At 53.6% G+C, this 52,739-nt stretch carries 56 protein-coding genes; 20 read left to right on the top strand and 36 right to left on the bottom strand.

Annotated elements, in window-relative coordinates:
• Positions 1-256 precede the first annotated feature (256 nt).
• Positions 257-1,189, bottom strand: coding sequence for a LysR family transcriptional regulator (locus OES20_13295; GenBank protein ID MDH3635668.1), 933 nt, complete (start codon positions 1,187-1,189; stop codon positions 257-259).
• 86 nt (positions 1,190-1,275) lie between these two features.
• Here OES20_13295 and OES20_13290 point away from each other — a divergent pair, with 86 nt between their 5' ends.
• From OES20_13290 to soxB, 10 genes are all read left to right on the top strand, one after another.
• Positions 1,276-2,307 carry a class 1 fructose-bisphosphatase gene (locus OES20_13290; GenBank protein ID MDH3635667.1) on the top strand — a complete coding sequence of 344 codons (1,032 nt, stop codon included), beginning with the start codon at positions 1,276-1,278 and terminating at the stop codon, positions 2,305-2,307.
• Positions 2,308-2,316: 9 nt separating this feature from the next.
• The gene (locus OES20_13285) at positions 2,317-3,192 is read left to right on the top strand and encodes a phosphoribulokinase (protein MDH3635666.1); all 876 of its coding nucleotides are present in this window, start codon (positions 2,317-2,319) and stop codon (positions 3,190-3,192) included.
• 12 nt (positions 3,193-3,204) lie between these two features.
• A complete protein-coding gene (gene tkt / locus OES20_13280) occupies positions 3,205-5,214 on the top strand; it encodes a transketolase (GenBank protein MDH3635665.1) in 2,010 nt (669 codons plus the stop codon).
• A gap of 30 nt (positions 5,215-5,244) precedes the next feature.
• Entirely contained in the window at positions 5,245-6,324 is a 1,080-nt protein-coding gene (gene fba, locus OES20_13275) for a fructose-bisphosphate aldolase class II (protein MDH3635664.1), read from the top strand.
• A gap of 22 nt (positions 6,325-6,346) precedes the next feature.
• A complete protein-coding gene (locus OES20_13270; GenBank protein ID MDH3635663.1) occupies positions 6,347-7,771 on the top strand; it encodes a form I ribulose bisphosphate carboxylase large subunit in 1,425 nt (474 codons plus the stop codon).
• Between the two features lie 12 nt (positions 7,772-7,783).
• Positions 7,784-8,140 (top strand): ribulose bisphosphate carboxylase small subunit, encoded by a 357-nt coding sequence (locus tag OES20_13265; GenBank protein MDH3635662.1) that lies wholly within the window; start codon positions 7,784-7,786, stop codon positions 8,138-8,140.
• 30 nt (positions 8,141-8,170) lie between these two features.
• Positions 8,171-8,983, top strand: coding sequence for a CbbQ/NirQ/NorQ/GpvN family protein (locus tag OES20_13260; GenBank protein ID MDH3635661.1), 813 nt, complete (start codon positions 8,171-8,173; stop codon positions 8,981-8,983).
• A gap of 145 nt (positions 8,984-9,128) precedes the next feature.
• Positions 9,129-11,504 (top strand): VWA domain-containing protein, encoded by a 2,376-nt coding sequence (locus OES20_13255; GenBank protein MDH3635660.1) that lies wholly within the window; start codon positions 9,129-9,131, stop codon positions 11,502-11,504.
• Positions 11,505-11,613: 109 nt separating this feature from the next.
• Positions 11,614-12,339, top strand: a complete 726-nt coding sequence (locus OES20_13250) for a phosphoglycolate phosphatase (GenBank protein ID MDH3635659.1) — start codon at positions 11,614-11,616, stop codon at positions 12,337-12,339.
• A gap of 9 nt (positions 12,340-12,348) precedes the next feature.
• Entirely contained in the window at positions 12,349-14,112 is a 1,764-nt protein-coding gene (soxB, locus tag OES20_13245; GenBank protein ID MDH3635658.1) for a thiosulfohydrolase SoxB, read from the top strand.
• Between the two features lie 50 nt (positions 14,113-14,162).
• Here soxB and OES20_13240 read toward each other — a convergent pair whose 3' ends face one another.
• The 3 genes from OES20_13240 to OES20_13230 all read right to left on the bottom strand — a co-directional run bounded on the left by OES20_13240 (position 14,163) and on the right by OES20_13230 (position 18,241).
• A complete protein-coding gene (locus OES20_13240) occupies positions 14,163-16,688 on the bottom strand; it encodes a cation:proton antiporter (protein ID MDH3635657.1) in 2,526 nt (841 codons plus the stop codon).
• 294 nt (positions 16,689-16,982) lie between these two features.
• Positions 16,983-17,402 carry a hypothetical protein gene (locus OES20_13235; protein ID MDH3635656.1) on the bottom strand — a complete coding sequence of 140 codons (420 nt, stop codon included), beginning with the start codon at positions 17,400-17,402 and terminating at the stop codon, positions 16,983-16,985.
• A 263-nt stretch (positions 17,403-17,665) separates the two neighbouring features.
• Complete coding sequence (locus tag OES20_13230; protein ID MDH3635655.1) at positions 17,666-18,241, bottom strand: sel1 repeat family protein; 576 nt, start codon at positions 18,239-18,241, stop codon at positions 17,666-17,668.
• 257 nt (positions 18,242-18,498) lie between these two features.
• Between OES20_13230 and OES20_13225 the strand changes: the two genes are divergently transcribed.
• Positions 18,499-18,822, top strand: coding sequence for a PA2779 family protein (locus OES20_13225; GenBank protein MDH3635654.1), 324 nt, complete (start codon positions 18,499-18,501; stop codon positions 18,820-18,822).
• Between the two features lie 42 nt (positions 18,823-18,864).
• On the opposite strand, the gene OES20_13220 is transcribed toward OES20_13225, so the two are convergent.
• From OES20_13220 to dsrA, 19 genes are all read right to left on the bottom strand, one after another.
• Positions 18,865-20,565 (bottom strand): hypothetical protein, encoded by a 1,701-nt coding sequence (locus tag OES20_13220; protein MDH3635653.1) that lies wholly within the window; start codon positions 20,563-20,565, stop codon positions 18,865-18,867.
• Between the two features lie 159 nt (positions 20,566-20,724).
• Complete coding sequence (locus OES20_13215; GenBank protein ID MDH3635652.1) at positions 20,725-21,072, bottom strand: hypothetical protein; 348 nt, start codon at positions 21,070-21,072, stop codon at positions 20,725-20,727.
• A gap of 116 nt (positions 21,073-21,188) precedes the next feature.
• Positions 21,189-21,851: a response regulator gene (locus tag OES20_13210; protein ID MDH3635651.1), complete on the bottom strand. Its 663-nt coding sequence runs from the start codon at positions 21,849-21,851 to the stop codon at positions 21,189-21,191.
• A gap of 17 nt (positions 21,852-21,868) precedes the next feature.
• The gene (locus OES20_13205) at positions 21,869-23,323 is read right to left on the bottom strand and encodes a 2Fe-2S iron-sulfur cluster-binding protein (protein MDH3635650.1); all 1,455 of its coding nucleotides are present in this window, start codon (positions 23,321-23,323) and stop codon (positions 21,869-21,871) included.
• Positions 23,324-23,327: 4 nt separating this feature from the next.
• Positions 23,328-24,953: a histidine kinase gene (locus OES20_13200; GenBank protein MDH3635649.1), complete on the bottom strand. Its 1,626-nt coding sequence runs from the start codon at positions 24,951-24,953 to the stop codon at positions 23,328-23,330.
• A 96-nt stretch (positions 24,954-25,049) separates the two neighbouring features.
• Positions 25,050-25,364, bottom strand: a complete 315-nt coding sequence (locus tag OES20_13195; protein ID MDH3635648.1) for a Fe-S cluster assembly protein HesB — start codon at positions 25,362-25,364, stop codon at positions 25,050-25,052.
• An 8-nt stretch (positions 25,365-25,372) separates the two neighbouring features.
• The gene (gene cobB / locus OES20_13190; GenBank protein ID MDH3635647.1) at positions 25,373-26,779 is read right to left on the bottom strand and encodes a hydrogenobyrinic acid a,c-diamide synthase (glutamine-hydrolyzing); all 1,407 of its coding nucleotides are present in this window, start codon (positions 26,777-26,779) and stop codon (positions 25,373-25,375) included.
• Positions 26,780-26,782: 3 nt separating this feature from the next.
• Positions 26,783-27,976 (bottom strand): polysulfide reductase NrfD, encoded by a 1,194-nt coding sequence (gene nrfD / locus OES20_13185; protein MDH3635646.1) that lies wholly within the window; start codon positions 27,974-27,976, stop codon positions 26,783-26,785.
• 2 nt (positions 27,977-27,978) lie between these two features.
• On the bottom strand, positions 27,979-28,650 hold the full coding sequence (locus OES20_13180; GenBank protein ID MDH3635645.1) for a 4Fe-4S dicluster domain-containing protein: 672 nt from the start codon (positions 28,648-28,650) through the stop codon (positions 27,979-27,981).
• 70 nt (positions 28,651-28,720) lie between these two features.
• Positions 28,721-29,221 (bottom strand): hypothetical protein, encoded by a 501-nt coding sequence (locus OES20_13175; protein ID MDH3635644.1) that lies wholly within the window; start codon positions 29,219-29,221, stop codon positions 28,721-28,723.
• Between the two features lie 10 nt (positions 29,222-29,231).
• Entirely contained in the window at positions 29,232-31,184 is a 1,953-nt protein-coding gene (locus tag OES20_13170; GenBank protein ID MDH3635643.1) for an NAD(P)-binding protein, read from the bottom strand.
• A gap of 27 nt (positions 31,185-31,211) precedes the next feature.
• Positions 31,212-32,702, bottom strand: a complete 1,491-nt coding sequence (locus OES20_13165) for a (Fe-S)-binding protein (protein MDH3635642.1) — start codon at positions 32,700-32,702, stop codon at positions 31,212-31,214.
• Positions 32,703-32,707: 5 nt separating this feature from the next.
• Complete coding sequence (locus OES20_13160) at positions 32,708-33,454, bottom strand: respiratory nitrate reductase subunit gamma (GenBank protein MDH3635641.1); 747 nt, start codon at positions 33,452-33,454, stop codon at positions 32,708-32,710.
• Between the two features lie 77 nt (positions 33,455-33,531).
• The gene (locus OES20_13155) at positions 33,532-33,864 is read right to left on the bottom strand and encodes a TusE/DsrC/DsvC family sulfur relay protein (GenBank protein ID MDH3635640.1); all 333 of its coding nucleotides are present in this window, start codon (positions 33,862-33,864) and stop codon (positions 33,532-33,534) included.
• A gap of 35 nt (positions 33,865-33,899) precedes the next feature.
• On the bottom strand, positions 33,900-34,208 hold the full coding sequence (gene tusB, locus OES20_13150) for a sulfurtransferase complex subunit TusB (protein MDH3635639.1): 309 nt from the start codon (positions 34,206-34,208) through the stop codon (positions 33,900-33,902).
• 10 nt (positions 34,209-34,218) lie between these two features.
• A complete protein-coding gene (gene tusC / locus OES20_13145; GenBank protein ID MDH3635638.1) occupies positions 34,219-34,623 on the bottom strand; it encodes a sulfurtransferase complex subunit TusC in 405 nt (134 codons plus the stop codon).
• Between the two features lie 2 nt (positions 34,624-34,625).
• Positions 34,626-35,018 (bottom strand): sulfurtransferase complex subunit TusD, encoded by a 393-nt coding sequence (gene tusD, locus OES20_13140; protein MDH3635637.1) that lies wholly within the window; start codon positions 35,016-35,018, stop codon positions 34,626-34,628.
• A 12-nt stretch (positions 35,019-35,030) separates the two neighbouring features.
• Positions 35,031-36,101: a dissimilatory-type sulfite reductase subunit beta gene (gene dsrB / locus OES20_13135; protein ID MDH3635636.1), complete on the bottom strand. Its 1,071-nt coding sequence runs from the start codon at positions 36,099-36,101 to the stop codon at positions 35,031-35,033.
• A 57-nt stretch (positions 36,102-36,158) separates the two neighbouring features.
• Positions 36,159-37,418 (bottom strand): dissimilatory-type sulfite reductase subunit alpha, encoded by a 1,260-nt coding sequence (dsrA, locus tag OES20_13130; protein ID MDH3635635.1) that lies wholly within the window; start codon positions 37,416-37,418, stop codon positions 36,159-36,161.
• A 388-nt stretch (positions 37,419-37,806) separates the two neighbouring features.
• Here dsrA and OES20_13125 point away from each other — a divergent pair, with 388 nt between their 5' ends.
• From OES20_13125 to OES20_13110, 4 genes are read left to right on the top strand one after another with little or no spacing between them, the layout of a single operon-like run.
• Positions 37,807-38,751 carry a TauD/TfdA family dioxygenase gene (locus tag OES20_13125; GenBank protein ID MDH3635634.1) on the top strand — a complete coding sequence of 315 codons (945 nt, stop codon included), beginning with the start codon at positions 37,807-37,809 and terminating at the stop codon, positions 38,749-38,751.
• Positions 38,752-38,766: 15 nt separating this feature from the next.
• Positions 38,767-39,453, top strand: coding sequence for a type I-MYXAN CRISPR-associated protein Cas6/Cmx6 (cas6, locus tag OES20_13120; GenBank protein ID MDH3635633.1), 687 nt, complete (start codon positions 38,767-38,769; stop codon positions 39,451-39,453).
• A 35-nt stretch (positions 39,454-39,488) separates the two neighbouring features.
• Positions 39,489-39,830 (top strand): TusE/DsrC/DsvC family sulfur relay protein, encoded by a 342-nt coding sequence (locus OES20_13115; GenBank protein MDH3635632.1) that lies wholly within the window; start codon positions 39,489-39,491, stop codon positions 39,828-39,830.
• Positions 39,831-39,872: 42 nt separating this feature from the next.
• Positions 39,873-40,076, top strand: coding sequence for a hypothetical protein (locus OES20_13110; GenBank protein MDH3635631.1), 204 nt, complete (start codon positions 39,873-39,875; stop codon positions 40,074-40,076).
• 6 nt (positions 40,077-40,082) lie between these two features.
• Here the strand turns inward: OES20_13110 and OES20_13105 are convergent, their stop codons facing one another.
• Positions 40,083-40,754 (bottom strand): Fe2+-dependent dioxygenase, encoded by a 672-nt coding sequence (locus OES20_13105; GenBank protein ID MDH3635630.1) that lies wholly within the window; start codon positions 40,752-40,754, stop codon positions 40,083-40,085.
• 18 nt (positions 40,755-40,772) lie between these two features.
• Here OES20_13105 and OES20_13100 point away from each other — a divergent pair, with 18 nt between their 5' ends.
• Entirely contained in the window at positions 40,773-41,096 is a 324-nt protein-coding gene (locus tag OES20_13100; GenBank protein ID MDH3635629.1) for a hypothetical protein, read from the top strand.
• Between the two features lie 69 nt (positions 41,097-41,165).
• Here the strand turns inward: OES20_13100 and OES20_13095 are convergent, their stop codons facing one another.
• Both OES20_13095 and OES20_13090 read right to left on the bottom strand, forming a co-directional pair.
• Positions 41,166-41,324: a hypothetical protein gene (locus OES20_13095; GenBank protein ID MDH3635628.1), complete on the bottom strand. Its 159-nt coding sequence runs from the start codon at positions 41,322-41,324 to the stop codon at positions 41,166-41,168.
• 225 nt (positions 41,325-41,549) lie between these two features.
• Positions 41,550-42,131: a 2OG-Fe(II) oxygenase gene (locus OES20_13090; GenBank protein ID MDH3635627.1), complete on the bottom strand. Its 582-nt coding sequence runs from the start codon at positions 42,129-42,131 to the stop codon at positions 41,550-41,552.
• A gap of 208 nt (positions 42,132-42,339) precedes the next feature.
• Between OES20_13090 and OES20_13085 the strand changes: the two genes are divergently transcribed.
• Together OES20_13085 and OES20_13080 are read left to right on the top strand one after the other, a co-directional pair.
• Positions 42,340-43,113: an alpha/beta hydrolase family protein gene (locus OES20_13085; protein MDH3635626.1), complete on the top strand. Its 774-nt coding sequence runs from the start codon at positions 42,340-42,342 to the stop codon at positions 43,111-43,113.
• 82 nt (positions 43,114-43,195) lie between these two features.
• A complete protein-coding gene (locus tag OES20_13080; protein MDH3635625.1) occupies positions 43,196-43,699 on the top strand; it encodes a hypothetical protein in 504 nt (167 codons plus the stop codon).
• On the opposite strand, the gene OES20_13075 is transcribed toward OES20_13080, so the two are convergent.
• From OES20_13075 to soxX, 10 genes are all read right to left on the bottom strand, one after another.
• A complete protein-coding gene (locus tag OES20_13075) occupies positions 43,696-43,893 on the bottom strand; it encodes a hypothetical protein (GenBank protein ID MDH3635624.1) in 198 nt (65 codons plus the stop codon). The genes OES20_13080 and OES20_13075 overlap by 4 nt on opposite strands.
• Positions 43,894-44,027: 134 nt before the next feature.
• Complete coding sequence (locus OES20_13070; protein MDH3635623.1) at positions 44,028-45,173, bottom strand: YeeE/YedE family protein; 1,146 nt, start codon at positions 45,171-45,173, stop codon at positions 44,028-44,030.
• Positions 45,174-45,205: 32 nt separating this feature from the next.
• Entirely contained in the window at positions 45,206-46,168 is a 963-nt protein-coding gene (locus tag OES20_13065; protein ID MDH3635622.1) for a hypothetical protein, read from the bottom strand.
• Between the two features lie 89 nt (positions 46,169-46,257).
• Entirely contained in the window at positions 46,258-47,610 is a 1,353-nt protein-coding gene (locus OES20_13060) for an outer membrane protein transport protein (GenBank protein MDH3635621.1), read from the bottom strand.
• Between the two features lie 46 nt (positions 47,611-47,656).
• Positions 47,657-48,136 carry a DsrE/DsrF/DrsH-like family protein gene (locus tag OES20_13055; GenBank protein MDH3635620.1) on the bottom strand — a complete coding sequence of 160 codons (480 nt, stop codon included), beginning with the start codon at positions 48,134-48,136 and terminating at the stop codon, positions 47,657-47,659.
• Between the two features lie 40 nt (positions 48,137-48,176).
• Positions 48,177-48,407, bottom strand: a complete 231-nt coding sequence (locus OES20_13050; protein ID MDH3635619.1) for a sulfurtransferase TusA family protein — start codon at positions 48,405-48,407, stop codon at positions 48,177-48,179.
• A gap of 236 nt (positions 48,408-48,643) precedes the next feature.
• Positions 48,644-49,477 (bottom strand): sulfur oxidation c-type cytochrome SoxA, encoded by an 834-nt coding sequence (gene soxA, locus OES20_13045; protein ID MDH3635618.1) that lies wholly within the window; start codon positions 49,475-49,477, stop codon positions 48,644-48,646.
• 35 nt (positions 49,478-49,512) lie between these two features.
• On the bottom strand, positions 49,513-49,824 hold the full coding sequence (gene soxZ / locus OES20_13040; protein ID MDH3635617.1) for a thiosulfate oxidation carrier complex protein SoxZ: 312 nt from the start codon (positions 49,822-49,824) through the stop codon (positions 49,513-49,515).
• Between the two features lie 31 nt (positions 49,825-49,855).
• Positions 49,856-50,326 (bottom strand): thiosulfate oxidation carrier protein SoxY, encoded by a 471-nt coding sequence (gene soxY, locus OES20_13035; protein ID MDH3635616.1) that lies wholly within the window; start codon positions 50,324-50,326, stop codon positions 49,856-49,858.
• A gap of 35 nt (positions 50,327-50,361) precedes the next feature.
• Positions 50,362-50,718 (bottom strand): sulfur oxidation c-type cytochrome SoxX, encoded by a 357-nt coding sequence (gene soxX, locus OES20_13030; GenBank protein ID MDH3635615.1) that lies wholly within the window; start codon positions 50,716-50,718, stop codon positions 50,362-50,364.
• Positions 50,719-51,007: 289 nt separating this feature from the next.
• Here soxX and OES20_13025 point away from each other — a divergent pair, with 289 nt between their 5' ends.
• Both OES20_13025 and OES20_13020 read left to right on the top strand, forming a co-directional pair.
• Positions 51,008-51,931: a DUF302 domain-containing protein gene (locus OES20_13025; GenBank protein ID MDH3635614.1), complete on the top strand. Its 924-nt coding sequence runs from the start codon at positions 51,008-51,010 to the stop codon at positions 51,929-51,931.
• Between the two features lie 70 nt (positions 51,932-52,001).
• Positions 52,002-52,739 (top strand): hypothetical protein (locus OES20_13020; GenBank protein MDH3635613.1); only part of this gene is annotated, 738 nt, incomplete at its 3' end.

Below are 52,739 nucleotides of genomic sequence, written 5' to 3'. Positions count from 1 at the left end.
AAGGTATGCAGGAATCGCATCGCCAATTGACTAAGATGCGCGTGTGGCCTAACAACCGGTTGCAACGGACGGCGCTCACGCGCCGCCGCTGAACCGGGACGTTAACGAGCGTCTCTTTTGGGTCGGTTTCTGCCGCTCGTCGAATATTTCCCAGCGTCTGTTTTTACTGATTGGCGACTGAACCTAGCCCAGTAATAACAATCAACGACGCTGTATTTTCAGTCACAGCATATCGCCTGGGTTTAATCGATTGGTCTCAGGTCTGGGGCAGGTAATGCTTGCCGTTGCGGGCCACAAAGTTCCACAGTGCCTGGGCCGAGGGCAGGAAGCGTTTATTGCCATGTTTGACCACGAACCATTTACGGTTGATTGGCAAGCCCTTGACGTCGAGTGAAACCAGGCGTTTTTCTTTGAGCTCGGCATCTACCGTGTGTGACGATATCACCGCGATTCCCATGCCCGCCATGACGGCCTGCTTGATGGTTTCGTTACTGCCGAATTCCAGCCCGGATTTTGGCAGGCCTTTACAGCGGGCAAACAGCTTGTCGGTTACCGAGCGGGTGCCCGACCCGGATTCTCGTAAAAGAAAGGTTTCGTCTTTCAATTCTGACAATGAAATTCGCTTATTACCGGCCAGTGGGTGATCGGGTGTCGCGATGATGATTTGAGGGTGCTTCGCGATAAATTCTTTCTTCACCGTAAAGTGCTCGGGCGGCAAACCGGTGATGGCAAAATCGAGCTCCATGCTTTCCAGTTTTTCCATGGTCGTTTCGCGGTTCCCGACCAGTAGCTGTATTTTAATATTCGGGTAGATTTTCATGAACTCTGCCAGCATCGTCGGGGCAAAGTAGCGCGCCGTACTGACTACGCCGACCGAGACGACACCATGATCCACGCCCTTCAATTCAGTGACGGTTTCACCGAAGCGATCCATCGATTGCTGGATTTCCTGCGCCAGAGCCAATAGTTCCCGACCCGCAAGAGTCGGGATCAGTCCGTGATCACTGCGTTCCAGCAAAGGAAGTCCAATTGCCGTGTCGAGATCGCGCAACTGCAGCGATACCGCTGGTGGCGTGAGATGCAGGCTTTTAGCAGCGCCAGAGACACTGCCAGCTTCAACCACTGCTGTAAAACCGCGCATCTGCTTCAGCGTCATCTGGCGCAGCCATGGATAAAGTTTTTCTTTCATAATTGTAAAGTTTATTAAACTTTACTTAATAATCAAGCCCCCCCAAAATCCCGTCGCATACTAAACAAGATACCAGGCGGGGCAACATGACATCTGAAATCAGGCTGGAACAATACCTGGCGTCAATGGCAAAGCAGGCTGGCATGCACGAGGACCTTGCCTCGATAATACTGGTGATCGCGAGCACCGGTGCAAAACTCGCGAAAACGATTGCCCGGCAGGGTCTTTCAGCACAGTCTTCAGGTAGCTTCAGCAAGAACGCGGGCGGTGATAATCAGAAGCCGCTTGATATTCTGTCCCATGGACTTTTTGTCGAGGCGCTGGGTAAATTACCTATCGGGTTTATCGCATCCGAGGAAAACGACGAATTGATCGAGATTGACGCCGATGCAACCCTCGCGGTGGCGATCGATCCGCTCGACGGTTCCTCGAATATCGATACCAATACCTCTATCGGCACCGTTTTTTCAGTGCTGGCTGCCGATACCACAAGCCTCTTCGACAAACCGCTGGGCGATATTCAAAAAGCGTCAGGCTTTTTGTTTTATGGCCCCCAAACCCGGCTAATCCTGGCCTGCGGTGACGGCACTCATAGTTTTATGCTCGATCCCGAGAGCGATAAGTTTTACCTGGTCGACGAGGCATTGATTATCCCGGCCGGGCAGCATGAATTCGCCATCAACACTTCGAACTATCGTTTTTGGGACGACAGCGTGCGCTATTTCATCGACGACTGTATCGCCGGCGAGAGCGGCCCCCTGGGCGAAGATTTCAACATGCGCTGGAACGCTTCGCTGGTCGCAGAAGCTTACCGCATCCTGATTCGCGGCGGCGTTTTCCTGTATCCCGGGGATTCGCGCCCCGGTTACGAGAGCGGCCGCTTGCGCTTGCTGTACGAAGCGCTGCCACTCGCCTTTATCATCGAACAGGCCGGTGGCCTGGCCAGCGACGGTATCGAGCGGATACTGGAAATGAAACTGGTTTCACTGCACAAGCGTGTGCCGCTTATTTTCGGTTCCAGGGACCGGGTCCAGGAAGTCATCGACTACATCACCGGCGACGCGGTCGAGAGCACTCGCTTCCCACTGTTCGAAAACCGCAGTTTGTTTAGAAACTAGGTTCTGCCCATGTCCAGAAAACATCCCATCCTTTCGATCACCGGCTCTTCCGGCGCCGGTACCTCGACCGTCAAGGAAACCTTCGAGCATATTTTCTTTCGTGAAAATATCAGCGCCTGTTTCATCGAGGGTGACGCCTTTCATCGTCACAATCGCCAGGAGATGAAGGCTGCCATGGCGCATGCCGAGGAAGGCGGTAACAAGAATTTCAGTCACTTCGGTCCGGAAGCCAACCTGCTGTCGGAGCTCGAAGAAGAGTTTCGCCAATACAGCGAAACTGGCACCGGTAAAACGCGCCACTACGTGCACGATGACCAGGAAAGTGAAATTTATGGTGTGGCACCGGGAGAATTCACCGAGTGGGAATCTTTCCCCGAAGATACCGACCTGTTGTTTTACGAGGGCCTGCACGGGGCGGTTAAAACTGCCCAGGCCGATGTCGCCCAGTATGCTGACCTGAAAGTCGGCGTGGTGCCGGTCACTAACCTCGAATGGATCCAGAAAATTCACCGCGACAAGGCCTCGCGCGGTTACTCGGCTGAGGCAATTACCGACACCATCCTGCGCCGTATGCCGGATTACATCGAGTACATCTGCCCGCAGTTCACCAACACCGATATCAATTTTCAGCGTGTGCCGGTCGTCGATACCTCGAACCCGTTTATCGCACGCTGGATTCCGACCGCGGACGAGTCGATGGTTGTGATCCGCTTCGCCAATCCACGCGGCATCGACTTTCCTTACCTGTTGACGATGATCCACAACAGTTTCATGTCACGACCCAACGTCATCGTCATTCCCGGCGGCAAGATCGATCTTGCCATGCAGCTCATTTTCACGCCGCTGGTACTGCAGTTGGTTGAACGTAAACGTCGCGCGGCTTAACGGAGAGAATAGATGGATACAAAGGTTCAAAAAGATCAGAGTAAAAGCGAAAGCCGCCGACTCATGGCTAACGCGATCCGTGCACTTTCGATGGACGCGGTGCAAAAGGCTAACTCGGGCCACCCAGGCATGCCGATGGGCATGGCCGATGTCGCCAGCGTCTTGTTTGCCGATTTTCTGAAATTCGATGCCGCAACGCCGGACTGGCCGGACCGCGACCGATTCATTCTGTCGGCAGGCCATGGTTCGATGCTGTTGTACAGCCTGCTGTACCTGTGCGGTTATGAAGACCTGACCCTCGATGAAATCAAGAATTTCCGCCAGCTTGGATCAAAAACCGCGGGTCATCCCGAGTATGGCTACGCCAGGGGTATCGAAATGACGACCGGGCCACTGGGCCAGGGTATTGCTACCGCGGTTGGTATGGCGCTGGCCGAGAAGAAACTCGCCGCCGAATTTGGCGACGAGATAGTCGATCACTACACCTACGTGCTGGCCGGAGACGGTTGCCTGATGGAAGGCATTAGCCATGAGGCAATCGATTTTGCGGGGCATCTCAGGCTATCCAAGATGATTGTTTTGTTCGACGATAACGGCATTTCAATCGACGGCACTACCAGCCTGACGACGTCATCCAACCAGTTGGCTCGTTTCGAAGCGGCGGGCTGGGATGTCTGTTACGTCGATGGTCACAAACCGGACGCGATCGCCGAAGCGATTGCAAAAGCAAGGCAGACGAATAAACCTTCGTTGATCGCCTGCAAAACCGTGATCGGTTACGGCGCACCCAATAAACAGGGCAGCGCCGCCATCCACGGTGCGCCGCTGGGCGAAGATGATATCAGGCTGGTACGGGAGAATCTGAAATGGGACAGCGCGGCATTTGAAATACCCGAGGAATTGCTGATCAGCTGGCGCGACTGTGGCCGCCGCGGCGCTGACAGCCGCAGGCAATGGCAAGCACGCATGGATGCCTTGCCGGCGGAGAGACGCGATCGTTTTGTAGCAATGCAGGACGGTTCCCTGGGGACGGATTTTCAGGCCTGTATCTATTCGCTAAAAGAGCGTTTCAGCGAAGAAAAGCCAAAACTTGCTACCCGGCAGTCCTCGCAGCAGGTACTCGAGTCGTTACTGGATGTTGTGCCGGGATTAGTTTCAGGTTCAGCCGACCTGAGTGGCTCCAATGGCACCAAACCCGGCAATGCACAATCACTGACTCGTGACAATTTCGGCGGCAACTATATCCATTACGGCGTGCGCGAACACGGCATGGCGGCCGCGATGAACGGTATCGCGCTGCACGGTGGTTACATTCCATTGTCCGGTACTTTTCTGGCGTTTGCCGATTACAGCCGCCCGGCGATCCGCCTCGGAGCGTTGATGAAACAGCGTGTCGTGCACGTGATGACGCACGATTCGATCGGTCTCGGTGAGGATGGCCCGACACACCAGCCGGTCGAGCAGATTGCTTCCTTGCGGGCGATGCCGAACCTGATGGTATTCCGTCCGGCGGATGCGGTCGAAGTTGCTGAATCCTGGGCCTGTGCCCTTAACGAGACTGAATCACCGTCGGTGATTTGCCTGACGCGCCAGGGTGTGCCGACACTGCGCACACATCATCACCGTGAAAACCTGGTCGCGCGTGGTGCCTACCTGCTGCGTGAACCGCCCGGCAAACGCAAAGCTACCTTGCTCGCCACCGGCTCGGAAGTCCAGATTGCGCTCGAAGCCGCGGATATGCTGGCCCGTTTCGGCGTCGAGGTTGCGGTAGCATCGATGCCGTGCTGGGAGTTGTTCGAAAAGCAATCCCCGGAATACCAGAAAATCGTACTCGGCGGCGAATGCCGGGTCGCGATCGAGGCCGCTTCTCCGATGGGCTGGGACCGCTGGCTTGGCAAGCGCAGCTCGATGATTGGCATGCCCGGTTTCGGTGCGTCGGCGAAGGCTGAGGATTTATATGCGCATTTCGGCATTACCGCACAGGCGGTGCGCGACGAAGTGCGGCGTTTGTTGCAGATTTAGTTAACGAATTTAGTCAGACAGAGGTTTCAGATGGCAAGAATTACGCTCAGACAGCTACTCGATCACGCCGCCGAGAGGGGATACGGCGTGCCCGCTTTCAATATCAATAACATGGAACAGGTACTCGCGATTATGAATGCCGCGAGCGCGGTGGACGCACCGGTGATCCTGCAGGCCAGCCGCGGTGCGCGCGGTTATGCCGGTGACATCATGATCCGCAAGATGGTCGAGGCTGCCGAGGAAATGTACCCGCAGATTCCGATCTGCCTGCACCAGGATCACGGTAACAACCGCGCCACCTGTGTGTCGGCGATGCAGGCCAGTTTCACCTCGGTGATGATGGACGGTTCACTCGAAGCCGATGCCAAGACCCCGGCGAGTTACGATTACAACGTCGATATTACCGCCGAAGTCACCCGCATCGCGCACGACATCGGTGTCTCGGTCGAGGGTGAGCTCGGTTGTCTCGGTTCGCTCGAAACCGGTGAAGGTGAGAAAGAGGATGGCCACGGCTTCGAGGGCAGCCTGAGCATGGATCAATTGCTGACCGATCCCGACCAGGCGGTCGATTTCGTCACCCGTACAAAAGTGGATGCGCTCGCGATCGCGATGGGTACCTCGCATGGCGCTTACAAGTTCAGCCGCAAGCCGGATGGCGAAATCCTGGCGATGAACGTGGTCAAGGAGATCAACCAGAAACTGCCCGAGGTGCACCTGGTCATGCACGGCTCCTCATCGGTTCCGCAGGAATTGCAGAACATCTTCAACCAGTTCGGTGGTGAAATGCCGCAAACCTACGGCGTGCCAGTCGAGGAAATCGTGCGCGGTATCAAGCACGGCGTACGTAAGGTTAATATCGATACCGACTGTCGCCTTGCGATGACCGGCGAGTTCCGCCGCGTTGCCGAGAACGACAAGAGCCAGTTCGACCCGCGCAAGTTCCTGACGCCGGCATTGAAGGCAATGGAAGACTTGTGCCGCGATCGTTTCGAACAGTTCGAAACCGCGGGTAACGCATCGAAGATTACACCGATCAGTGTCGCCAACATGGCTAAACGCTATGTCAGCAGCGAACTCGATCCGAAAGTTGCCGGTAAAACGGCTGCCTGATTCACTATTTGGAGAGCAAACAATGAGTTCCAGAAAAACCTACGACGCGGGCGTTAAAGAGTACCGCGAAACCTACTGGATGCCGGAGTACACGCCGGCGGACACCGATATTCTTGCCTGTTTCAAGATCACTCCGCAGCCCGGCGTACCGCGTGAGGAAGCCGCAGCGGCGGTTGCCGCGGAATCGTCCACCGGCACCTGGACCACGGTCTGGACCGACCTGTTGACCGATCTCGATTACTACAAGGGTCGCGCCTATTCGATCGAGGACGTACCCGGCGACGACAGTTGCTTTTATGCATTCATCGCATACCCGATCGACCTGTTCGAAGAAGGTTCGGTAGTTAACGTCTTCACTTCACTGGTCGGCAACGTGTTCGGTTTCAAGGCGGTACGCGGCCTGCGTCTCGAAGACGTGCGTTTCCCGATCGCCTACGTCAAGACCTGTAACGGGCCACCCAACGGCATCCAGGTCGAGCGCGACAAGATGAACAAGTACGGCCGCCCGTTGCTGGGCTGCACGATCAAGCCCAAGCTCGGCCTGTCGGCGAAAAACTATGGTCGCGCGGTTTACGAATGCCTGCGCGGCGGTCTCGACTTCACCAAGGACGACGAGAACGTCAATTCGCAGCCGTTCATGCGCTGGAACCACCGTTTTGACTTCTGCATGGAAGCGATCCACAAGGCCGAACAGGAAACCGGTGAGCGCAAGGGACATTATCTCAACGTCACCGCGTCGACACCGGAAGAAATGTACAAGCGCGCCGAGTACGCCAAGGAGCTGGGTGCGCCGATCATCATGCACGACTACCTGACCGGCGGTTTCTGCGCCAATACCGGTATCGCCCAATGGTGCCGTGACAACGGCATGCTGCTGCACATTCACCGCGCTATGCACGCGGTGCTTGACCGCAACCCAATCCACGGCATCCATTTCCGCGTACTGGCCAAGGCGCTGCGACTGTCGGGCGGTGATCACCTGCATTCCGGCACCGTCGTCGGCAAGCTCGAGGGCGACCGCGAGGCGACGCTCGGATGGATCGACATCATGCGTGATTCCTTTATCAAGGAAGACCGCGATCGCGGAATCTTTTTTGACCAGGACTGGGGCTCGATGCCGGGCGTACTACCGGTCGCCTCGGGTGGCATTCACGTCTGGCACATGCCGGCACTGGTGAACATTTTCGGCGACGATTCGGTGCTGCAGTTCGGTGGCGGTACGCTCGGCCACCCGTGGGGCAACGCTGCCGGTGCGGCTGCCAACCGCGTTTCGCTCGAAGCCTGTGTACAGGCGCGCAACGAAGGTCGTGAAGTTGAAAAGGAAGGCAAGGACATCCTGACCAATGCGGCCAAGTCCAGCCCCGAGCTCAAGGCGGCGATGGAAACCTGGAAGGAAATCAAATTTGAATTCGATACCGTCGACAAGCTCGACGTGGCACATCGATAAGAGGATAAAAACATGAGTGATATTCAAGACTATAAATCGAGCCTCGCTGATCCCGCGAGCCGGAAATTCGAAACCTTTTCGTACCTGCCGGAAATGAACGCGGAGCAAATCCGCCGACAGGTCCAGTATATTGTCGCGCAGGGCTGGAATCCCGGTATCGAGCATACCGAGCCGGAAAACGCGGCCGATAATTACTGGTACATGTGGAAATTGCCGATGTTCGGCGAGGACGATGTCGATTCGATCATCAGCGAGTGCGTCGCCTGCCATAATGCACATCCCAACAACCACGTGCGCCTGCTGGGATTCGACAACTTCGCCCAGTCGACCGGTGCGTCGATGGTCATTTACCGCGGCAACCCGGTATAGGTTGGCGCCATGGCGGAAGCGGCAAGTCAGATGCAGATAGTCGAAACCGACCGCAAGCAGTACCTGGTAAAGCAAGAACCCTATTACCGGGCGGTCGGGGACGAGGTCGAAAACTACACGGCAGCCTACCACGTGCGCATGCCGGTAATGCTGAAAGGCCCGACCGGCTGCGGCAAGTCGCGTTTTGTCGAATACATGGCCTGGAAGCTGCAGAAACCGCTGATCAGCGTTGCCTGTACCGAGGACATGACCGCTTCCGACCTGGTCGGACGGCATCTGCTCGATATCAACGGCACGCGTTGGCAGGATGGGCCGTTGACGGTAGCGGCACGTATCGGCGCTATCTGTTACCTCGATGAGATCGTCGAGGCACGCCAGGATACCACCGTGGTGATACACCCGCTGACCGATCACCGGCGTGAGTTACCGCTGGAGAAAAAGGGCGAGATGGTGAAAGCGCACGAGGATTTTCAACTGGTGATCTCGTACAATCCCGGTTACCAGTCGCTGATGAAGGATTTGAAACAGTCGACCAAGCAGCGTTTCGGCGGACTCGACTTCGATTATCCCGAGGCTGAAACCGAGACCGAAATCGTCGCCCATGAGGGTGGTATCGATGAGGAAACGGCAAAAAAGCTGGTGCAGGTCGGTACCAGTTCGCGTAATCTCAAGGGGCATGGGCTCGACGAGGGAATGTCGACGCGGTTGCTGATCTACGCGGCGCAACTGATGGCGCAGGGCGTCGATGCCGGGGCCGCCTGCCGTATGGCGCTGGTGACACCACTCACTGACGATCCCGATATGCGCGATACGCTCTACGCCGCGGTCGATACCTACTTCTAGGCAGTACTCAACCAGAATGACTACCAGGGTATCAATCCCATGTCACACCGCAGCCCCGACCGCGGTATCCAGAGAGACCCGGTGGTTCCCCGTTTCACTGGATCCCGCGGTCAAGCCACAGGATGACAGCAAGCGTTAAACTAAAATGCATCCCGAACTCGCCGAATATCTGCAGTGCATCGATCCCGGGGATCTCGGTAACCTCGAAGCGGTCGAGGCATCCTGGCTCGAGGCGCAGCGCATCATGTCACCGCAGGGCGTGGAGAATTACCTGGTCGGCATTAAGGCAATGTGTACGCTGGGCAAGGGCCAGGACCTGGTGTTGACCTACGTGCAGGAAATGCCGGTGGTGGCGAAGGAGGTCGGCGAGGATATCGTGCCCGACACGATCGAGGCCATCATGAAATTGTCGTCGCTGACCTCGGGTGCAGTGATCACGCTGATTCTCGCCAATTTACCGCTAGCGGCAACCCGGCTCGGCGATGCCGACCTGCTGCGCGGCTATTTCAAATTGCTGCATCAGCTCGCTGGCAAGGCACCGCGCGGACTGCGCCCGATGATGGAAGCCCTGGGCGAACTGCTGTCCAAATTGACGCTGGGTGGTCTGCGCCGCTGGGCAACCTGGGGAGCGCAGGCCTATCAGCGTGATTTCGAAGGGCAGGCCGCTTATTTTGCTGTCGCTACCGAAACCTCGAAGTCGGTGCTGCAACGCGAACGCCGGGGTACGCTGTTCGTCGATAACCATCGCAAGCTGAATTTTTACCTGCGTGCGCTGTGGGCACGGGCGTTTTTCATGCGCCCGACCGCGGACGACTTCGAAACCCGACAGGGCAGCCGGCCTTATATCGAAAACTACCTGGTGCATCTACCCGATGCATTCGATCGATACGACGGTATCGATGGTATCGACGTTTACCGTGCCGCGGCGGCACACGCGGCCGCGCACATCGTCTACACCAGTAAAACGATTAACGGTGACGATATGAGCCCGGCGCAGCGGTCGATGATCGAAGTCTTCGAGGATGCGCGGGTCGAGTATCTCGCTTACCAGGAGTTTCCGGGCCTGCGGCGACTGTGGCTAGGATTTTTCGAGCATGCCCTGGACATTGCTCCGCCCGATCTGCATCCGGTCGTCGGTATCATGCTGCGCCTGAATCGCGCGCTGCTGGACCCGGATTACAACGATGCTGAAAGCTGGATAAACGATATTGTCGGCCGTTACCGCAAGCTGCTGGAGGCTAACGCAGTGGATCGGCCGCTGCTGCGCGAGTTTGGTCTCGAGTGTTTCGACCGCGTCCGCGAGACTGAAAAGCTGCCGGTGCTGCGCCTGTTACAGTATTCGCCGGTGCCGTACCGTGACGATAATCGATATTTCTGGGCGTTCGATGAAAGCAGTTCAGATTTCGGGGAGTTCGAGCGTCTGCCGTGGCGGCAGTCGACGCAGCGCAAATATGTCAGCGTCATGGAGATGGTTAACGAGATCGACTCCGAGCTCGAGGACGGCAACCCGCAGGAAGTTTGGGTGCTGCCGACCGAGCTGTTTCCCTACGAGGACCATGGCATCAGCTACAACGAGTCGGAAGGGGTGGAACCGATGTCGGAGCCGTTCCATTACGATGAGTGGGATTACCAGGTGCAGCTGGCGCGCCCCGAATGGACCACCGTCATCGAGCGCCGCCAGAAAAAGGATGACCCCGAAATCATGGACCGGATCCTGGAGAAACATAAACCGATCGCCAGCCGCATCAAACACCTGATCGACGCGCTGCAGCCACAGGGCATCGTGCGCAAGCGTGGCTTCGAGGATGGCGACGAACTCGATATCGACGCCGCGGTGCGCGCGATGATTGACATCCGGCGCGGTATAATGCCGGATCCCAGGGTTAATATCCGCATCACGCGGCATCTGCGCGACCTGTCGATGATCGTATTGATGGATCTGTCGGCCTCGACCAATGACCGTATCGGCGACCTGACCGAGCAGGACGAGGGCTACCTGGAGCAGCCCAGTATCCTCGACCTGACGCGCGAGGCCACCGGGTTATTGTCCTGGGCGGTTGACTCGATCGGCGATAACTACGCGGTGCATGGTTTTGCCTCCGATGGACGTCACGATGTGCAGTATTACCGTTTCAAGGATTTCGATGAACCCTACAGCGATGACAGCAAGGCCAGGCTGGCCGGCATGAGCGGTGGTCTGTCGACACGCATGGGCGCGGCCCTGCGACACGCAGGTTATCATCTAGGGCAGCAAAGCAGCCGCAAACGCCTGGTGTTACTGGTTACCGACGGTGAACCCGCCGACATCGACGAACGCGATCCGCAATACCTGCGCCAGGATACCAAGCACGCCGTCGAGGAGCTTGCCGCAAGCGGAATCCATACCTATTGCCTGACCCTGGATCCCAACGCCGACGACTACGTGGCGCGTATATTCGGCCCCAACAATTACTCGATCGTCGATAATATCGAACGCTTGCCGGAGCGCCTGCCACGCGTTTTTTCGGCGTTGACGACCTAGTTGAAATAGTAATAGCTCCTATCGCTATCGGGTTATTACATTGCTCGCCTGATTTTGATAGTTTGGTCGGTCAACAGACTTTTTTGCTCGCAAAAACAACAAATTAACGATGGATATGCCTGCAGCCAGCGGCCAGACTGATACCACCGGAACGAACGCGAAAATTGCCTTCGACCAGGTCAGGCTCGTTCTGTTCGACCTTGATGGTACCCTGGTTGACAGCGTGGGTGACCTCGCCTGGTGCGCCAACGAAATGCTGCTCAGTCTTGACTTGCCGAAGCAGGATCCCGAGACGGCGCGCAACTGGGTGGGTAATGGCGTCGAACGCTTCGTCAAGCGCGTTCTGACCAACGACATGCAGGCGGAACCGGACGAGGCGCTGTTCAAGGCCGGGCTGGAAATTTTCAACAAGCTCTACGCGAAACATGCCAGCGATCACAGTGAAGTTTATCCCGGTGTTTTCGAGTCGTTGGAGCGCCTGAGCAAGCTTGATTTGCACCTGGCCTGTGTAACCAACAAGCCTGAACCTTTCACCTCGAACTTAATCGAGGCATTGGGTTTGAACGTATATTTTGAGCTGGTTGTTGCCGGCGACACCACGCCCAGGAAAAAACCTGATCCCATGCCGCTGCATTACGCGGCGGATTATTTTGATCTCGACTATGGTGCCTGCCTGATGGTGGGCGACTCGAGCAACGATGTATTGGCGGCAAGGTCAGCGGGCTTTGGCATCGTTTGCGTTCCTTATGGATATAATCACGGCCATGACATCGCGGAATCCAACCCGGACCTGGTGGTTGGAAACCTGGTCGAGCTATCTGAAATGTTTGCCTAAGGGGGCCTTATGAACTTGAACCGAAGAGAATTTATCAGACTGTTGGGCCTTGCGGGCGCGGCAGGCATGTTTCCCACTGCAGGATTATCAGCCACCAGCGAAGGTTCCAGGCTTTATGACATGCCGGCTTTCGGTAACGCCCGTATTTTGCACATTACCGACTGCCATGCGCAGCTCAATCCGATTTATTTTCGTGAACCCAGTGTCAACCTGGGTATCGGTGATGCATTGGGTAAGGCGCCACACCTGGTCGGCAATAACCTGTTGAAACAGTTTGGCATTTCACATGGTGGTATCGAGGAACACGCCTATACCTACCTGAACTTTGCAGAAGCCGCGCGCACCTTTGGCAAAGTGGGTGGTTTTGCCCACCTCGCAACCCTGGTCAAAAAGTTGCGTGCGGAATATGCACAGGGGCGCTCGTTACTGCTCGATGGCGGTGATACCTGGCAGGGCTCGGGTACCGCTTACTGGACCCGCGGCCGGGACATGGTCGAGGCCTGTAATTTGCTCGGCGTCGATGTCATGACGGGACACTGGGAGTTTACTTACCTGGCCGCCGAAGTTCTCGACAATGCCGAGATTTTTAACGGAGAATTCGTGAGCCAGAATTGCAAGGTAAAAGAAGATGCCCTGTTTGATTACGAACTTGCTGACCTGGGTGACTTCAACGAAGACACCGGGCATGTATTCAAGCCCTACACGATTCGCGAGATGGGGGATTTACGCATTGCCGTGGTCGGACAGTCTTTTCCGTACACGCCGATCGCGAATCCGCAACGATTTATTCCGGATTGGACATTTGGCATCAACGAGGGCGATATGCAGGAAATCGTCGAGCAGGCGCGCGACGAGGAAAGCCCCGACGGATTGATTGTGCTTTCGCACAACGGCATGGACGTCGACCTCAAGATGGCTTCGCGGGTCAGCGGTATCGATGCCATATTCGGTGGTCATACCCACGACGGTGTCCCGGGTGCGATTCCGGTCTCGAATCCGGGCGGAAAAACCCTGGTCACCAACGCGGGCTCCAACGGCAAGTTTCTGGGTGTCATGGATATGGATTACAAGGACAAGAAGTTGCGTGATTATCGATATCGCCTGCTACCCGTATTCTCGAACCTGCTCGAGGCAGATTCCGAAATGTCGGCTTACATTGAAAAGATGCGCAAGCCCTACCTGGCCCAGTTACAGGAAGAACTGGCAGTCGCCGAGGATGTGCTGTTCCGACGCGGTAATTTTAACGGTACCTTCGACCAGGTCATCTGCGACGCGCTGCGCGTGGAGGGTGATGCGCAGATCTCGCTTTCACCCGGATTTCGCTGGGGCACCACGGTGTTGCCGGGGCAGGCGATTACAATGGAGCATGTTATGGATCAAACCTGCATCACCTATCCCGAGACTTATGTTCGTGAAATGACAGGGGAGAACATAAAGCTGATCCTCGAGGACGTTGCCGATAACCTGTTCAACAAGGATCCTTACTACCAACAAGGCGGTGACATGGTGCGCCTGGGTGGTCTCGATTACAGCATCGATCCGGGAGCCGATGCGGGTGCAAGAATCGCGGATATGCAGCTCGATAATGGTACGACCATCGAAGCCGGAAAAAATTACAAGGTCGCCGGTTGGGCAACGGTGGGTTCGCAGTCGCCTGGTGCGCCGATCTGGGACGTGGTTGCAGACTACTTGCGTCGCGAGGACACAGCGCGCATCAAAAAGTTGAATTCCCCGAAAATTAAAAACGTGGCCGGAAACCCGGGAATCGCCTGATAATAAGACCGCGATCCGTTTTTGCGCCAGTCACCAGAGCTTTTTCCTGGTTAATGCTTTTTATGGGGTTTGTAGACACGTAGCTCATCGGTGCTCTTCGGCCGTACGCTTAAACGGGCCTCGTTGATCTCGCGTATCTCCTCCAGAATTTTTGGATACTTCCACAGGATCCGCGACATCGTGTCGGGCGAGATCCTGATTAATGTGCAGGGTGTCTCTGCCTTGATCGTGGCACTGCGGTGATGTTTGCGGTTTTTTTGCTTTGCCAGCAAGCCGGACTCGCCCATAAAGTCTCCCTTCAGGAACTCAGCCATGAACTGCTCGCGACTGAATGCATCCTTGATCCAGACGGTCGCCTTGCCGTCGACCAGCACGTAGAAATCTATACCCGCTTCAAAGCGGCCCATGATGGTATCGCCAGCCAGGAAGGTGACAATTGAAGCGTTTTCCTCGAGAAACAGGTAATCCCGGTCGGTTAAGTCATGGAACAGATCAATATCTTCGAGGTATTCGGATATGGTGCTAACCGTTTTCGAGAAAATGAGCGGCGACTTGTCGACCTCCGCCAACACAGATACTACCCTGTCCTGTATCAGGTTGAAGCCCTTGGCAGAGAGATCACCATGGGCGAACTCTGCCTTTACCCGGTTCCAGCCACTGTTGATCATTGACCGTGTCGTCAGTCGTCCGAGAAATTGCAAATAGTATTTTGGATAGTATTTTCTGATTTGCTTGAGTTGTTTACGGTAGTATTTTTTGCGGTCCTCGTAGGCAGATATTACATTGTTTCTGGCGTCTACAAGCAAATCATCCTGCCGGTTAAGCATTGCTATCACGGCGTCACTTGACAGGATATGCGCCAGGTTGCGTTGCACTCGATGCACCGTTCTTTGTTCCTGGTATTTTGAAAGCCAACCGGCAAGCCAGGTCTTTTCACGAATTTTACCCAGCACGAATATCTCGAGTCTTTGAAACAAAGTGAGTTCCTCCGACTGGTCTACCTCGCCAATCCCGGCTTCACCCAGGCGCAGCGATTCCTGCACTGCATGCAACCTGTTGTTCATATCGAGGTATATATACTGGCTGATAACGCCGGTCTCGTAGAGCGATTTCAAAGATTCTCTCTCTACTCGATAAGCCCTGAATTCGGCGAAATACTCATCGTTCTCGTGCGCTTTTATTTCGTCATCGTCGATCCCGGTGGAAAATGTTTGGTGAATCTGCTCCTGCAGAGGAGCCACCGTACCCCGCGGAATAATTTTGCTCGCGGACAGGTTCGACAAATATTTCTGGGAAGTCTCTTCGGCACCTTGAAGCGAGTTTCGATACTCCAGTTCTTCTCCCCTGGAAAACTCGCTTAATCCAAGAAAATGCATCAGCGGGCGTATCGTGGGCGCGCTGATCAACAGGGTAAACAGGACGACTCCGAGCGTGACTTCGAACAGAAACTGACGCTCGGGCAGGTCACTCGGGATCGAGAGTACAACCGCGATCGCGAGGCCACCCTTAAGGCCGCCCCACCACATGATGTGGCGTTCGCCCATGCTGATGTGCGGTAGCTTAAACCTTTTGACAGCGAGCGGAACCAGGCTGTAGATAGAGAGTGCTCGTGCACTTAGCACCAGGGCGATCGCGATCGCTATTGGCCCGAGCTGGTTAAAAAGCGTGCCGATGCTGATCGATAATCCCACCAGTAAAAACAGCAGCGAATTACAGGACAGGGCGATGACTTCCCAGACCTCGTGGATGGAATGGGTTGTATCCTGGCGAAACCGCGTGACCCCGAATCGCCTCAGGGCAATTGCGGATCCAACTACGGCCATGACACCAGATACGTGGAAACTGTGCTCGGCAATGACGAAGCTCGCGTAGGCGATGATGATCGAAGACGTCAGAATAACGCTGATTCCGCTATGCATTCGATATAACAATTCACAGACCACGAATCCCAGCAAGGCGCCGAACAAGGCGCCCCCGATAAACACCCTGAGGAATTCCAGGAACACGTTGTCGGCATCGGACCAGCCGATACCGCCGCCCTCTACGGCTATGCCGAGCAAAATCGTAAAAGCCACGATGGCGGTAGCGTCGTTAAGCAGGGATTCGCCCTCGACCAGGACATTCAGGCGGTTCGGGGCGCCCAGTTCCTTAAAAAGCGCAACCACCGCGACCGGGTCGGTAGCGGAGATTAATGCGCCGAACACCAGGGCCACGATCAGCTTGACATCGAGTGCCCACCAGACTCCGAGTCCAACCACAAACGTGGACATGAGCATCGCGGGTATCGCGAGAATCAATATCGGCGGCAAATCCTTAATCATCTGGCGTGCGTCCAGCGCAAACCCGGATTCGAATATCAGTGCTGGAAGAAATACGAATAACATGATTTCAGGGCTAAGAGTAAATCCCTGCAGGGGTTCCATGAAATGCAGCCGGTGGGACAGGTCGCCTAACAGCATGCCAATCAGGACGAGGATTACCGTGAACGGAACCGGCAGGTTACGGCAGGTACCGGTAACCACCATGGCTATACCCAGCAGAACCACCAATATAAAGACGATCTCTGAAGCCGGCATGGTTATTTACTCACCCTAGTGAGCTTTTCAATTGCAGTGCTATCCATAATCTGGATGTGCCCCCGAAGCAATCAATCCAATATAATAAGGCTAAACCCTTTAAAAACCGAATTCTTGATTGAGATCAACCTCCAACTACAGCACCGCCCGGCGAATTAATCCCGCGGCTTTACGATGAAATCACCGGTATACAATACGGAAAATTAAAGGATCGACACGGCTGAAATGTACCCATTTCGATTCCTGGTATCGGTAAAACTTAGGCCTGATCTCCGGGTGACTGTCTGACCGGTCCTAGGCTTTGCCGAACATGGATTGATATTCCACAGATCGATTCTGGTTACCGATATGAATCGTCAGGATGTGATCAAATTTCACGTGGGTGTGATGCGCATGTTTCTTTGCATGCCAGAACACGTTGCGCAGTCTCTCGTGCTTGTGGACCGTGATCATCACGAATTCCCCGGGCTGCATGTGGTCTAGGTCGACCTGGTCCAGGTTTACCTGTCGGATGATTTGCTCCCAGCTTTCACAATCCTCGCCGCATATCATTACGTATTTGCCACCCGCCCGAACCAGCCAGTTGGAAATCTCCAGTTGCCGATCGCGACTGGTCGGATTCTCGATTGCGAGCACCACCTTGAACGGTGCGAATTGCTCGATATTGGGCAAATCACTGTTTTCGGTCAGTTGAAAATATTCCATCGATGCCATGATTTTTGGTTATACCCGAATTCGGGTGCGGCCTGTCAAATCTCCCGTAATTCAACCGATTTACACTGCAAATCTTGTCACATGGTAACCAAGTCAGCGACAAAATACCTCTACCTGCCGCTGGAAAGGATAATGGATGTGGTGTCCGGTTCTGGATTCACTATTGGCTGAGGGGAGATCGAGCACTCGCTAACGACTCTTCGAGCCATGAAGTTCTACTTAAGTAGCAGAGCCTGTGGGGCAGGGGATACGTCGACAACCAGTTAACAATCCTTGTATTCCTGCAAAATACATTTGCGTGAAAGATATTTTGACCTTGCTAGTTGAACCCAGGACATTTTATCTTCGAGTCCGGCCAGTCGGGTCTCGACGTCCAGCTCTGCGAGCAATTCGGCTATACCCAACCATTTATGCGCACTGACAAGATCCTGCGGTACCACGATACCGATTTCGTACAGCGAGCTCAATTCAAGTTGCGCTTCGACAAACCCGAGATTTGCGGCCCTGGTTAGCCAATACAATGCCTTCTCATGGCTTTGTTCCACCCCGATTCCCTGAAGATAGATATGAGCAAGTATTTGTTGCGCGTATCCGACGTTCTGCCCGGCCGCAACCGTATACCAATAAATAGCTTGCTCGATGTCTGCGGTAACGCCCCCCTTTCCATGCATATATATCGAGGCCAGTTTCAGTTGCAGTTTCTCATTGCCATTTAAAGCCTCGACCTTAAACTGGTCAATCTGCATTTGCTCGTCCTGTGCTTCTATGTTGCCTGAGTTAACCGCGCTTGCATAAATCAGGACCAGTGTAATGCCTGTTAAGAAGGTTGTTGTTTTCATAGATAAATGCCAGTTTTTAGAAATTTACAATTACCACATGCTTACGTCTCAAAATGTGATTTGGATCTGAAATGCTCAACGAGTAAATCTGTTATCAAGAATCAACTTTGGTCGTCTGCCGATGCGCGGTGATCTATAAGTCCCGTACCAGCATCTCTAGTTTTCAGGATGCAGGCTTCGCAAGATGAACTATGCTTGTTTCTGAAAAGGGTGTTTTTCAAACGGAAACTGAATAGAAATCTCGGGAGCAGACGACAATGAAATACACAGGAAAAATAATACTGGTAGCGGTGTTGTGGCTATCCGCACCAGGCGCGTATGCAGCGATGGTGGCAACACCTCAGTTTAATGCTGAACCGGAACGTGCACGGCTAGTCGAATACGTTGCCAAACGCGATCATGTTGAACAGCAACTCATCAAGTTAGGTGTTGATCCTGCCGATGCAATTGAGCGGGTTAACCTGATGACCGACCAGCAAATTTCCGACCTGCGGGGACAAATCTCGGAACTCCCCGCCGGGGCAGGGGTGAGCACAACCAACCTGTTACTGATAATCATTCTGGTTATCTTGATTGTTTAGAAAACCGGGCGGTAAGCGCCTGCATTTAACCCGCGGAATACATCAAACCGGCTGCGGCAAGCTCGCAGTCATATCGTCCTGTGTCGACGCGTCGGCCTGGTGAATCGTCAACTGGGTGAACGGAATGATCCAGCCCTCGTGATTACAAATATCCACGCAGGTTTGTTGTATCAGCCGCGCAATTGCGAAATACGAGGCGGCGACGCGGCCTTCCATTGTCGCGTAGATCAGATAATCCAGCGAATTGGTGCCCGCCTCTTTAAATTCCACCACGAGGTCTTTCAGCTCATCCTCGTAACCGGCATCCCTGAACGCAGCTGAGAGCCCGTCCTTGAAGCGTTTCGGCACCCGGTCGAGCGAAATCTCCTGGTGCTGATAGTCGATCCCGAATACCACGATGACGCCGAAACCCTCGCGCGAGAGATTGCGGACATTAAGCTGTAAAAAATCAGCGGCGCTAAATTGCACGATGCTGCCAACTACTTTGAGGCGAACCAGTTCCACCGTCTGCTGGAGAACCTGGCCAAAGGCGCCGTCCGGCAGCAGCACGTAGTCCCCGGTCTGACAGGGAAACCAGTCTTCATCGGTGCGGGGTCGTGAGGTCAGTTCGGTAAGCGCCGATAACGGCAGGCGGATCGCGCCCTCCAGATCAGGATTGCGCAACTCGGAATACAGGTTAAGCGAGACAATGCGAAACGGCAGTCCATTATAAATGACCCTCTCTCCCTCGCGCGCGGCGGCAATGTTGAGCAACAACCGGGCTTCCTGGACGTAGCGTGGCAGGTAGCGCCAGGCACCGAGCGTGAGCATGACCAGAGCGATGATTGATAAAGTCAGTAGTAGCAGATCGCCGCGTATGTAGAACACCGATAGTACGGCCAGCGACACGAGTAACATCGTCAGCAGGTGGTAGCCGTAGAGTAACAGGCGGATTTTCGCGACGTGATCTGGATGCTGCGCCGGGTGGCGCCAGGACTTTACCAGTCGGCGCAGCGCGCGCATCAAAAACCATATGACGAAACCGGTGACGATAGCGATGAGTAAAGTAAGGCCACGCCCAAGTAAAAAATCGTTTACGACATCACTTATTGTCGCCAGTAAATCGATTTTCTCCTGCTCGAGATTGCGCAACTCGACACGCGAGATTTCGAGTGAACGTTCGATATCTTCGCTGCGTTCGCGCCAGGAGGCAGCGACATTTGCCAGCCCGTCAGCGACTGCCGGCGGCATCTCGTACTGGTTGTAAACTTCAATTGAACCGGTCGCTTTCCGCGCCATTTCGAGTTGCTGTTCGTACAGGCTGATTGTGCTGCGCAGTTCTTCGATTCGACGAGGTTTCTCGGTTGCCTCTTTCAGACTATTGAGCAGCGGCTGGGCGATCTGGAGCAGCTCGTCTCGCCAGTCCAGTTTGCCGTCGGAGGTGTCGGTCAGGTTGCGCAGATTTGCGCCGCTTACGGCTATGTTTTCGAAGGATTTCGTCAGTTCGTCGATGGTTTCTCTCAGTGTTGCGATCCGTGCGTTGATCTTTTCCCGCTCGGACTCGTCGGCGTCCTGCAGTTGATCCAGCAGGATTCGAACCTGCTCGCGTTTTTCCTCGAGTGCCACTCTTATTGCGAGCAGTTTGCGTAGCGCCTGGGCATGTTGAGTCTCGGCATTCTGGGACGTAGCCTGGGTCGGCTCTGGCGATTCCGTTTGCGCCATGGCCACTGGTAGTATCAGAAACGCGGCAAAGACGATTGCCATTACTGCGGGGATGAAGCCTTTATTCAATGATCTGTCTCGCTGTCGGTTATTGGGGGCCCACGCTGTGACAATTGAATGCGTAACCGGCCCGGTTGCGGGTAATATTACCTGCTAAATCCCGGTCATACATCCGGGAATTAAGGTCGGCGATTGCGCGAGTCAGTAATTGGCGCCGATTACGGCCATGAAAGCTTCTGAAACCTCGCCCCGTCCTACCTTGTCGATTACTTCCTGTGCGGTTTGCACGATAGTTGACAGGGGACCCGTGATCAACACGATTCCCAGTTGTAGCGTGACGCGTTTATCCGCGATTGGATTGGTGATATTTGGATGTTCCGGGGGCAGGAAAACCATCTGAATTTCGCCCAGGTCGGAAGGCATGTGCTCACAGCCACCACCTGGCCTTATATAATCAAAAAGTTCCTCCGGATTACCAAATGTGACGCTATCCTCCTTGAAGGATGTGTCGCCATCTTTCGCAATAAATTCGACGGTAATCGGCATCATAATAGTTTCTCCGCTTATTACTTGAAACAGTTTAACTGTCCCTGAATATGATGATTATATCCTGTGTCAAATTGCCACCAAAGCAGGTTCATAAACAGTCTATGTTTATAACCGACTTATTCCTCTATCGGGTCGGCGACGCGGTGAATGTGCTCGATGTACATAACAGCGGCCTCGACGCGTGAATGCACATTCAACTTTCTCAGTACGGCCTTAACATGCAGTTTTACGGTTCCATCAGATATACCGAGATTGCGTGCGATCAGCTTGTTGCCCTGGCCTTCGGCCATCAGTTCGAGGATTTCACTTTCGCGCGGGGTCAGCTCGCTGAACGGCCCCTTGGATTGCGATACTGTCATATCGCCCTTGACGAAGCGTACCAGTACAGAGGTAAGCGGTGGCGCCACAACGGTTTTGCCGGCGTGAATATCGCGTAATGCGGATACCAGGCCATCGGGTTCCATATCCTTCAGCAGGTAGCCGCTTGCACCAGCCTTGAGGGCGTCGAGCAGGTCCTGCTCGTTCGAGCTTGTCGTTAACATCACGATCGGCATGGTCAGGCCGAGTTTTTTCAAATGCTTTAGAACGCTGATGCCGTCGACGATCGGCATGCGTTTATCAAGCAGGATAATGTCAGGCTTCAATTCCTGCGCCAGCTTGATGCCTTCGTTGCCGTCACCCACCGCTGCCAGGACTTCAATATTGCGCCGCTGCAGCAGGCTGATCAAGCCTTCGCGGAACAGCATGTGGTCGTCGATTAATAGCACTTTTAAACTCATGATGAAAATCCTTCAGTCTATATTGTTTCGAGCAAAACCTGTTGCCTCGGAATCGAGCGCGTTTCAATAAATTCCTCCACTCCGGCCCTGATATCGGCGCCGCTGCAGAGATAGTAATCGAATTCCGAGGGATCGTCCCCGTTGAGCTGCTCGAGGATGCTGTCGCCGGGATGTTCCCCAGCGTCAACGTTTAACGGAACATATTCAAAGTTATCCAGGGCATCGTTCCAGGCCCGACAAAGATTGTTGAGATAATGGCTATCATCGCTGCCTGCAATCCAGAACAGGAAGATCTTTTCAGCGACATCGAGCGCCATCGCGTGTTCGATCAGGCCTTTAATAGACGCGAATCCGATGCCCTCGGCAATGAATATCAGTGAATTCGGGGAGTTTTCATTGAGCACGAATGAGCCAACCGGCCCTTCCAGCGTTAACAGGTCATTTGCCTTTGCCGAAGCGTCCAGGTAGCTGGCGACCGGATCCTGCTGGTCGAGCCCGATATGGAACTGTAAATTCATATCATCGCAGGGACAGCTCGCGATCGGGTAAAATCCCGAGCCGACGTTATCGATGGATAGCGTTGCACGCTGGCCGGCAAGAAATCGTAAACGGCTGGTGCGCGGTGTGCGCGTGCTGACGATTAAAACTTCCGGGTTTGGGTGATCGATTCTCTTTATCCGGATTGGGATGTTCTGGGTAGGGATATCATTGGTGCTTTGTGCCTCGTCGGCCTCGAGCACGACATCGGAAATCGCAGTATTACAGCAACCCAGGATATAACCGATGCCTTTTTCAGCCTCGGTCAAAACATAGTCATGATATTTTATTTTGCGGGTTTCCCCGGACACCACCCTGATTTTGCACAGGCCGCAGTTTCCATTACTGCAGCCATAGTTGAGCGCCAGTCCTCCACGCAGGCCTGCTTCGAGAATCGATTCAGCGCCTTCGACGAAAAATTCGTGACCGCTGGGTATGACTGTTGCCTGTGCTGACATAACTCGTAAGAACGTTTCATTAGCGAATGGTTGGTCTATTGTATCATCGTCAGTCGAAATTCTGGCCGTCGCTTCTTCGACCCACGTATCCAGTTGCTGCATGCCGTCAGGCTGTGTTGCAAGCCTCCCGATTTCGCTGCGTAGCTCGTCGGTAAAACGCTGGTATCGACCCAGCAGTCGTTTTTGTCGCGACAGGTCTTCGCTCAGGGACATGATACGCGCCGTCAGTGCGACATTATCTGGCTTGCGCGCGATGCTGTCGGGATTGATGAAGGTGGCTTGCTCGATGATTTGTTCAACCCGCTCGAGCATGCTGGAATCCTCGACCTGAGCATTCGGATAGGCATGCAGCAGGTCCGATAGCACAATATCACCTTCAAAGGTTTGCAACTCTCCCGCCCTTATTTTTTGTTGCAGCACGCCACGTTTCACCCCGACAAGTCGAGCCGCTCGCGAGAGTGAGATTCGTTTCGCCATCATTTTAACCGGTCGATTCGAGCAGTTCGTCGACCGGCTTGGCCCTGAATTGCAGATGGATACGGGTGCCGTCACCGGGCTCACTTTCAATATCGAGGCTGGCGTTAATTTCTTTCGCCCGGTCGCGCAGTATATTCAGGCCCAGGTGCCGGCCACCCGCGGATATGATTGACGATTCTTCGAATCCGATACCGTCGTCCTCGATTAACACGATATTGTTACCGTCACGGTAACTGAGTAATACTCGCACGACTTCCGCCTGGCTATGCTTGCGAATATTGACCAGGCATTCCTGAACAATGCGCAGCACATTGAGCTCGACCTCGGCGGAGAACTCCTGCTCCGGCCACTCGTTCTGGAAATAGACTGGAATGCCCAATTCTTCCTGGGTGCGTCGAACGGTTTCCTCGATTGAGGCGATCAATCCCTGTTCGTTCATCGGTACCCGGAAATGGGCGATGAGTTCGCGTAACTGGTTATTCGCCTGGTCGATGGTGTACTCGATCCGCTCCATCTGGTGCCAGATACTTTTTTCGTCATTGGTGTGAAAGGTTTCGTCGATGACTCTTATCTGGATGCGTAAACTGGCGATGGTTTGAGCCAGTGAATCATGAAGTTCATGTGAAAGGCGCGTCCGTTCCTGTATAACCAGCAATTCGCTTTCTTCCTCGAGCAGGCGAAACTTTTCCACGGCACTGCCCAGGTGCTGGCCAATACTGAGCAACAGCTCGGTGTAGTCTTCAAGATCGACCGAATTATCGTCGGGAAAAAATAAATGGATTGCACCGAGGATGCCTTCCCGATACTGCAAAACAACCGAGAGCACCAGTAACATCTCCTGCCGCGGTTCACTGCCCGGGCCAAAAACGGTTTCACGGTTAAGGTGATCGACGCGGAAAATGCGATCAAGCTTGATATTGTTAGACGGGTCTTCAATCGAAAGAAAATGATCGGCGCTGGCGAGGAAGGTATGATTGATATCCCCGATCGAAGCGACAATATCCTTTTTGTTTTTGCCCTTGAACTGACGAATTATTCCGGCGCTGGCGTTTAAATTGTTGCACAGCGATTCAAGCGATTTTGCGAACAGTTCGGTAACGTCACGCGACAGGTTTATCGTGGATGCCACGTCGTAAAGAATCGCCAGCGATCTCGATTCTCGCGAGATGTGATCGGTATGTTTCTCCAACTGGACTTCGGTGTCTCGCGACAGGTTCTTGATCATGTTACCGAGCATGTTGATATCACGGGCCAACTCGGAGAAATCACTGCCGGGTTCGAGCTCAACCTGCGCATCGAGATTGACGCCGCGCATCAGGTCCGCCCAGTCGCACAGCCGCAACAGTGGTTTCAGTAATTCGCGCCAGATTTCCCAGAACAAAAGGATCAGCAAAACAATCTCAAAGGTATGCAGCCAGACGACATAGTCTGTCAGGCTGATCGCGATCTGGCTTTCGGGTTTTACCACGCCGAGCAGGTTAAGCAGCAGCAGGATCAGAATAGCAAAGGACAGGAACAGCAGGCGAAAGCGGCCACTTTTAAGGAGATTTCGTTTTTCCTTATCCAGTCGAACAAACCAGGCGTTGAACAGGTTTGTCTTGCGCAGAAATAGAGGATCGTTTTCAGGCATAAGGAGTAATTCGGTTAAAGTGTGTGGTTTCATTGCTCCCTGGTGCCCGTCAGTATACCGTTTTAGCCGCTAGATCAAACCAGCGGGCGGTAATTGTTATTTTTTCGGGGGGACATAGGTGGGGTCGTTGGGATTGAGAAAGATGAACTGGGAATTGCCGGGCTCCAACTCGACAAAATCGATCGTCATGCCCTCGGCCAGGTCTTTGCTGCCCTCGGATACCACCAGGTTGACGCCGTCAAAGTTCAGAAAGTTGTCGCCCGGTAGCCGCTGCTCATCGAAGCCCATGGCATAGTGAAAACTGCCATCATCCTGTTCCTTGATAGCGATACGCAACGGCAAGGAATCGTTATCGCCCTGGTTGGCGGATAACTTGATCTGTTCAAGCGCAGTTGTTGAGAGGCTAATCATCGCGGTATTTAACGCACGTTGGCGACCCCGCTTGCCGACGATGTTTTCCTGGATTGCACAAAATGCAAAAAGTACTTAACCCAGGGATTGGCCGCGGTATTGCGCAGGTGCGTATAAGAGGCTAGTAAATTCTTGTAGATTAATCCGTCACGGTGCTCCTGAATCCCCTTGCCGCGGAGTACTTCGTAGGCAAAGTTGTTTCCGCTGGGCAGGCCCTGCAGCGATGAGTAGTGAAATTCATGCGCGTGCAGATTTTTACCCACCAGGCCTTGCAATGCCCAGGGATGCTGGTTCTGGATCTCGTGCAGCTTGACATAGCCGCGACCCTGGGGCTTTTCATGCATGACTGATTCTGCATCAATGACACCGACCATGTCATATCTGGCCTGGTTCCAGGTCAGGCTGTTAGACAGGTACATCAGGCCACCGCACTCGGCATAAGCGGGGAGGCCGGTTTCGATTGCGTTTTTTATCGATTCGCGCATCGTCCCATTAGCGCTAAGCGCGACAGCGTGACGCTCGGGAAAGCCGCCGCCGATAAATAGTCCATCGACAGGGGGCAAGAATTTATCGCGAATGGTGTCAATCGAAACCAGCTGGACGCCGGCCTGGCGGAATGCTTCGAGATCACCGGGGTAATAAAAACCAAAGGCACGGTCCTGCGCGATGCCGATGCGTAACCCGGCGAATTCGGATTTTTGCAGCAATGGCGATGATGCGGATTTCACTGGCTTTGCCTGTTGGGCAATGTCGATCAGTTTATCGAGGTCGACATTATCGCTGACCGCGCGTGCAATGCTGGCGATTTTCTGTTTCGATTCAGGATCCTCGTAACCCGGGATCAAGCCGAGATGGCGCTCGTTCAAACCGATGGATGCATCTTTTTCAAGCGCACCCAGGAACGGAATATCGGTATATTCTTCAACCGCCGCGCGCAGCTTGGATTCGTGTCGCTTGCCACCGGTCATGTTGGCGATGACACCGGCGATGTTGACCTGTTTGTCGAATACTTGGTATCCGATTAACAGGGGTGCGATGCCGCGCATGGTACCGCGGGCATCGACAATCATGATGACCGGGCTATGCAGCGCCTTTGCCAGCGCGGCATTGCTATTGCTGCCGTCCAGATCGAGCCCATCATGCAGGCCCTTGTTACCTTCGATCAGGCAGATATCAGCCGCCCGACCACGATGGCAGTAGTCGTCGATAGTTTCCTGTCTTCCAGCAATGAAAAAATCGAGGTTATAACAGGGTTTTCGTGCCGCTATTCCAAGCCAGATAGGATCGATATAGTCCGGACCTTTTTTAAACGGCTGCACTTCGAGACCACGTTCGACCAGGGCCGCGCATAGCCCGATGCTGAGCGTGGTTTTGCCCGAAGACTTGTGTGCCGCGGAAACGAATAACGAGGGCATTGCCTAGGTTACCTCCGCGGGCAGGCTTTCGGGCATGATCGGCAGTACGCGAATACCCAGCAGCGCGATCAGTATCGCACTGGTGACCCCACCGATACCGAGTAGTAACTCCCACAGGCTGGGAGCATATTCGTTAACCACACCATCGAAGAAACTGCTTTCGACGATATAGCCCGGAAAAATATTCAGTGGAAAGGCCTGGCCCCCGACGATGATGATATAGAGCTGCGCAAAGGCCCCGAGAATTACCAGCAAACTCGCGGCCACCAGGGCGGGCCTCGAATGTTGCAGGCCGGGGGCGTAAACCAGTGCCAGCGGCAGCAGGTTGCCGAGGCCGATCTGCATAAGCCAGAACAGCAGCGTGTAAATTCCACCTTCGACCAGGATGAAGCTTTCGAAATCGTGATTCTGGGTACCGTAAAGCTTGGTCAGGTGAAAAACGATAACGAAGTAAAGCACTGCCGCGGTAAATAATCCCAGCAGTTTGCGCAGGCGTTGCAGGTGTGTGTCAGCGAGTTCTCGCTGATCAAGCCTGAAGCTGAGCATTAGCAACAGGATAGAAACGGCCAGGCCGAATGCAAAAGACATAACGATGAACATGGGTGCCAGCAGGGCAGAATCATAGGCTTCGCGTGCTACCAGGAATCCGAAAATCGAGCCGGTTCCGGTGGTCAGGATCAGGCGCCAGGCGAAGGCCAGCAAACCCGCCGGCTTGCTCCAGCGATGCATGCGTCGTTCCATCATCAACCACAGATAGGCCAGTACGATCACGATGAAGCCGGTATACAGAATTATGTTCCAGGCGAATATCGATTTGAAATTGTAGTAGGTCATCGCGACAATCAGTCGGTCCGGACGCCCGAGATCAAGCAGCAGGATCGCCAGCCCGCCAACCAGTAACGCAATTGACAGGACTGCCGAGAAACGCGCCAGCGGCTTGTAGTCCTGTTTGCCGAAAACCGAAGCAATCGATGCCAGGTTCAGCGCCCCCGAGGCCGCGACGATTAGAAAGATTGCAAATACATGTGGCAGGCCCCAGACAACCTGGTTGGTCATACCGGTAATGTGATGGCCTTCGGTGTCCATGTGATGTGCCGCCGCGAATCCGATCATCGCGATAACGGTCAGCCCAACCAGGATTGACCAGTAACCCGGGCTGCTGGTTTTGATCTCTGAATAACGCAACGATGACTGCATCTTCATAACCCCTGGTAGCGAACGCCAGGATTAAGCCCCATGTCGGCACGCAACTTGATCGCTCCGAGCGCCTGCAATCGCTGTGAAATTTCGCTTTGCGGATCGTGCAGGTCACCAAACCAGATCGCCTTGCGATCTCCCTGGTTGATGGCTTCGGCGCAGGCGGGTTCCGCGTTGGCGCCATCGCGATCAATACGGTGTACGCATAGAGTGCAGGATTCGACGGTACCTTTACCCCGTGGTGCCACGGCGAGTTGGTCTTGAAGGGTTTCATGAATAAATGAACGCGCCTTGTAAGGGCATGCCATCATGCAATAGCGGCAGCCGATGCAGGTATGCTTGTTGACCAGTACGATGCCATCCTGGCGCTTGAATGAGGCCCCGGTGGGACAGACATCGACGCAGGGCGGGTCCTCGCAGTGCTGGCACATCATCGGTAGAAAACGCGCATGCCCCGACTCCGGGTCGGTGAGTTTTACCTTGCGTATCCATTGTGCATCGGTTTTCGAACCCGGGGCGCTGCTCCAGCCGTGTTCGCGCTGGCACGCGCTGACGCAAGCATCGATATCGGACTCGTTGAGCATATTGGTATCGATCAACAGTCCCCAACGGGGTTGTTTACTCGAGCTGCTGGCCTGGCTCGTTTGATACAGCATAACGCCGGGCGCGATCATCGTGGTCGCGAGCGCCGCGGCGCCCTTCAAAAACTGCCGACGTGCTGGCCGTATTTTGACAGGTTCCGGTTCAGTCGGCACGGGCTGGTACCATTTTTTGGCTGAAAGTATGTGCCGACAGGTTTTGCGACTGTTCTTCAAGCATCAGGCGGCTTTGCTCGGAGCGGGCCAGGCCGCGATCGGCATGACATTCGAAACAGTCGATCTTGACGCTGGCATAGGCATGGCAACCGGCACAGAAGTGCCGCGGATTTTCGTAACGTACAACTTCGCTACTGGCATCGGACGGATTATGGCAATCCATACAACCGACCAGGCTGTACTTCGTTTTACGCTCACCTTCGAGCACCGTGGCATCGCGCTGGTGCAGCAGGAACTCCATGTGATCGCGGCGCATTACCTCGACCGGTTCGACGCACTCGCTGGCATCGGCCGGTTTTTTCGGGGCAGGGATCACAACATGTCCGAAGCTCGATGTGCTTTCATCCGCCGCACTGACGCTGACCGGGGGCAGAGTGCCGAGCAGGCAGGCCAGCATCAGGAAGCGTAGCATTGAAGCGGGAATCTTCACCGTGGTATCGTCAGTGATCGCCCAGCGCCATATCGATGTAGCCGGTAGGGCATACGTCGGCACAAATATGACAGCCGATACAGCGGGTATAATCAGTCGCCACATAGCGTCCCATGGTCTTTTCGTCTTTCTTGACCCGGTAAACCGCGTCCTGTGGACAGTAAATCACGCAATTATCGCACTCGAAGCACATACCGCAGCTCATGCAGCGACCTGCCTCTTCGACCGCCTCTTCCTCGCTCAGGCATTTGACGCGCTCTTCAAAGTCGCCGAGTACGTGTTCGGAATCGGGACCATGCTGTTCGCGCAGGTGGCGCGCCTCGTAGTTGAAATGCGACAGATACAGGCGCTCTGACGAAATGATTTCGTTGGCGCCGCGGTCTTCGTAATTGTGCACCGCGAACTTTGCATCGGCAGTACCCCAGGTACCTTCATGCTCAAACTCGGTTGGGGCGAGATCGACTTCCTTGAGCTTGTTGAGTAAATTGAAATGGTGCACGTCGACTTTCGGTCGCTTGTCGAACTCGGCGCCACCAAGGTAGCGCTCGATGCTGTCGGCCGCGATCGACGCGTGTCCGATAGCGGTCGTTAACAGGTGCGGGTGGATGATATCACCGGCGACAAAGTGGCCCGGTTTATGCGGGTGCTGGAAAAACTTGTCCGCATCCATCAGGTTTCTCTCGTTACCCATTTCCTCGATGCCGCTGAGATTGCCGCCCTGACCGATCGCGGAAACGATTAAATCACACTCGACTTCAAACTCGGTGCCCTCGACCGGGGTTGGGGCGCCGTTTTCAATGGTGCACTTGGCGAGTTTCAGCGCGGTTGCCCGCCCCTCGTCGTTGACGATAATTTCGACCGGCATGACGCCGTCGAGAATCCGAACACCTTCACGCAACGCATCCTCTACCTCGTGCTCGGTTGCCGTCATTTCAGCTTTTTCGAACAGCGAGGTCAGCGTAACGTCGGCGCCCTGACGGGAGGCTGCGTACGCCGAGTCATGGGCGGTAAATCCGCCCACAACGAACTCGGTCAACTGCTCTTTTGGCAGTGAATCGATTTTTCCCAGGCGGCGCGCCACCGATACCACGTCGATCGAGGTATCGCCACCGCCAACGCAAACCACGCGATCAGCGGTAACCTGCAGTGCGCCCTTGTTGAAGGCCTCGAGGAACGCCACGCCGGAGATACAGTTGGGGGCATCACCATGTTTCAGTGGCAGCCCCCGGCCCGACTGGCAGCCAATCGCCCAAAGCACTGCGTCAAATTCCTTTTCGATTTCCTCGATCGTGACATCGCGACCCACGCGCGTGCCCATGCGGGTGTCGATATCACCCATTTCCATGATGCGATTGATTTCATGATCAAGAAATTCGCGCGGGGTTCGGTAGCCGGGTATGCCGTAGCGAAACATGCCGCCGAGCTCGTCGTGGTCGTCGATAATGGTGCTGGCAATGCCCTTACGCCGCAGCTGGTAGGCCGCCGCCAGACCGGCTGGTCCGCCACCGATAATGGCAACCCGGTGTTTACCGACTCTGGGCATTTCGCCAAAATTGTAACCCTCGCTCTTGGCCGTGTCGCCAATATACTGCTCGACCGCATTGATACCAACGAAGTCATCGACGTTGTTTCGATTGCAGCCCTGTTCGCAGGGTGCCGGGCAAACGCGTCCCATCATGGAAGGAAACGGATTGGCATCGGTCGAGCGGCGAAACGCGTATTCGGACATGCTGACGCCTTCAGGCGGAAGTTCGATCCCGCGTACGATATTGAGCCAGCCGCGGACATCTTCTCCGGAGGGGCAGCTGCCCTGGCAGGGTGGTGTCCGGTGTACGTAGGTCGGGCACTTGTAGGAAGTGTCCTCGTTAAAGATATTCTCGCCTAGCGAGCGCCAGCGATGCACGCCGTCCTCGTATATCCTGAAGGTGAGCTTTTTGTTCACTTCATCTTCTGACGCTGCCATTTTAATTCTCCTGGTAACTATCTGAATCTAATGTTCGCCACCCAGCTGGATGGCGTTACTGACTAACTGGTGAATGCTGACCACCTGGTCCATCTCGAACCCATAGTAGGGTAGGATCTTGCTGAACTGGCTCTTGCAGATCGCGCAAATCGCCGCCAGGTGGGTGACACCATGGTGTTCCACGACCTGCTGCAACGCCTCCATGCGGGGGAGGGCGCCCTTGACGCGCAGTTCGACCAAGTCGTCGGTCAACAGGCCGCCGCCACCGCCGCAGCAGAAGGTGGCCTCCTTGACGGTATCCGCTGGCATGTCAACGAAATGGTTGCAGCTGGCCTTGATAACCTCGCGCGGAATGACAAACTGTCCACCTTCGAAATTGCCCATGCGCGAGCCGCGCGCAATATTGCAGGAATCGTGAAAGGTCAGCACCATGTCGTCGTTCGCCGAGGGATCCATCCTGAGCGCTTTGCGCTGCAGTAAATCGTAGGTGACTTCGCAGATATGCTGGGGCATCGGATAATTCGGGTCGAGAAAATCGAACGGGCCCGCGAGCGTGTTCAGAAAATTGTAGGCAACGCGCCAGGCGTGACCACATTCACCAAATATGATGCGCTTGACACCGAGTTCCAGCGCGGCTTCACGGATGCGCAGCGCCAGTACCTGCATGTTTTCGTAAGAGCCGATGAACATGCCGAAATTGGCCGCCTCGCTGGCGTAACTGGACAGCGTCCAGCTCAATCCGGCCTGGTGGAATACCTTGGCATAGCCAATCAGGCCATCGACGTGGGGTTCGGCAAAAAAATCAGCCGACGGCGTCACCAGCAGAATATCGGCGCCTTTTTCGTCAAGCGGCATGCGCACCGTGACGCCAGTTTCTTCCTCGATGTCTTCTTCCAGGCCTTCGAGCGTATCGGCCAGCGCAGGCTCGGGCAGGCCGAGGTTATTACCGATGGTTTGTGCTTTGCCGATAATTTCATTGCAGTATTTCTGGCCGACACCAATGGTGTCCATGATCTCGCGTGCGGCCATCGAAATTTCGGCGGTATCAATGCCGTAGGGGCAGTAAACCGAGCAGCGCCGACATTGCGAGCACTGGTGAAAATAACTATACCATTCGTCGATGACGCCCTGGTCCATATCACGCGCTCCCACCAGGCCCGGGAGGTATTTACCGGCCAGTGTGTAATAGCGTCGATAAACTGAGCGAAACAGGTCCTGGCGTGCGACCGGCATGTTATTGGGGTCCGAGGTTCCGAGGTAGTAGTGACATTTATCGGTACAGGCACCGCATTTGACACAGCTGTCGAGAAACACGCGCAACGCCCTTGAGTTATTGACCAACTCACCCATTTTATCGATTGCAACCTGTTCCCAGTTGTCGACAAGCTCGCCGGGGAAACCAATTTTCTGTTGCAGATCTTCCTTGGCAACGTAGGGTTTACTGTGCGCCATGGCGCCGATTTCAATCGGCGGGATCTCGGGGTAGGGCTTAAGGGACGGGGTTTCGAATTCTGCCACGATAACTACCCGGCCTGACCTACCCGTTTGACGGCGGCCGATTCGTGTGTCGGCAAATGCCGTTTTTCACGCGGGTTATCGATTTGATTACGGGTCGGGCTGAAGAATACTCCCGGTGCATGCAGCAACTTGCTGAACGGGAAGATAATCATCAGCAGCGCGACCAGCAACAGGTGCAGGTTAAGCAGAAAATCGCTCGGCATCGGCTGCCAGTCGAAGTACATCAGGCCAAGGAAGAATGCCTTTACCGCAACTATGTCGGTATGCGCCACGTATTTCATGCCGAGACCGGTGATTCCGATCGCGACCAGCAGGGCGAGCATTAAATGGTCGGACAGTGTCGAGATATAGCGTACCCGATCGACCAGGAAGCGGCGTGCCCAGAGGCCCGCGAGGCCGGCAACCATGGCAAAGGCGGCGTAGCTGCCAATGGGTTGAATCAACGCAACCCAGGACCAGACCGGATCGGTAAAGTAACGCAGGTGACGCAACAGCACGAATAACAGGGCCGCGTGAAATACCCAGCCGAACAACCAGATCCACTTGTTCGATTTGAACAGGCTATTAAAAAGTGTTACCTCAAAGAACATGCGCCTGAAGACGCCCGCAGCGGTTGTCGGTGCCGGCGTAGTTGGAATCCGTAGTGGGGCTGGTGTGACGGCGTAAAGCCTGATGTGATAGGCTAGTCCGATCAGGATCGTCGCGCTTGCGAAATAAAATAACAGCGTAAATGCAATCGTCAGCAATGACATGGACACGTCATCTCCCGGCTTGCTAAATCAAAGGCAAAGGGAGTGGCTCCCTTTGCCAACGATAAGCCCTGCGCAGCTTAGACGCAGCCGGTAGGTTTGGGCAGACCCGCGTACTTACAGGCCTGCTTGGCCGGCCCGTAAGGAAACAGTTCATACAGGTACTTGCTGGTACCCTTGTCTTTGCCGAGTTTTTTACCCACCGCCTTGGTCAAGACACGAACCGCCGGTGCAATCTGGTATTCCTCGTAATAGTCACGTAGGAAATTGATCACTTCCCAGTGATTATCGTCGAGCACGGCGCCGTCGGCTTTTGCCATTTCGTTTGCGAGTTCATCACTCCAATCACTCAGGTTGACGAGATATCCTTCTTCATCTGTCTCGTAGGAATTGCCGCCTAGTTCAATAGTCATTTTCTACCTCTGCCATGTTTAATGTAATTCCACAGTCACAGCCATGACTGCAGCTTGTCGTATTCGGTTGTCAGTTTTACGAAGCCGTCGTAGTCGACCAGTGAAATTCCGTCGATAATATTTTCGGGGCTTATTCCCCGCGCGTGAAGATCAGGCTTCAATGCGTAGATCTGGTGACTGGCGAGTGCCTGCTGCATCTTTTCCGTTGATGCCGAATTTTTTCGTACCGCGTAAATGCTATCTTCGATCAATAAAATCGCGCTATCCGCCTTCGCGAGGCGCAGGCAAGTATCGAGCGCGTTGCGATCAAAGGGTGATTTATTCACGATGTGCAATACAGACATTTCGTTCCCACTAAAAACTCAGGATGACATCCTGTTGTTCGATAATCCCGGCCAGCTCGTCGCTGCTGACGACATGGATTGAATCCTTCTCTGCCCAGTCGTCGTCTTCATCTTCATAGGTCAACGGCAGCAAGTCTTCAATGCTGAGGCCACGCAGTTCCAATGATTCACGCTCGACGTAAATTTGGCTGACATCGTAATCGCCAAGAGCCCGGAAGGTCGGGGCAAAATTCTTGCTGCCGATTTCGCCGGTGTCCTGGTTTTGCATGAGCTGGTAAACCCCGTCGTCGATGAAAGCTAGGCTGACGTCCTGCTCGAATGCCGCTCCGATCAAAACCACTTCAAGTGATTCATGCGCATAGATTGAGCCGTGCGGGGCCTTGCGGTTAACGTATAGAAATTTCTTCGTTGCCATGACTAATCGCCAAACACAATCGTGCGATCTGCCTGGATGCCGGCATCGATCAATTGACCCAGTCCAGAGATCTGAAAACCCGGCGCCATGTTGCTGGTGTCCTTGCCCGCACGTTTGGCTTCATCTTCATCCAGCAAACCGCGCCGTTGGGCCGCCGCGACGCACAGGATTAACTCGAGATCGTGTTGTTGTCCCAGTGCGCTCCAGCGTTCGCTGACATTGCGATCATCCTGCGGCGGTACACTCAACCGGGTGCCGTTATAGACACCGTCGTGATAAAAGAAAACACGCACGATTTCATGTCCCGCTCGCAGCGCCGCCTCGGTGAAGTGGTAAGCTGAATCAGAAGCCTGGTGTGTGTACGGGCCTTCGTTGACCATGATTGCAAATTTCACGCAACGACCTCTTTAGAATCGGATATGGGTTGATGCGTTAAGCGAATGTCGCGCACCGCGCCAGTTATCGACATGGAACTTGGTGAACGGAAGTTCGGTTAATTCAAAAAATTGCGGCCAGCCAATGCGTTCGATCCAGTCGTTGAGGCGTTCCCAGTCGCGTGCATTGTCCTTGTAGGTCTGCAGAATCTTCTTGACGATAGCAGTCGCCTCGGGCCAGCGTGGCGGATTGTTCGGTATCCCTGCAGCAACCAGCTTCTGGAAGGTTGGCTTGCTGCGGGCGTTGGAGTGATTGCCACCCACCCAGATCGCGAGCTTGGTGTGCTCGGGATCGTTGATTTGCATCGGTGTGCAGGGCGGGTAGCAGGCGCCGCAGCAAATACATTTCTTTTCGTCCACTTCGAGTGACGGCTTGCCATTAACGAGCGCGGGGCGGATTGCCGCCACCGGGCAGCGAGCCACGACCGACGGGCGTTCACAGATGTTGGCAACCAGGTCATGATTGATTTTGGGCGGCTTGGTATGCTGGATGTTGATCGCGATATCGCCCTGGCCACCACAATTGATCTGGCAACAGGAGGTCGTGATATGAACACGGTTTGGCATGTTCCAGTTTTTAAATTCCTCGATCAGTTCGTCCATCATCGACTTGACCACACCGGAGGCGTCAGTGCCGGGAATATCGCAATGCAGCCATCCCTGGGTATGTGAAATCATCGCAACCGAGTTCTTGGTGCCACCCACCACGAAACCTTCTTTTTCGAGTGCCGCAATCAATGGCTCGACCTTGCTGCCGTCGGTAACCATGTACTCGATGTTACTGCGAATTGTAAAACGCACGTATCCCTCGGCAAACTTGTCGCCGATTTCACACAGCTTGCGCAGCGTAAAGACGTCGAGAATGCGCTGGGTGCCGGCGCGCACGGTGTAGATCGCATCACCTCCGTGTGCCGTGTGTTTGAGCACGCCGGGACGGGGGTCTTCATGGTACGCCCAGTTACCATAATTTTTTCGCATGGTGGGATGCATGTACTGAAATCCATCGGGGCATCCGGATTCAATCGGGGTCCGTTGTCCTTCCATTAGCGAGCTCATGCGTTAGTCTCAAAAAACATAGTGAAAACCTCTGTAAATTCTTGTTTACGACGCTTGTTTTTGTTCGGCCTTGCGGTCGAACCATTTCTTGGCTTCGATATCCCAGTCGTCCATGCGCACGTAGGAACTGGTGCGGGTTTCCGAGATCATGTTCGGATCGACTTCGACGCCGATGCCTTCGAGGAAATTAACCAGACCGATGCGCTCTACCATTTCGCCACAGCGTTCGTGCTCGAGACCGTTTTCGGCCCAGAAGTCGATGACCTCTTCGGCGAGTTCAGTCAAGGCTTCGAAGTCTTCTTCATCTTCGAGTTTCATGAAAGGCACGATCACGGTGCCCATCAGGTCGCCAATTTTGAGGGTGCGCTTGCCGCCCATTAAAATCGTGACACCTTTATCGTCTCCGGGAGACAGCGCTTTCGGCACCACGTTGAGACAGTGCATGCAGCGTACGCAGTTGCGGTTATCAACCTCGAGCGTATCGTCATCGTTAAGCGACAGGGCGTTGGTAGGGCAGCGTGTAATGATATTATCGATCGTGTGCTGTCGCCCCTTCTTGGCAACATAGTCCTTGAATGCTTCCTGGTCGACCTTCATATCATCGCGCCAGGTACCGATAATCGCAAAGTCGGAACGCTCGATCGAGTTCATGCAGTCATTGCCGCAACCGGAAACCTTGAACTTGAACTTATAGGGCAGCGCCGGACGATGCACGTCATCGGTGAAATTATTTAACAGGGTGCGGTGAATGCGCATTTCGTCAGCACAGGACTGCTCACAGCGAGCGGCGCCGACGCAGGACATGCCGGTGCGAACACAGGGACCCGCGCCACCCAGGTCAAAACCGTACTCGTTGATTTCGTTGAAGAAATGCTGGGTGTTTTCGGTCGAGGCGCCGATAAACATGATGTTGCCGGTTTGACCATGGAAGGTTACCAGGCCCGAGCCGTATTTTTCCCAGCTATCGCCAAGCTGGCGTAGCATGTCCGTGGTGTAGTAGTTACCGGCGGGGGGCTGAACCCGCAGCGTGTGAAATTCCTTCGATTCCTCGAAAGCATGGGCGACCTCGGAAAAACGCGGAATGATGCCGCTACCGTAGCCATAAACACTGACCGTGCCGCCTTTCCAGTAACCTTTGCGGGTTTCGTAAGAATGTTCCAGCTGCCCGAGCAGGGAGTTGGCAACACCACTGATACGCTTGTCATCGTGTTCATCTCGCAGGCGCTTGATTCCGGAAACGAAACTGGGCCAGGGGCCATTCTCGAGCTCGTCGAGCATTGGGGTGACATGTACTTTTTTTGCCATAATAGTGATGTTCCCGTTTATCAGTTTTAACGATTCCCGACATTGGTTCCCAGGAAATTCTGAAACAATGCCGAAATATGCCCTTAAGTTACCCGGTGGAATACTGGTGTATGCACTAGTTTGGTAGAATTAACCGCATCGAGCTATCCCCCGCTTGGGGTGCAGTAATTTCGAAACTTATCCCCAACGAGATAGGTAAATTTTCCATGCCTGATTCGCACTATTCCCATGCCATGGGAATGTCCAACAATATTAATATAAATCAGGGACTTACAAGTTCAGCCCAACTAGTAATTTAACCCCTACCGATGGGATGCTCCAATCGGGTCCCGCGTGTAATAGAATCAGGCCTGTTTCAGCCATTTATATGTAACCGCCTGGACCCGAATTGAACGCAACATTAGACCAAATAACTGCCGCACTCAACAACTGCGACGACAATTCGCCTTTTCTGCTCGAAAACGAAGGAGCGTATCAGGCCTGGCGCGAGCGCAAGTTACGCTATCGACAGGAAATGGATGCCACTATGGTCTATCCGCTGGATCATGCTTCAATTTTGCCGCAGTCGATGCTGGACCAAATTAGGCGACAGGTAACGGCCTTTAATTTCGTCATTTTTGAGTCGGCAGGTGAGCTGGGAAAATCAGGGTTCCTGACACTTAATCGGCAATTTGGACTGCAGGATCTGGATATCAACCTGGGTGCGGACGAGGATAAAGTCACGTCGCTTCAGGTGGTTAGTGAATCCGATCATCGTTCACAATATATCCCCTATTCCAACCGCGGAATGAATTGGCATACGGATGGTTACTACAATCCTGATGGTCGTCGAATCAACGCCTTCGCACTGTATTGTGTAAATCAATCCGCGCGCGGTGGCGGTAACTTCCTGTTTGATCACGAGATGATGTACCTCCTGATCAGGGATCGGGCGCCTGATCTGCTCAAGGCGCTGATGTGCGATGATGTGATGTGCGTACCGGCAAATGTTCAGGGTAACCGGATTATTCGTACGGAAGAAACCGGGCCGGTGTTTTCGCTGCAGCCCGGTACCTGTGTACTGAATATGCGCTATACCTCCCGTCCACACAATATCGTCTGGAAGACCGACCGGCTGAGCGTAAGCGCGCTAAACCTGGTGCGTGAAATTCTGATGGATAGTAACGCGATGACAGAAATCAGGCTCGAGGCGCAGCAGGGAATCGTTTGCAATAATATCCTGCACGGGCGCCAGTCTTTTCATGATGGGGCTGACCAGCCGCCACGACTGGTTTATCGGGCACGCTACTACGACGCGATAGATATCGACAAGGGCTCCGGCCTGAAAGCATAGGCATACAGGATTACTATGATGTTCTGGCGCGATGATAACGAATCCGAAAACGAGTTCCAGGTACCCGACGATGTGTATGACCTGGTATTCAAACTGCGAGGCACCAGTCTCGATATAGACCATGCCTTTGCGCTGTCGGAAGCGCTGCAGTTGCATTTAAAAAGTGATACTTACAACAAGATAGGGGTACACGGCGTGCGTATGGCAGGTTCCGGGAACGGCTGGAATCGACCCGATCAAATTGGTGCCGAGCTGCCATTGTCACGTCGCGCTCGCCTCGCAATACGGGTGCATCGAGACGACAGCGACGAGGTTGCCAGGATCACTGATAAAACGCTGCACATCGGTTCTCAGCAGCTGGCGGTTGGTGAAAGTGCAATTCGCAAGCTATCGACGATCAGCACGCTTTATGCGCGCGCAGTATGCTGTGACCGCGACCAATCGGAAGCTGACTTCCTGGCCCAGGTCGCTGAGCTGCTAAACGCGATGAATATCAGGGTATCCAAAATGATTTGCGGCAAGACGGGCGAAATACGCACGGCCGATGAAACAATTTTTACCAGGGCGCTGCTGGTTGCCGACCTTGAACCCGAAGAATCCGTAATGCTGCAGCAGAGGGGGCTGGGCGAGGACCAGATACTAGGCTGTGGCCTGTTTGTGCCACACAAGGGAATAGACCCGGTAAACAACGTTCAGGAATAATTTGCAAACCAGGAGAGTATTTTGAGGTTGAAAGTATGAGCATTAATGTAGATGGTAACGAGATTCCGACCACGGCGACGGGATTTCTGGAAAATGTCGAGGACTGGTCTGAATCTGTCGCCAGGGTTCTTGCCGAGCAGGAGAAACTGGAACTCGCTGAGCGGCACTGGGACCTGATCAATCATTTGCGTGACGAATATATCAATAACGCGGGTAACCAGCCCAACACCCGGAATCTGGTTAAAGCGATGGCCAGTGCCTGGGGCGATAAATCAATCAATGCCAAGACGCTTTATGATTTATTCCCGGGGGATCCAAGTAAACAGGGTGGTAGAATTGCCGGCCTGCCCGAAAGTCGCAGGAAAGGCGGCTACTAGGCAGCAGCCACACCGGATAATAGATTAAGCGAGGAAAACCTAATGAGTGAAAAACAGGAAGTCATTAAGCAGATGCTGGAATTGCAGCGCCAGTTTATCGAAATCGAACAGGCCGGCAAGTTTTCAGCCGAGGATTACTACGACCCCGAAGGTGATTCGGAGCTGGCGAAACAAAAGCGTACCTATGACGAGCTGGCGACAAAACTGGTCGACATGGCGCATGCAGAGAAAGGCTCGCATCGTTGATGACGTCTAGGATTCCGCCCACATGCGAAACAGGTTGGCATAGCAAAGATTAACCTGGTGATGGGTGTGACTGCTGGAGTTTTCAGAGAGTGATTCACGGGCCTGATCGAGTTGTATCAGTATTTCACGCTGATCGGCGCGTCGAATATGGCTTTGTACCCAGGTTATCGCCACCAGGCGTTCTCCCGCGGTTACCTGGCTTACCGAGTGGTAACTGGTAGATGGGTAGAGTATGGCATGTCCGGCCGCAAGCTTGATTTTCCTGTTGCCGTTGGGCGACTCAATACAGAGCTCGCCGCCTTCGTATTCGTCGGGCCCGTTCAGGAAAATGGTGATCGATATATCGGAACGATATCTTGAACCTGGTGGCCCCATGATCGGATCGTCGATGTGGCCGCCGTAGGCCATGCCGGGTTCATAGCGTGCATAGATTGGGGCAGCTATTCGTGCCGGCATGGCGGTCTGCAGATAGATCGGGTTTTGCACCAGCTCGGTCATGATGACGTTATTCAGTGCATTAAAACGGTCCTCGTCCGGCGCAAGCTCCTGGTTGTTTTTTATGGCCTGCGCGTCTTTACCGGCGCTTAGCTTGCCATCGACGAAATCACCCTGACGCAGCACGGAACAAACCGCATTTAGTTGGGCAGAATTTAACAGGTCTGGAATTATTACTAACATCGTTATTGAGAAAGCCGTATGAATATCACTGTTGAGATCGATGATAAGAGTTATGACCTCGATGTGCCAGAAACGCTTGCCCTCGAGGCAGTCGAGTTATTCGACAAAATGGATCGCGACATGAACTGCGGTTGGCAAATGAGCCGCTGGTGGGTGCCCGATCCGGATCTGGAGCAACGTTGCCAAATAGTGGCCGACAAGCTGTTAACGGCAATGCAAAAGAAGGATCAGGAATTCGCATTGATGATGTGTGCCTATATTCTTAGTCGTAGGCCCGGTACCCGGAGAATTCGTATCAATACCGATGGTGAAATACAGGGCAACGAAATTCTTGATCACTAGGCGAGTTGACCTGGCCCGTGTTTCTTTAACCGCCGACCCGGGCTTCGATGGATTACTCCGGCATCCCGATTACAAGGCCTTTAACAGGCCATAGATCAGTAGTGCGATGGCCGGAAAGATGGCAACCGTGGCCATCGCATAGAAAATGTAGACGTGCTTGTTGGCGATTGGACCCTCGCAACTTAAACCACGTTCACCGGTCACGGCCCTGATCGTCATCGCCGCCATCGAGGTTCAGGTGAATATTATGAATAACCAGGCCGTGGTCGATAGTTGCCACCCGGGTAATACGGGGTACTCGATGATTGCCGCGAGCGCAAGCAACATTACGCCTCTACCGGTTCCGCCAGCATGGAGCAGGTGCTATCTTCAGACTTGTTAACCTGGTCAATGTTCAAGCCCAGTGCCTTTGAGTATTTCGTCATCAATGAACCTGAAAAAATCCTTATCGACTCAGGCGAATACGACCCAGGTGGTCGCTATATACTTGCTGCCCGAATCGAGCCTGTTACCGCGGTGCAGATGGGTCCAGAATGGCGGGAATAACACCAGCTTGCCGGCCTCCGGGCTGATTTTGACATCCTGGTATCGAAACTCGGTCTCCCCGCCCTGTTGATCGAGGGTATTCAGATACCAGATCGCAACCAGTTGTCGCATTGTAAATTCATGGCTGCCGCCGTCGATGTGCCAATGGTAGAACTCGCCTGGGTAGGTGCGCTGAATCGCGTAGCCCATGTCCTTGAATGGCCCCTCGAAAAAGGCATAGGACTTTTTGAATTCCGCGAGCGCATGATTGAGTGATCTGAACAGTTCACGATCGAGGTCCTGCCAGTGAGGTTTACCGCTTAACACCAGGTCGGTGGAGCGCTTGATTGAGTCATCATGATCAACGTTCTGGCCTATGCGCCCCGGATATTGTTCGGCGCTGTACTTTTCGAATCGACTGATCATTTCGGTACACACGTCTGATGGCAGAGCCTCGGCCTTTTCGAATATAAAGCTGCCCGGTTTTACTTCGAAAATTGTCTTTACCATGATCATGCTCGCTGAATGAACACAGCCAATTTTAACCGAAACCGGGGCTTAGTGATCTTCCCCGTTAGCCCAGTCAATGGGTGGCCGGGATACCCATATTGGATAGGGTTTAAACCATCGATTAACGGTATCATGCACGCGGTAATGCGTGATAATTGCATATTAATCAGTATCTTAGTATGGAGGTAAGATGATCCAGGCGAGAGTTATGAAATCCATGTACCTGTTGTTGCTGCTATTGCTGGCAACCTGGTTTACACCTGTGGGTGCAACCAATTCCGATATTGCCAAGGAAAGCCGCTGGGCAGAACAGGTGATCGACGGTTTGCTGGACGGGGATGAAATTTGGTTGCTCGACGACAGCGGGCATGAGTTCCTGGGCATTGTAACCGAGGGTGATAAGAACTTGGATCGCGCGGTAATCCTGGTGCATGGTATCGGCGTGCATCCTAACTGGCCCGATGTGATTTATCCCCTGCGGGCGGGTTTGCTCGAACAGGAGATTACGACGCTATCGGTGCAAATGCCGATTCTGGCCAACGATGCGGATGAAGGAGAATATGGACTGCTGTTTCCCGAGGTGCCCGGACGTTTCGAAGCGGCTCTCGATTACCTGGATGACAACGGCTATAAAAAAGTCACTATCGTCGCCCACAGCATGGGTGCGTCGATGGCAAATTATTACCTGTCGCGAAACGATCCCGATGAGGTCGTCTCACTGGTTATTATCGGTATGGATGCCGAAAACGCTTTCTTCGATATCCTCGAGGCACTTGCAAAGGTCCGGGTTCCAGTATTGGATTTGTACGGCAGCGAAGATCTTGAACCGGTGCTTAATTCTGTTGACCAGCGAGCCATGGCAGGAAAAAAACAATCGGGTCGTCAGTATTTGCAGGTGCGTGTGGATGGTGCCAATCATTTTTTTCAGGGGCATGAAGACGCACTATTACGCCATGTGATCGAGTGGCTGGCAGCCCATTGAGGTTAGTACCGGAAACCCAATTAACATGGTACGAGTCAAGAAAAGCTGGAACCAGGGCGAGAGGCCGAGGTCGGCTGCACAAATGGCGAACGCGATTGGCGCGACGATTTTTAAGCTCGCTGCTAACGTCGTGCTGAACCTGGAAAACGAGAATTTCGAAACCACGACGCAATATCAGCGCATCGATATCATGGAGGAAATGGTCTGTTACCTGGTGCATTTCTGTGATCGCTGGATCTATCCAAAGGCTAGCCAGGATCAGCGCATCGAGTTTATAAATTGCCTGGTCAAGGATTTAGCACGCATGCTTGAAGATAGTCGCATCGACGTGCAGGGCGAGGGCGAATACCAGGCTGATTTTATCGACAAGATGAATCGGCGCTCGTCAGACTACGCGGGTTATGGATTCGACGAGTTGGAGGGCGGCAGTTTCGCGATGCGCTGTTGCCTTGGGGACCGCGTCAAAGCGACCATGGGTGAGCGCGATAAGCGCTGGATCCCTGACTATATAATTGGCAGGGAGGCCCCTGAAATTGAATCGGCGCTGAAACGATCGCTGTCCGGGCTCGTTGTTTTTGAGACTTAGGATTCGACCCAGTTGGCAAAATTGTCGGTAGTTTTGGCACTGCCGTCTTCGTAGCCCGCTTCGTAAGCGTCTGTGAGACGCTGCTCTTCACGTTGCGGATGCCCCAGAAAACCACCCTGCCAGCCAAGAATATATTCCTCCTGGACCTTCATTTCTTCCATCTTGGTGACCGCGTCACGATATGCCTGATTCATCGTAATCTCCTGGTTTAAAGTATCAATTTCAATTCATTGATTTGAAGTCTTTGTCAGCCTCAAAGCTCGAAATAATCCTAGGATCAATCTGGTTGGTAGCCTAACAAGAATACGAATCGTCCGGTATATCCCTTCTAGTCATCTTCGCGCATCATAAGGTAATACTGGTATTTCATCGTAGCGGCACTGCCGGCGATGATTGAAATGATGGTCAGTATCGATCCCAGCGCCAGGACCGAGACACCGGTGATGCCCTGACCGATGGTGCAACCCATTCCCAACACCCCACCGATACCCATCAGCAGACCGCCAATTGCATGCATTACGAAATCGTTCCGGGACACGAACCATTCGATACGGACTTTGCGAAATATTAAGGTGTAGAGAAACGAACCAACCACGACTCCGACTACCGTGGCGATGCCAAAGGTTAAAAATATCGCGGAAAAACCTTCTTTCAGGTACTGGGCAATATGTCCGGTCGGTCCGATGAAGGTCAGTGACTGGGCACCCGTGAAAAAGGGGCGTTCATCCATGAATTCCAGTTCCTCCATCAGCGCGATTCCACTCGGCCCGCTGGTGACGTACCAGCCGATAACGATCAGCATGCCGATTACAAAGCCAGCGCTGAACAATTCCAGGTCTGCACGGAAATCACGTGCGCGCAGGATCCAGATCAACAGGGGAATCGCGACCAGCAAAGCAATCGCGAATCCCAGAGTGGGACTGAAGTCAATCCCTGTGACACCTGAGAGCACGGCTGCAATATCCTGGCTCGGAATGCCCTGGTTCGAAAAATCGATGCTTACCGGCAGCATCCACTGCAGGAATACGAGGTATCCGAAATTGGTAAACAACATCCACCAGGCGGCAATCCCCATGATCGTGAGAACTACTACCGACTTCATATTACCTTCGCCCAGGCGTACCAGGGTTTTGTTGCCGCAACCGCTCGCCAGAGTCATGCCGACGCCGAACATCAGGCCACCGACCAGGTGACGCAGCCAGATGAAGTTGGCACTGCGATAGGGTGGGTTGGAGGTCTCGTTACTGGTCGTCAGCGACAGGTCGATGCTACCGGTGTATTCGAGAATACCGACGCCGATGGTCGCAATTGCGATTGCCAGCAGCCACGAGCGCATGCGATTGTGGTCGCCAATATTAATCCAGTCAGAAACCGCTCCCATGGTGCAAAAGTTCGCCTTGTTGGCGATGGCGCCAAATACCACTGACAATCCAAATGCCCACAACAGGCTTTGAGAATAAAGGTCTATTTCCATCTAATCTGATTTTTCTGCTTCGATATAAACTGTCATTTCTCTGATTTATATTCTGTAACACCGCCCGCTATTTTAGTCAAAGAGTCCTGAATTGCGCCAGGCGCGCACATAATACTGAAAAAGGTAGCACCAGTATCGCTTGCCATCATTGGTAAGTGGGGCCAGCTAATTGCGATTCTGAACCTGCCATAGAGTGCTTCTGCATGGTCTCCATAAACCAGAATCTCGTAGGGAAGGTGAGCGCTGTGACGGGGTGTATCCTTATCGATACGAGTCATGATGTAAGCGTCACTGCTGCAATCGTCTTTATCTGTGCCGTTAAGCGCGACACCGAACAGGGTCATCTGTTTGCCATTAGTGTCGGAACCCAGTTTCAGCTCGAACACCTGGGTCGAGGCGCCTGCCTGTTTTGCCAGATTTTCTCGAACAGTAGTCACCGCCTGTTCGTGTGAATCGAAGTAATTCAACACGCTTGGATCATCAAAATACTCCATCATGAAGGTGTAGTGATACTTGCGTAAATCACTCGCCGTCAGTGTCAGTTCGCCGCTGCCAAAGGTTTGTTCATGTCCCAGCACCGATTTCAATTGTGTTGCAATCGATTCGACATCGGCCTGCATGCGATAGGCGTTTGCCCAGTAAAGCGGGTTGGTATAGGCGAATTCTATTTTGCCATTGTTACGGGTGAGCGAAGCCCGCATTACAGCGCCATAACCGCCACGTGCGCTCCTGGTTGCAAGACTACGCAGTTCCTCGCTGGAAAAAGCCAGGATGATCGCATCATCATATGGGGAATATTGCCCAATAACTTCGAATCCCGCGCTTTGTAGGTTTGCACTGACTTCTGTACTGATCTCGGATATTTGTCTGTCTTCAAAGACCGCGGCTAGCACAAACGGCTTGAGGTCAGCTTCAGCACCTGCTAGAGAACTGAAAAAGAATAGTATCAGGCAAAAATGCCGGATTATCGATCGCGAAAAATTGATTAACTTCATTGAGATACCGAGTAATGCGGTTTAGTGACGATCAACTGCCACTTGGCAGTTGATCGTCTTGTCGCAGGCATTATTTAACTGCGATCTGACTAGAGCCTGCGGTTGTAACTCAGTACTAGTTCGTACTGGTCCATCTCAAGCTCAACTTCCTGTGATGGATCGAAGTTACTGGTGCCTTCAACCGATACGTTGGGCGCATACATTGCGGCAAAATTTAGCGAGCTGTTGGCGTCCAGTTGCCGGGTAAAGCCGAAAGTTAATGTCTCCTCGATAACGCCAGGTGCAAGGATATTAAACACAACTTCTTCATCGGGAATCGGCTGCTCGCTGACGCTTACACCCACTCGCCAGGTCATTTTTCCTTCCTGCCACTGGTAACCGAGCTTGACGATTTGGATGTCTTCCCAACCGAATCCGGCGCCGTCATCGCCACCGAGACAGCCATCACCTGCACCGCTACCGCCCGGTCCTGTACCGGGAGCACAGGTGTCGAAGTTGAAGATGGAATTGGATACCGAGGGTACATCCTCGTAGTTGATTTGTTGCAGGTCGACCACCAAAACACCGTGGTTACCGATGTCAATGGCCACGCCAAGCGTTAAATTCGACGGAATATCGAAGTCGCCGTCTTTCGCGAACAGGCCGGCGTAGTCATCAAATTCGCTCATATCGATTTCCGGCTGGTACGCGGCGCCAAAGCGCACGCCCGGAGAGATTTCAGTCTGGAATCCCAGCCGTATTCCGATACCGGTTGAGGTATCGTGGTCGTTATTGGTCAAATTGCTCGGGTCCTGGGAAAAAGGGCTAAAATTTGCCAGACCCTTGGCCTCGAAACGCTGGTAGGCAATGATTCCGCTAATTCCCCAGGAAGTCTTGTCCGATAGTTTTGCCGCGTAGGTGGTCGCGATGAACAATTGTGCCAAGTCTACGCCCGCGGTGCCAGCGCCAAAGGTTCCATCGAGGGTATTAAAGGTCGCCACGCCATCGAATACCAGTGCGGTTCCACCTTTGTACTCGGTGTTCATGCCGCCATTGCCGAAGACTGATATTCCGACCGTGCTATCGTCATCGATTACCCAGTTGTAACCGAGCTGGGGAATTAAAAAGCCTTCGTTTTCGCTATCGATCGATTGATCGCCGTCGCCAATACTGAAGGTACAACCCTGTGGGCTACAACCGGGGGTAGGGCCGCCGGTAACAGAATAGCTTCGCATCGGCGCGAACCAGGCGCCGCCGATGTCGTAGCGCGCACCCTGCCAGACCATGCCGGCCGGATTGTTGCCCGCAGCAAGTGTATCCTGGGAAAATGCAACGCCCGCACCAGCGAGTCCCTTTTCAGCGGTGCTGACACCGTGGGTAAAATACCCATTAGTTGCCCAGACCGATGCTGGAAATGTGACTGCCAGTAAAGCAAAGCAAAAAAGTTTAAGTCGAACTCTCATCGTTACTGCCTCCTCATGTTCGCTAGATTTATAAAAATAGTAATTGCTAGATGAACAGGTTGACGTCCGATTCCCCGGCAAATTCGAAAAAAGTAGTGGCACCGGCGTAGTCGATGCCGTCGATAAACTCACTCGGCTGCATGTCGAACAAATCGACCGTCATTTGACAGGCGATCAGTTTAACGTCAGCTTCGAGGCATAACTCGCGCAGCTCGGCCACGCTGGCGACGCCTTTCGATTTCATCTTGGATTTCATCATGCTGCTCATCATGGCTTCCATGCCGGGGATCGCGGTACCGATCGTCGGGAACCATTTGTCCATACCCATCGGCATCGGCATTCCGGGATTGCCGAGCGGCGAGACCTTGAGGTTCATATCCTTCTTGAGCAACTGCAATCCGTAAAAAGTGAAGAATATCTGCACTTCGTAACCGATGGCGGCGGCAGTGGATGCCAGAATGAAGGGGGGGTAGGCCCAATCCAGGGTGCCCTTGGTGGCGATCAGCGCCAGTTTTTTCTCAGACATACTTCAGCTCCGGAATAGTGTAGGCAACTGAGCACCGACCTCAGGCCTTCTTGATGTAATAATGATACTTGCCTTCGGCTTCCGAGCTTTCGAGCAGTTCGTGTCCGGTTTGCTTGCAGAAGGCGTCAAAATCCTTGACTGAACCCGAGTCAGTGGCGATGACATAAAGTACGTCGCCGCTATTCATCGACGATAAAACCTTTTTCGATCTCAGAATGGGGAGCGGGCAGTTGAGGCCTGTGGCGTCAAATTTTTCGGTATATTCGGACATAATGAATGGATTCCTCTGCTGGTTAATCTTCAAGTCGATTGGTTTTTTAAACCTTTCTTGCTAACACTCATTGATTTGTATCAACCAGGCGATAGAACAGCCTTAAAAAGTAAGTGTCAACCATAGTTTAATTGGAAGAGCGATAAAACTGCCCTGTTTGATAGTGGGCTACCCCTTTGGGGATAAAAAAATGCCGGGTCGATGACCCGGCATTCCAGACTGAGACTGGATTGGTTTTACTTCCTGGCGCCGGGTCCGTTGACCGCGAGGCCGTTACTCATGTAGGTGTGGAAGTATTCGAGCGCGCGGTACTCTGCGCTTTGCGCCGGGTAGTCCTTGGCACGCACCTGCTTGTTACAGCCACCGTAACGACGGTGCGTGGTACCCATGCCGCCCCATTTGGAACGATATACTGGAAAATGGCTCAGTTGCCCCAGGGCAGGGCTCAGCAGGTCGGCGCGCACCTTGTTACCGGCATAAAACTTGTGGCAATCGGCGCAGGCCATGTTGAGCTGGCCGCGTTTCTGGTAGAAGTGTTTCTTGCCGCGTTCATAGGCTGCGATTGCGCGCGGATCATCCGGGATCTTGATGTCGATGATGTTACCGCGCGAGGTATAGGCCATGTAGGCGGAAATATCGGCGATCGGACCTTTTTTCCACTTCAACTTTTTCTCGCCATTGGCTTCACGACATTCGTTGATCGCCAGTTCCAGTGTAATCACTTCGCCACGGTCGGTATCGAAGTAAGGATAGTTCTGACGAATGCCAATACCGCCATTTTCAAAACAACTGGCATAGGTTTTACCGTTGGCAAACGGCTTGTTGAATAGTTCCTCGCCCCTGCTGAGGCTTAGTTCGTAGGGTGGAAATTCCTCGATTTCTTCCCATTGTTCGCGTGATGCCGGATCAATCGAGTATACGCCGTTGATGTAATCATCGAACGGGGTGCCGGGAAAGCGTTTCTTGTAATAATCCCGAAATTCCGCCAGGTCCTGCTGTGGCGTTGCCATCGTGTTAAAAGGCAGCGCTATCAGGATGGCAATCCCCAGGGTGGTCAGTATCTTTTTCATGACAGTTCCTCCTCGTGTTTTTCTTAAGCCGCGGCTTACTTGATTGCAGCTTCGGCGCTGTCACCCTTACCCATGTTATCGACCCAGGTGATCTTTATCTTGTCACCCGATGCCGCACCCTTGAATTTAAAGGACAGGTATGGATTTTTCGAAATGGCACCGCCCCAGTTTGCCGTCATTACTGTCTGGCCATTATGCTCTGCAGTAACCTCGGTAATGTGATGCGCTGGAATTTTTTCGCCAGTTTTTGAGTCTTTGCGCAATCCGGTTTCCATCGGATGACTCATCAGTGTCTTGACAGTTGTCAGACCATCCTTTGCTTTTGCGCGAATCTTAATAGAAGCCATGTTTAATTCTCCAATTCTTTAAAGTCTGATATTAACCGCCGCAGCCACCGATGGTGACCTTGACTTCCTTCGTAGTTGAATAGAGTTTGCCATCTGCCTTGACCACGGCGAGAACGTCGGAGGTCTTGGCCATCTTTATCCGCGTGGAAACAAAGGGCTCAGAGGCGGAAGACAGCGTATAGGTTGAAGTCAGTGGTGAGACGTTAGCTGATGCAACAATGGCAATAGTATCAATATTACCCATCGTCGATGACACGGTAATGGGTACCACTGCGCCGTTCTCGGCTATGTCCGGTGCCTTCAGCTTGATGTCGCCGGAGGCGGTATGCTGGTCAGTGCCCATAGAGGCCGTTAGTGCGCCACCCACGTCCTTGGCTTCAAAGGCCGCCTTACTGTAAGCACCCAGGGCTCTTTGGGGAACTAAAATTCCTGTGCCGACGGCCGATACCGTGGCGCCGACAAATGCGGCCGTTTTAATAAACTTGCGACGTAAAAGATTCATCTTAAATTTTCCTCGTGCGATATTTTCATGCAGGACTAAAGGGTGTAGACAAACTCGGTAATGAGATCTACTTCCTTTTCTGTCAGGATTCTGTGCTTCCCGAAAGGAGGCATGATGGTGTTAGGATTGGCTATTGTAGGGTCCCAGATTTGCTCGCGCAGCTTGGCCTTGTCGGGGAAGCGCGCCTTCATGGCGATCAACGGTGGGCCGATATTCCCGGGTAGTGCGCCATCTGCCATCATGTGGCAACCCAGGCAGTTGCCTTTCTTGCGGTCAAAGGCTACTTTTTTGCCGTCTGCGACAGCGTCGGCGCTTGCGACCGAAATACTGCCCAGAATCGATAAGCAGCAAAACAGTGTAATCGATGCTATTCCACTGGTAACTTGCTTCATTGTCATGTTGTTCCTCCTCGATAATTGCTCATGCGCTTCCTGCGCTGGGCAGGTTGCAATTTAATATTATGCAGAAATTTCTGATGCAAATCGATAGTTGAAAATTAACTTAACTGGTTGATGCAATACTATACCCCAATTTGGGTAAGTTCAGAGTTATGAGGGTTAGATTAAGCGTTTATCGACCTGAATTGTATGCCCTAGTGGGTATTTGCTCTGAAGCCGATGGTTGTTAAGGTAAGGCATTATCAACTGATGACTGACCATAATAAACCCGGGGGGATACGTCATGTTGGCTCGTTTTATTGCAATCACTGCAATCGCTTTGTCGATGGTTCCGCACCCTGTGGCGAGCCAGGAAAAGTGTACCGCGGGGGAGCCGGGTTGCGATGCGCCGGTTGTTAGCCCGCTGCAAAATCCCTTCTACCTGTTCCCATGGCTGGCGAATACCACGCCCTCCATATCGTCTAACATCAATTCCCAGGGAATGTCCTCCGAATGGATGAACATGCAGTGGATGATGATGATGGCGAATCATTTCATGAATGCCCCCATTGATGAGGCCACCCGGTTTAATATCCTCGATGCCATGCTGCGCGCCGCCAATACGCAGATGCTCGAGGGTATGTTTGGTGGCCCCAACCAGGCCCGTATGTGGATTCCCTCACAGAGCAAGCGCGATGTCCCTGCAAACACGGTATCAGACTCGATCTCGGATGAAGCCAAGCGCAACCTTTACCAGAGCATGATGATGCTGAGCCCACTATCCTTGCGCGACATGATTTCGATCATGGCGGACAAGATGCCGGTCGCCGAAGATGTTTCGTTTGACGACGCGGTGGAGTCGATGCGCTTGCGCGCCAATGAAATCAACTTCAAGTTCGTCGGGCACAGCCCGCTGTGGAAGGATATCACCGCCATTACCGGCGAAGAGACCCCGCGCGTTGAAATTTTCAATTTTTGCGACGCCATAGTGGCCCGCAAGGTTCTCGACTATGCGCCTGAATTTATCGTCTTTATTCCCTGTCGCATTGCACTGCTCGAGGATGCGGCCGGCAAGCTCTGGGTGATGACCCTGGACTGGGACGTAAACTGGCTCAACCTGGCACAGAATCCGAATAGCGTTCTCGACCAGGAGCTGCGTGCCGAGGCCGTCAGGATTCGCGATGGTATGCGCTACATCATGGAAGGTGCTGCCACCGGTGATTTTTAACGATTTCAATTTAAATTCGAGACTAAACCTGCCGTTTTTGGCATTTAACCAGTACCTGGGAGTACATTTAATGAATACCAGCATTTTGAAATTACTGTTAGCCGTATTTTTCGGCCTGACGGCTTCGCTATCGATGGCGGCGGATACCCCGGAGGAAACCACCACCGCGACAGCAAATCCGGAGATGTCAGAGGCTTTGCAAAAGTCGATGGATCCAAACGTCTGGATCAAGCTTATGAACAGCATGATGAGCGGCGAGTTGCAGGGGCAACCGGCGATTTCGTCTTGCGTCGAGTGTCATACTGACGAGGATATAGCCCGCTACCAAAAGGATTACGGGGGCGTGCTGCAGGCGATGAATCCGATGATGCATATGGGCAATCCCCAGACCTACGGTGGAGCAGCTACCGGGATGATGAACCCGATGACGGGAATGGCGGCACCGATGACCGGGATGATGAACCCGATGACGGGAATGATGGCACCGATGACCGGGATGATGAATCCGATGACCGGGATGATGATGGCGCCGATGGGAATGATGATGAATCCAATGACGGGCATGATGATGGCGCCGATGACGGGGATGATGAATCCCATGACAGGCATGGGCATGATGCCCGGTATGGGAATGCCAGGGATGCCAGGGATGCCGGGAATGCCGGGAATGCCAGGAATGGGAATGCCAGGGATGTCGGGAATGCCGGGAATGCCGGGAATGCCAGGAATGGGAATGCCAGGGATGCCAGGGATGTCGGGAATGCCGGGAATGCCAGGAATGGGAATGCCAGGGATGCCAGGGATGTCG

The sequence above is a fragment of the Gammaproteobacteria bacterium genome (assembly GCA_029862005.1).
Lineage (GTDB): Bacteria > Pseudomonadota > Gammaproteobacteria.
The sequence above is the reverse complement of the archived record's forward strand: the minus strand, read 5'-3'. Positions and strand labels throughout refer to the sequence as shown.

What these genes read in the sequence shown, in the direction of transcription:
- OES20_13295 (MDH3635668.1), bottom strand. Translation starts at nt 1,189, where the DNA reads ATGAAAGAAAAACTTTATCCATGGCTGCGCCAGATGACGCTGAAGCAG.
- OES20_13290 (MDH3635667.1), top strand. Translation starts at nt 1,276, where the DNA reads ATGACATCTGAAATCAGGCTGGAACAATACCTGGCGTCAATGGCAAAG.
- OES20_13285 (MDH3635666.1), top strand. Translation starts at nt 2,317, where the DNA reads ATGTCCAGAAAACATCCCATCCTTTCGATCACCGGCTCTTCCGGCGCC.
- tkt (MDH3635665.1), top strand. Translation starts at nt 3,205, where the DNA reads ATGGATACAAAGGTTCAAAAAGATCAGAGTAAAAGCGAAAGCCGCCGA.
- fba (MDH3635664.1), top strand. Translation starts at nt 5,245, where the DNA reads ATGGCAAGAATTACGCTCAGACAGCTACTCGATCACGCCGCCGAGAGG.
- OES20_13270 (MDH3635663.1), top strand. Translation starts at nt 6,347, where the DNA reads ATGAGTTCCAGAAAAACCTACGACGCGGGCGTTAAAGAGTACCGCGAA.
- OES20_13265 (MDH3635662.1), top strand. Translation starts at nt 7,784, where the DNA reads ATGAGTGATATTCAAGACTATAAATCGAGCCTCGCTGATCCCGCGAGC.
- OES20_13260 (MDH3635661.1), top strand. Translation starts at nt 8,171, where the DNA reads ATGCAGATAGTCGAAACCGACCGCAAGCAGTACCTGGTAAAGCAAGAA.
- OES20_13255 (MDH3635660.1), top strand. Translation starts at nt 9,129, where the DNA reads ATGCATCCCGAACTCGCCGAATATCTGCAGTGCATCGATCCCGGGGAT.
- OES20_13250 (MDH3635659.1), top strand. Translation starts at nt 11,614, where the DNA reads ATGGATATGCCTGCAGCCAGCGGCCAGACTGATACCACCGGAACGAAC.
- soxB (MDH3635658.1), top strand. Translation starts at nt 12,349, where the DNA reads ATGAACTTGAACCGAAGAGAATTTATCAGACTGTTGGGCCTTGCGGGC.
- OES20_13240 (MDH3635657.1), bottom strand. Translation starts at nt 16,688, where the DNA reads ATGCCGGCTTCAGAGATCGTCTTTATATTGGTGGTTCTGCTGGGTATA.
- OES20_13235 (MDH3635656.1), bottom strand. Translation starts at nt 17,402, where the DNA reads ATGGCATCGATGGAATATTTTCAACTGACCGAAAACAGTGATTTGCCC.
- OES20_13230 (MDH3635655.1), bottom strand. Translation starts at nt 18,241, where the DNA reads ATGAAAACAACAACCTTCTTAACAGGCATTACACTGGTCCTGATTTAT.
- OES20_13225 (MDH3635654.1), top strand. Translation starts at nt 18,499, where the DNA reads ATGAAATACACAGGAAAAATAATACTGGTAGCGGTGTTGTGGCTATCC.
- OES20_13220 (MDH3635653.1), bottom strand. Translation starts at nt 20,565, where the DNA reads ATGGCAATCGTCTTTGCCGCGTTTCTGATACTACCAGTGGCCATGGCG.
- OES20_13215 (MDH3635652.1), bottom strand. Translation starts at nt 21,072, where the DNA reads ATGATGCCGATTACCGTCGAATTTATTGCGAAAGATGGCGACACATCC.
- OES20_13210 (MDH3635651.1), bottom strand. Translation starts at nt 21,851, where the DNA reads ATGAGTTTAAAAGTGCTATTAATCGACGACCACATGCTGTTCCGCGAA.
- OES20_13205 (MDH3635650.1), bottom strand. Translation starts at nt 23,323, where the DNA reads ATGGCGAAACGAATCTCACTCTCGCGAGCGGCTCGACTTGTCGGGGTG.
- OES20_13200 (MDH3635649.1), bottom strand. Translation starts at nt 24,953, where the DNA reads ATGCCTGAAAACGATCCTCTATTTCTGCGCAAGACAAACCTGTTCAAC.
- OES20_13195 (MDH3635648.1), bottom strand. Translation starts at nt 25,364, where the DNA reads ATGATTAGCCTCTCAACAACTGCGCTTGAACAGATCAAGTTATCCGCC.
- cobB (MDH3635647.1), bottom strand. Translation starts at nt 26,779, where the DNA reads ATGCCCTCGTTATTCGTTTCCGCGGCACACAAGTCTTCGGGCAAAACC.
- nrfD (MDH3635646.1), bottom strand. Translation starts at nt 27,976, where the DNA reads ATGCAGTCATCGTTGCGTTATTCAGAGATCAAAACCAGCAGCCCGGGT.
- OES20_13180 (MDH3635645.1), bottom strand. Translation starts at nt 28,650, where the DNA reads ATGATCGCGCCCGGCGTTATGCTGTATCAAACGAGCCAGGCCAGCAGC.
- OES20_13170 (MDH3635643.1), bottom strand. Translation starts at nt 31,184, where the DNA reads ATGGCAGCGTCAGAAGATGAAGTGAACAAAAAGCTCACCTTCAGGATA.
- OES20_13160 (MDH3635641.1), bottom strand. Translation starts at nt 33,454, where the DNA reads ATGTCATTGCTGACGATTGCATTTACGCTGTTATTTTATTTCGCAAGC.
- OES20_13155 (MDH3635640.1), bottom strand. Translation starts at nt 33,864, where the DNA reads ATGACTATTGAACTAGGCGGCAATTCCTACGAGACAGATGAAGAAGGA.
- tusB (MDH3635639.1), bottom strand. Translation starts at nt 34,208, where the DNA reads ATGTCTGTATTGCACATCGTGAATAAATCACCCTTTGATCGCAACGCG.
- tusC (MDH3635638.1), bottom strand. Translation starts at nt 34,623, where the DNA reads ATGGCAACGAAGAAATTTCTATACGTTAACCGCAAGGCCCCGCACGGC.
- dsrB (MDH3635636.1), bottom strand. Translation starts at nt 36,101, where the DNA reads ATGGAAGGACAACGGACCCCGATTGAATCCGGATGCCCCGATGGATTT.
- dsrA (MDH3635635.1), bottom strand. Translation starts at nt 37,418, where the DNA reads ATGGCAAAAAAAGTACATGTCACCCCAATGCTCGACGAGCTCGAGAAT.
- cas6 (MDH3635633.1), top strand. Translation starts at nt 38,767, where the DNA reads ATGATGTTCTGGCGCGATGATAACGAATCCGAAAACGAGTTCCAGGTA.
- OES20_13115 (MDH3635632.1), top strand. Translation starts at nt 39,489, where the DNA reads ATGAGCATTAATGTAGATGGTAACGAGATTCCGACCACGGCGACGGGA.
- OES20_13110 (MDH3635631.1), top strand. Translation starts at nt 39,873, where the DNA reads ATGAGTGAAAAACAGGAAGTCATTAAGCAGATGCTGGAATTGCAGCGC.
- OES20_13105 (MDH3635630.1), bottom strand. Translation starts at nt 40,754, where the DNA reads ATGTTAGTAATAATTCCAGACCTGTTAAATTCTGCCCAACTAAATGCG.
- OES20_13100 (MDH3635629.1), top strand. Translation starts at nt 40,773, where the DNA reads ATGAATATCACTGTTGAGATCGATGATAAGAGTTATGACCTCGATGTG.
- OES20_13095 (MDH3635628.1), bottom strand. Translation starts at nt 41,324, where the DNA reads ATGGCGGCGATGACGATCAGGGCCGTGACCGGTGAACGTGGTTTAAGT.
- OES20_13090 (MDH3635627.1), bottom strand. Translation starts at nt 42,131, where the DNA reads ATGGTAAAGACAATTTTCGAAGTAAAACCGGGCAGCTTTATATTCGAA.
- OES20_13085 (MDH3635626.1), top strand. Translation starts at nt 42,340, where the DNA reads ATGAAATCCATGTACCTGTTGTTGCTGCTATTGCTGGCAACCTGGTTT.
- OES20_13080 (MDH3635625.1), top strand. Translation starts at nt 43,196, where the DNA reads ATGGCGAACGCGATTGGCGCGACGATTTTTAAGCTCGCTGCTAACGTC.
- OES20_13075 (MDH3635624.1), bottom strand. Translation starts at nt 43,893, where the DNA reads ATGAATCAGGCATATCGTGACGCGGTCACCAAGATGGAAGAAATGAAG.
- OES20_13070 (MDH3635623.1), bottom strand. Translation starts at nt 45,173, where the DNA reads ATGGAAATAGACCTTTATTCTCAAAGCCTGTTGTGGGCATTTGGATTG.
- OES20_13065 (MDH3635622.1), bottom strand. Translation starts at nt 46,168, where the DNA reads ATGAAGTTAATCAATTTTTCGCGATCGATAATCCGGCATTTTTGCCTG.
- OES20_13060 (MDH3635621.1), bottom strand. Translation starts at nt 47,610, where the DNA reads ATGAGAGTTCGACTTAAACTTTTTTGCTTTGCTTTACTGGCAGTCACA.
- OES20_13055 (MDH3635620.1), bottom strand. Translation starts at nt 48,136, where the DNA reads ATGTCTGAGAAAAAACTGGCGCTGATCGCCACCAAGGGCACCCTGGAT.
- OES20_13050 (MDH3635619.1), bottom strand. Translation starts at nt 48,407, where the DNA reads ATGTCCGAATATACCGAAAAATTTGACGCCACAGGCCTCAACTGCCCG.
- soxA (MDH3635618.1), bottom strand. Translation starts at nt 49,477, where the DNA reads ATGAAAAAGATACTGACCACCCTGGGGATTGCCATCCTGATAGCGCTG.
- soxZ (MDH3635617.1), bottom strand. Translation starts at nt 49,824, where the DNA reads ATGGCTTCTATTAAGATTCGCGCAAAAGCAAAGGATGGTCTGACAACT.
- soxY (MDH3635616.1), bottom strand. Translation starts at nt 50,326, where the DNA reads ATGAATCTTTTACGTCGCAAGTTTATTAAAACGGCCGCATTTGTCGGC.
- soxX (MDH3635615.1), bottom strand. Translation starts at nt 50,718, where the DNA reads ATGAAGCAAGTTACCAGTGGAATAGCATCGATTACACTGTTTTGCTGC.
- OES20_13025 (MDH3635614.1), top strand. Translation starts at nt 51,008, where the DNA reads ATGTTGGCTCGTTTTATTGCAATCACTGCAATCGCTTTGTCGATGGTT.